The following is a 56,296-nucleotide window of genomic DNA, read 5'->3' on the forward strand; positions in this document are numbered from 1 at the left end:
GGCCGCGCCCCACCCCCCCCCGGCCCGGGGGGCCGCGCCCCCCCCCCCCACCGCGGCCCCGCCGGGGCCCCCCGCGCCCCGCGACCTCGTCGGCCTGCCCGACGGTCACGGCAGCGTCCGGCTGGGCTGGTTCGCCAGCGCCGGCGCCGCCTTGGTGCCCCGCGCGCTGGCGGACCTGCGCCGCACGCACCCGGGCATCACCGTGACCACGCGCGAAGGCAGCACGCCCGCGCTGGTCCGCGCGCTGCGCGCGGGCACGCTGGACCTGGCGCTGATCGCGTCGGCGCCGCCCTTCCGCCCGCCGGACAGCGAAACCCCGGCACTGCAGGTGCAGACCCTCGCCGAACGCAGCCTGTGCGTCGCCGTGCCCACCGGCCACCCCCTCGCGCGTGGCGAGTTCATCGACGTCGCCGATCTGTCCGGCCAGCGCTGGATCGCCGGCTCGCGCAACGAGCTCGTCATGGGCGTCTGGCCCGGCCTCGACGAGCGCCCCGACATCGCCCACACCGCACGCGACTGGCTCGCCAAGCTCCACCTCGTCGCCGCCGGCGGCGGCATCACGACCGTGCCCACCGCGCTCACTCCGGTCCTCCCGCCCGGCGTCCGTGTCCTTCCTGTCCGGGGCGGCCCTTCCGAACGGCGGCGCATCTTGCTTGCGCGCCTCCCGGGCCGCCCTTCGGACGCCGCGGCGCGTCTTGCGGAGGCCTTTCGCACGGCGACGTTGGAAGGCGAGGTTGAAGGGTTCTGATGGTGGCGGCTGTTTGCCGTTATCTTGAGCAGTCGCGGTCGTCTTGGCGCGCGGAAGGTTGCACATGTATCCGTGTGATCCCAACGGTGTGGGCGGCATGATCAACCTGGACTTCTCGGCGGACGGTCGTGTCCTGGGTGTCGAGGTGCTGGATGCGCGGGGCAAACTTCCCCAGTTTCTGCTCGACGGAGCCGAACGGATCGACCGGCCGGCGCGGGGCAAAGACTTCCGAAGGGTGACAGCGGCGAAGGAAACGTTCATCGGCAGCGAAATCAAACTGTTCGATGTCGTCACCGAGGGGGAGCGCCTGATCGAGTTCCGCGATCGCGCCTGGCGTGAGGATGCGGCCGTTCTCGTCGTTTCCGTACCGCGCGGCAGCCGATGCGACCGTGACCATCAATCCCAGTCGAGGCGCTGTGCCGGTGGCGTTCCTGGCCTGGGCGAGGGAGATCGCCAAGCTGCGAATGACGCGGAAGTAGGACGTCGCCGCTGGTGGAGGGTGCGGCCGTCCGGTGGGCGCACACACCGTCAGCACGATCATCACTTTGTGTACTCATGCGCGAGAACGAACACTCGAGTCTCGCCGGTGATCAACTCCTGTGACTACCATCTCATCGGATGTGCGAATCCGACCAAGGGTGCGTCGGCAAAACACCAACTCTTGATCACCGACGCACAGTCGCCCCTGGTCAAGGCACTACTGAAGTCACACGCCTTGCTCGGATGAGCACTTCGATTCACTTGAACGTGTCCATTCTCTAGTCTGGACTTGTTCCAGAAAACATGGTCTGATGCCCTTGTGCCGGCCACCGATCCTGCGGAACGTCTGCGGGGTGTCTCACTGCGAGTCACCAAGCAGCGGACCGCCGTGCTGCACGCGGTGGCGCAGCGGCCGCACGCAGACGTCGAGGCGGTGGTCCGCGCGGTGCGCTCCGAGCTCGGTGCGGTGTCGACGCAGGCGGTGTACGACATCCTCGCCGCGCTGGGGGAGGTGGGGCTGGTGCGGCGCATCGAGCCGGCCGGGTCGCCGGCGCGGTTCGAGGTGCGCACGGGCGACAACCACCACCACGTGGTGTGCCGCAGCTGCGGTGCGGTCGCCGACGTCGACTGCGCGGCGGGGGAGCGGCCTTGCCTCACACCCGCGAGCACCAACGGGTTCGTCATCGACGAGGCCGAAGTGACGTACTGGGGCCTTTGCCCTTCCTGCAACGAAAACTGACTGTCCACCACCTGAAGGAGATGAAGTGGCTTTCGAGGAGAACACCAAACCGCTGACGACGGCGGCGGGTGCGCCGGTCGTGGACAACCAGAACAGCGTCACCGCGGGCCCGCGGGGCCCGGTGCTGTTGCAGGACCTGTGGCTCATCGAGAAGCTGGCGCATTTCGACCGCGAGGTCATCCCGGAGCGCCGCATGCACGCCAAGGGCTCCGGCGCGTGGGGTACTTTCCGCGTCACGCATGACATTTCGCAGTACACGAAGGCCGCGATCTTCGCCAAGGTCGGCAACGAGTGCGAGATGTTCGCACGGTTCTCGAGCGTCGCAGGTGAGCGCGGCGCGGCCGACGCCGAGCGCGACATCCGCGGTTTCGCGCTGCGTTTCTACACCGAAGAGGGCAACTGGGACGTCGTCGGCAACAACACGCCGGTGTTCTTCCACCGCGACCCGCTGAAGTTCCCCGACCTCAACCGCGCGGTGAAGCGTGACCCGCGCACCAACTTGCGTGACCCGGAGAACAACTGGGGTTACTGGACGAACCTGCCCGAGGCGCTGCACCAGGTCACGATCATCATGACCGACCGCGGCATCCCCAAGTCGTACCGGCACATGCACGGCTTCGGCTCGCACACCTACAGCTTGATCAACGCGGCGGGCGAGCGGAACTGGGTCAAGTTCCACTTCCGTACCCAGCAGGGCATCGAGAACCTGACCGACGAGGAAGCCGGCGCCGTCATCGCCGCCGACCGCGAGTCGAACCAGCGCGACCTCTTCGACGCCATCGAGCGTGGCGACTTCCCGAAGTGGAAGCTGTTCGTGCAGGTCATGCCCGAGGCCGACGCGGCGACCTACCGCTTCCACCCGTTCGACCTGACGAAGGTGTGGAGCAAGAAGGACTACCCGCTGATCGAGGTCGGCGAGTTCGAGCTCAACCGCAACCCGGACAACTACTTCGCCGACGTCGAGCAGGCCGCCTTCACCCCGGCGAACCTGATCCCCGGCATCTCGTTCAGCCCGGACAAGATGCTGCAGGGCCGCCTGTTCTCGTATGGTGACGCCGCCCGCTACCGCGTCGGCGTGAACCACCACCAGATCCCCGTCAACTACCCGCGCGGCGCCAAGGTGGTCAACACCTACCACCGCGACGGCGCCATGCGCGTCGACGGCAACCAGGGTGGCGTCCCCGGCGTCGAGCCGAACAACTTCGGCCGCTGGCAGGAGCAGCCCGCCTACGCCGACCCGGCGCAGGCCGTCGGCTCGACCGCGGACCACTTCAACTTCCGCGAAGACGACGACGACTACTTCACCCAGCCGGGCAACCTGTTCCGACTGCTGTCCGCGGACGAACAACAGCGTCTGTTCGAGAACACGGCGCGCGCGATCAAGGGTGCGCGCAAGGAAACCGTCCAGCGGCACATCGACAACTGCACCAAGGCCGACCCGGCCTACGGTGAGGGTGTGCAGAAGGCCTGCGAGGCCCTGGGCGCTCTGTAAGTCCTTTGTGGCCGCTGCCCCCCTCGCCGTCGCTGCGACGGGGGCGCGGCTTTTCTACAGGCTCTGCCCGAACATTTTCGCGGCTTCCCGCGCGCTCGGAGTCCCGGCGTCCAGATCGGCACCCGCCTTCTTCAGCGCCGCGACGATTTCCGTCTCGCCCTTGAACAAGGCGCCCGCGATCGGCGACTGGTTGCGGGCATTGCAGATGTCGGGATCGGCGCCGTGCCGCAGCAAGTACTCCACGGTCTCGCCCCGACCGTGGTACGCGGCGAGCATGAGGAGTGAATTGCCGGCCTCGTCGAGCACGTTGACGTCCAGGCCGTGCTCGATGAACTCCGCGAGCTCTTTCGTGTTGCCTGCACGCGCGAGGTCCGCCATGACGGTGCGAGCTCGTTTCCGGAGGTCTTCGTTTTCGTCAGCGGGCATGGTGGAATTTTAGCATCGCGTGATGCGTGTTCCGGAATCTGAAGTGGGGCTGCTCGGCAGAGAGAGATGCCGGGCCGGTGGTTTCCGCGGACTCGCGCCGGTGCTCGTCCGTCCTGAATGGATCGAGCGAGTGAGTGCTTCAGGGATGTTTTGGAAGCCCTGCAGACAAGTCTTCTGTGGACAGGGCCGAGTGGTACCGGCTCGGTATTCCGAAGCCTCGACCTCCCACGACGGGGCCGCGCACAAGTGTGTGCGCGGCCCCGGTGAAAGATCAGCGCAGCGGTTCGAGTGCCTTCGCCAGCGGCTCCAGCACCGCGGGGGTGTGCGGCGGCGGAAGGTAGACGATCGCCAGGTCGAGGCCGGCCTCGCCGAGGCCCTCGGCCTGCTTGGCGACCGCGGCGTAGTCCAGGTCGGGCTCCAGGCGCACGTGCGAGGACAGCGTGATCTCGCTGGGGTCGCGGCCGATGTCGGCGCAGTGGCGGTGCAGGACGTCGCGCTTGTGCGCGAACTGCTCGGGCGTGCCGCCGGTGAAGTTCCAGTGGTCGGCGTACTTCGCGGCCGTGCGCAGGGTGCGCTTTTCGCCGCTGCCGCCGATGCAGATGGGCGGGTGGGGCTTCTGGACGCCCTTGGGTTCGTTGCGGGCGTCGGTGAGCTGGTAGTGCGTGCCCTTGAAGGTGGTGGTTTCCTGCGTCAGCAGGCTGATCAGGACCTCGCAGCCTTCCTCGAAACGGTCGCTGCGTTCCTTGATGGTGCCCAGCTCCATGCCGTACGCGCCGGACTCCTCCTCGTTCCACCCGGCGCCGATGCCGATCTCCAGGCGCCCGCCGGACACGATGTCGAGCGTCGCGGCCATGTTCGCGAGCAGCGCGGGGTGCCGGTAGTGCATGCCGCTGACGAGCGTGCCCAGGCGCAGCCGCTTGGTGGCCTGCGCGAGCGCGGTCAGTGTGACCCAGCCCTCCAGGCAGGGGCCGGTCGAATCGGAGAAAATGGGATAGAAGTGGTCGAACGTCCAGCCGGATTCGAACAGCTCGATCTCGTCGGCCGCCTGCCAGACCGCGAGCATGTCCTCCCAGACGGTGTTCTGGGGCGAAGTCTTGATGGCGAATCGCATGGTCGTGAGCGTAAACCTGGAGTAACCCCAGCTGCCAACACCGTCGCCGTGCGCGGCGGCGGACGGGCGCTCGTCCGAATCGTGTCCCTTTGCGGGTAACAGCTGCTCGGCACGGCGCGACCCGCGTTGAGGCTCAGGACAAGGGGGGCCAGTGTCAGTGCTGGTCGCGCCGCGCCTGCCACTCCCACGGCCGCGCGGAGCACCGGCTCGCCGACGACGGTCACGGTGACCGCGACCGCGCCGGCTCCGCCGCCTGTCACGATCGAGGCCGCGGCGCCGACCACGAGCACGACGCGGCCAAGCGGACCGCAAACCGAGTTCGGCAACGGCACCTGCAAAGTCGGCGAAGACATCGTGGCGGGCACGTACAAGACCGCGGGCCCCGGGACCGACTCATTCGTGAACAACTGCTGTTGGGAGCGTGACAAGAACGACACCGGATCGTTCGACGCCATCATCGCCAACGACAACATCGCCGGACCTACACGAATCACCTTGAAGAAGGGCGAGTTCTTCAAGTCCTCCGGTGGGTGCACGTGGAAGAAGAGCTGACCGTCACTTGTGGACAGTGGGCACCACGCCGGAGGAAGGCCGGCGCGGCGCCGCTTGAAAAAGACCTCAGTCCCGGATCGCCTTGAGGGCGCCCGACCAGGTCTCCAGCTGGGTGAACAGCGTGTTGGCCGCGTCGTCGTGGAGGGTGGCCGGGGCGAAGGACGCGAAGTTCTCGAAGTCCGTGAACAGCGAGAACGACAGCTGCTGGCGCACGTGGGCGATCTGGAGCTCGCTGCAGATGGCGCGCAGGTGTTCGATCGCGCGGGCGCCGCCCAGTGAGCCATAGGACACGAAGGCCGCGGCCTTGTTGTTCCACTCCGCGTAGAGGTAGTCAATCGCGTTCTTCAAGACGGCGGACGTCGAGTGGTTGTACTCGGGCGTCACGAAGATGAAGCCGTCGTAGGAGTCGATTTTCGCGGCCCACGCTTTGGTGTGCTCGCCGGCGTACTGGCCGAGGGTGGGCGGCAGGGCCTCGTCCAGGTGGGGCAGCGGGAACTCGGCCAGGTCGACGAGCTCGTAGTCCGCGCCGGTGCGGGCCTTGGCCTTGGCGAAGACCCAGTCGGCGACCTGCTTGCCGTTACGTCCCGGGCGGGTGCTGCCGAGGATGACGGCGATCTTCAGGTTACTCACGTGCCGGTTCCTTCCGGAGGTGACTTGAATGTTCATGTCAAATACTGGACACCCGAACTTGAACATTCAAGTCACGCGCTAGACTGGGACGCATGACACACCGGCAGGCCGCCCCGCGGTGGCTCGACTCCGAAGAGCTGCAGACGTGGCGCTCGTTCACGTACCTGCTGCACCGGCTGCCGACCGAGCTGGAGAAGCAGTTGCGGGAAGACGCGCAGCTCAGCTACGTCGAGTACTACGCACTGGCCGGGCTGTCGGAGGAACCCGGCCGGCGCATGCGGCTGAGCGAGCTGGCGATCCTGACCAACGCCGAACTCTCCCGCCTGTCGCACCTCATCAGCCGGCTGGAGAAGCGCGGGTTCCTCTACCGCGAGCCCGACCCGGAGGACGGCCGCTACACCCACGCCGTGCTCACCGAAGCCGGCTACGCGCACGTGCTCGAGTCCGCGCCCGGTCACGTCGAGCGCGTGCGCGAGCTGGTGTACGACGTGCTGTCCGAAACGGAGCTGCGCACCCTGCGCACGGCGGCCGACAAGATCACCCGGCGCATCGAAGCCGATGGCTGAAGGTCTCCATGAGAGGGAGCGGCAGACGGCCCCCGCGCCGACGCATCCTGATGGCATGACGAAGAACCTCGGCTTCGAGTTCGGGCTGAACTCCTTCGGCGAAGTCGCCACCGACGGAGCGCGCACACTGAGCGACGCGGAGACCGTCCGCCTGCTCGTCGACGAGGCACGCCTTGCCGAAGAAGCCGGCCTCGACGTCTTCAGCGTCGGCGAGCACTACCGCGAAGGCCACAACGACAGCGCGACGCCGGTGCTCCTGGCGGCCGTCGCGACCGCGACCGAGCGCATCAAACTCGGCACGTCCGTGACGGTCCTGAGCACCAACGACCCCGTCCGCCTCTACCACGACTTCTCCACCGTCGACGCCGTCTCCAACGGCCGCGCGCAGCTGGTGCTGGGCCGGGCGTCGGCGACGGAGTCGTTCCCGTTGTTCGGATACGACCTCGCCGACTACGAGCACCTGTTCGAAGAGAAACTCGAACTGTTCATGCGCTTACAACGCGAGGAGTCCGTGACGTGGTCGGGCACCGTGCGCGCGCCGCTGGTGGACCAGACGCTGCACCCGCGGATGCGCCCGGGCGGGATCCCGACGTGGATCGGCGTGGGCGGCAGCCCGGATTCAGTCGTGCGCGCCGCGAAGTACGGGCTGCCGCTGATGCTGGCGATCATCGGCGGTCGGCCGCAGCGGTTCGCCGGGCACGTGGAGCTTTACCACCGCGCGCTGGCGCAATTCGGACAGCCGGTGTTGCCGGTCGGACAGCACTCGCTCGGCCTGATCGCGGACACCGACTCCGAAGCCGTCGAGACGTGGTGGGAGTACTGGCATCCCGTGGTCGCGAACCTCGCGGCCGAGCGCGGCTTCTACAAGCCGGACCGCCGCCGCTACCTGGCGGAGATCGAGGGCGGCGCGCTGTTCGTCGGCTCGCCGGACACCGTGGCGCGCAAGATCGCGACCGTGGCGCGTGACCTGCGCCTCAACCGGTTCGACCTGAAGTACGACATCATGAACCTGCCCCGCGAAGCTCGCGCCCGGTCGATCGAGCTGTTCGGCCGCGAGGTCGCGTCGCGGGTTCGCGAACTGCTCACGAAGGCGCCTTCCCATGTCTGACCTGGTTTTCGGCCTCGACACCTTCGGCGACGTCCCGGAGGACGACTCCGGCACGCCGATGTCCTACGCCGCCGCGATCCGGCACGTGCTCGACGAGGCCGTGCTCGCCGACGAGATCGGCGTGGACGTGATCGCGCTCGGCGAGCACCACCGGCCGGAGTACTCGATCACCACCCCGGAGACGGTGCTGGCGGGCATCGCCACGCGCACGTCGCGGATCCACCTGTCCTCGGGGGTGACCGTGTTGAGTTCCGACGATCCCGTGCGCGTTTTCCAACGTTTCGCGACCGTCGACGCACTCTCCAACGGCCGCGCGGAGATCATTCTCGGACGTGGTTCGTTCACGGAGTCGTTCCCGCTGTTCGGATATGACCTCTCCGACTACGACAAGTTGTTCGAAGAGAAAATCGACCTGTTCGTTCAGTTACTCGACGAGAAGCCCGTGACGTGGAGCGGAACGCTCCGCCCGGCGCTGGACGCGGCCGACGTGTTCCCCAAGACGGAGTCGGGCCGCCTGACGACGTGGGTCGGCGTCGGTGGGTCGCCGCAGTCGGTGATCCGCACGGCCCACTACGGGCTGCCGCTGATGCTCGCGATCATCGGCGGGCCGGCGAAGCGGTTCGCGCCGTACGTGGACCTCTACCGCCGCGCCGCCGCGGAGTTCGGCACGACCGCCCACCCCGTCGGCATGCACTCGCCCGGCTTCATCGCCGACACCGACGAGGAAGCGCGTGAACTGTTCTGGCCGCGCTACCGCGTGATCCGCGACCGCATCGGCCGGCTGCGCGGCTGGCCGCCGATCCAGCGCGCCGAGTACGACAGCGAAATCGAGCACGGCTCGATGTACATCGGCTCGCCGGAAACGGTCGCGCGCAAGATCGCCGGTGCGGTGAAGGACCTGGACGTCGGCCGGTTCGACCTCATCTACTCCAGCGGTTCGCAGCCGGCGAGCGCGCGCATGCACGCGGTCGAGCTGTACGGCACGAAGGTGATCCCGATGGTGCGGGACCTGCTGGCGGAGGGGAAATGACGGAGACGCTGGGCATCCTCGGCGCGGGCAAGGTCGGCACGGTCCTCGCGCGGCTCGCGGTGACGGCCGGCTACCGCGTGCTCATCGCGGGCTCGGGTGCGCCGGAGAAGATCGCGCTCACCGTGGAAGTCCTCGCCCCCGGCGCCGTCGCCACGACGCCGGCCGAGGCCGCCTCGGCCGACGTCGTGATCCTGGCGCTGCCGTTGGGCAAGTACCGCAGCATCCCGGCGGCGGAGCTGGACGGCAAACTCGTGATCGACGCCATGAACTACTGGTGGGAAGTGGACGGTCACCGCGCCGACCTGGAGGTCTCCACGAGCGAGACGGTGCAGAAGTTCCTGCCCGGCGCGCGTGTTGTGAAGGCGTTCAACCACATGGGTTACCACGACCTGGAAGACGAAGCCCGCCCCGCCGGGACGCCCGGCCGCAAGGCCATCGCCCTCGTCGGCGACGACGCCGCGGCCGTGGCGGAAGTGTCCACTGTGGTCGATGCGCTCGGCTTCGATCCCGTGCCCGCCGGCGGTCTGGCCGAGGGCGTGCGGCTGGAGCCGGGCGCGGAGACGTTCGGCGCGAACGTCGAGGCCGTCGAGCTTCGGACGATGCTGGAGCGGTTCCCGGAGTCGGAACGCGGTCGTGCCCTCAGCGAGCGACCGGCGGCAGACTCACGTTAGACGCCACCTCCGCGAGCCGACGCGCCCGGGCGCTTGCCGCGCCGCGGTGGCCGGTTTTCCTGCGGTCGCAGCGTCCGGGAAAGCCGAGTGCTGCTGATACCGAGACCACGCGACGGTGTTCGCGCCAGTTCCGCCGGTGGCTTGGCTACGGCTTTCGTGTGCCGCTTCGTAAATCAGGAGAACGAGTGTCGCTTGCTCTTCGCCGGTGAGCATCGCCTCGGCGTTCGGGAGCGCCGGGTGCCGTGGATGCCGAAGCCATGCGGACCCGTCTGGGGCCTGTGTCGCTGGCCGGTTCCGTCGGCGGCTCGGCTGCGGGTTTGGTTTGCCGCGGCGGTAAGGCCAGCGGAACCGGTGCCGCCGAATCGGTGGCGGTGGTTGTGGTCATGGCGTTCGGGAGAGTTGGACGCCGCGAATGCCGAAGCCACGCGGACCAGTCTGGGACCTGTCGTGCAGGTGCTGGTTCCGTCGGCAGCTGGGCTGCGGCTTTGTTGTGTCGAGGCGGCAAAGCCAGTGGATCCGTTGCCGCTCATTTGGTGCCGGTGAACATTGCCATGGCGTCCGGGGACGCTGGGTGCCGTGGATGCCGAAGCCACCCAGGCGTGTCTGGGAGCTGTGTCGCTGGCAAGCGGTTCCCTCGTCGGCTGGGCTGCGGCCTTGGTGTGTCGTGGCGGAAACCAGTGGATCTGTTGCCGCCTATTTGGTGCTGGTGACATTGCCGTGGTGTCCACGAACGCAGGGTGCGATGGATGCCGAAGCCACCCAGGCGCGTCTGGGACCTGTGTCGCTGGCAAGCGGTTCCCTCGGCGGCTGGGCTACGGCTTTGGCGTGTCGCGGCGGTAAAGCCAGTGGCTCCGTTGCCGCTCATTTGGCGCCGGTGAACATCGCCACGGTGTCCAGGTACGCCGGGTGCGATGGATGCCGAAGCCACCCAGCCGCGTCCGGGACCTCTGTCGCTGGCGCCGGTTCCGCCGGCGGCGCGGCTGCGGCTTTGGTGTGCCGCGGCGGTAAAGCCGGCGGAACCGGTGCCGCTGACTCGGCGCCGGTGAACATGGCCACGAGGTCGCGGGCCGAGGTGCCGCCCGCGAAGAGTTCCTGCATTTCGGCGCCCTCGACTGCGACCGCCTGACTGCGGGGGAACATTTCCTGTTCGTATTCGGACAGGGCTTTCTCGACGTTGCCCGGGTGGGCGGCCAGGGCTTGGCCGAGCCGGGCGGCGTCGAGCATGGCGAGGTTGGCGCCTTCGCCGTTGGGGGGCATGAGGTGGGCGGCGTCGCCGATGAGGGTGACGCCCGGCGCGCGGTCCCAGTGGTGGTCGAGGGGCAATGTGAAGTGGGGGCGTAGCAAGGGTGGGGTGTCGCCGTCGGTGATGAGGGCGGTGAGTTCCGGGGCCCAGCCGTCGAATTCGTGGGCGATGCGCGCGGCCGTCGCGTCGGCGTCGGTGAAGTCGATGGCGGCGAACCACTCCTGCGGCCGGGTGAGGACGACGTAGGTGTGCAGCGTGTCGCCGCTTTCCCGGTGCGCGTGGATCTCCCGGCCGGGCGCCGGTGCGATGAGCGACCCGCCGCCGACGGCTTTCGCGGCCGCCGGGTGGCGGGTGTCGGCGTTGTAGAGGTAGACCTCGACGAACGAGGTGCCGGCGTACTCGGGAACCGCACCCGACAGCAGCGGCCGCACGCGGGACCACGCGCCGTCCGCGCCGACCAGCAGGTCAGTCGGGACCACGCTGCCATCGGTGAAGGTCACCTCGTGGCGGCCCTCACCCACGGAGCGGGCGTCGGCGACCTTGGCGCCCCAGCGGACGGTGCCGGCGGGGAGCGAGTCGAGCAGTAGCTGCCGCAGCTCCCCGCGTTGGACTTCGGGCCGACCTCCGGTGCCGTCGTCGGCTCGGTCGAGCAGGACGGTCCCGTCGGGATCGAGGACCCGCATTTGCTGGCGGCCCTCAAGGATGAGGCTGCGGAACCCGTCCATCAGTTCGGCGGCTTCGATGGCGATCTGGCCGTTGTAGTCGTGGATGTCGAGCATCCCGCCCTGCGCCCGCGCACCCGCGGACGCCTCGGCTTCGTAGACCGTGGCCGGGATCCCGTGGACGTGCAGCACACGGGCGAGGGTGAGGCCGCCGAGGCCGGCGCCGATGATCGTGACGGTGTTCAAGATGTCTCCTTCGAAGCGCTATGGAATCTCGTTCGAATGTTGGAACGAGATTCCAGATGTGTCAAGATGGACGCATGGTTGCGCGGACCCGCCGAACTCAGCGGCGTACAGAGGCGCTCTCCCGCGAGCGCATCACCGAGGCCGCCGTCGAGCTGCTCGACGCGTCCGGCGAGGGCGGGCTGACGTTCCGGGCGCTGACCGAGCACCTCGCCACCGGGCCCGGGGCGATCTACTGGCACGTGGCGAACAAGAGCGAGCTGCTCGAGGCCGCGACCGACACCGTGGTCGCCTCCGCGCTGGCCGAGCCCGCCGAGGCCGCGGGGTCACCGCGGGACGAGATCCGCGCCGTCGCGCTGGGCCTGTTCAACGCGATCGCCGAGCACCCGTGGCTCGCCACGCAGGTGTCGCTGCAGCTGTCGCACGGTCCGACGAAATCGGTGCCGCTGCGGATCTTCGAGGGCATCGGCCGGCACGTCGGCGCGCTGGGCGTGCCCGAGGACAGCTGGTTCACCGTGGCGTCGGCGCTGATGCACTACATCCTCGGCTCCGCCGCGCAGAACGCGTCGAACGCCCGCGTGGCCGGATCAGCGGTGGACCGGGCCGAGTTCCTCGACACGGTGTCGGCGGCGTGGGAAGAGCTCGACCCGGACGACTACCCGTTCACCCGCGCCGTCGCCCGTCAGGCGCGTGAGCACGACGACCGCGAGCAGTTCCTGACCGGGATCGACCTCATCCTCGCCGGGATTCACGCCCGGTGACGGCGTTGCCGGCGTTGTGGGGCAAGCGGATCGCGGCGACGAGCGGGATTGCCAGCAGAACGGCCAGCAGCGCCAGCGCCACGCGGAACGGGCCGGGCGCGTCGGCGGCGACCAGGCCGCCGGCGCGGATGAGCAGTGCGCCGATGGCCACGCCCAGGCCGGCGCCGAGTTCCTGCAGGGTCGAGAGCAGGGTGTTGGCGTGGTTCATCAGGGGCTCGTCGACATCGGCGAAGGCGACGCTGTTGTAGGCCGTGAAGCCGGTTGAGCGCGAGATGCCGCTGATGAGGAGCAGGGCGAGCAGCACGGGCAACGGGGTGCCGGCCTCCACGAAGGCCAGGCCGACGAGGCAGGCAGCGCCGACGAGGATCGACGCGAGCAGCACCGTGCGGATGCCGAAGCGCCGCATGAGCGGGGTGGTGGCGGGTTTGATGCCGACGTTGCCGACGAACAGCGCGATGACCACCAGGCCGGCGCGGGCGGGGCTCCAGCCGAAGCCGAGCTGGAAGAGCAGCGGGAGAACGAAGGGGATGGCGGTGATCACGCCGCGGTAGACCGAGCCCGTGGCGGCGGTGATGCGGTAGGTCGCGATGCGGAGGATCCGCAGGTCGAGCAAGGGGTTCGGGGCGCGCAGCAGGTGCCGGATCGCCCAGCCGAGGCCGACGACGGCCACGACCAGCGCCACGGCCGTTGCCGGGCCGAAGCCCGAGCCGAGACCTTCGAGCGCGACGACCAGCGCGGCGGTGCCGACGGCCACCCACCCGAACCCGACACGGTCGAACGGCGCGGGCCGCTCCGCGCGCAGGTCCGGCACGATCGCCCACGCCACTGCCAGCGCGGCGATGCCCAGGGGCAGGTTGATCACGAAGATCCACCGCCACGACGCGTACTGCGCCAGCAACCCGCCGACGACCGGCGCCACCACAGGCGCGAGCAACGCGGGCCACGTCAGGTAGGCGACCGCTTTGACCAGGTCTTTCTTGGGCGTGGCGCGCAGGACCACCAGCCGGCCGACGGGCACCATCATCGCGCCGCCGACGCCCTGCACCACTCGCGCTGTTGTCAGCAGCACAAGGTTTGGTGCGAGGGCGCACGCCAATGATGAAAGTGTGAACAGGATCAGTGCGGTTGCGAACACGCGGCGCGCGCCGAAGCGGTCGGTGAGCCAGCCGCTGATCGGAATGAGGACGCCGAGGGTGAGGACGTAGGCCGTGATGGTCACGTTGACGTCCACCGAGCTCACCCCGAGGTCGGCCGCCATGAGCGGCGCCGCGGGCGCGATGATCGTGGCGTCGACGATCTCCATGAAGAACGTGGCGGCCACCAGCAGCGCCAACCCCCGCCGAAACCCCATGGCGGTCGACATTACTGGCCTGGCAGGGTTGGTCGGGCGGTCGCGATGGGGATCACATCGGCTTGGCTGGGTCGTTGCGGCGGGTGGCGGTGTGATGGGGCTCCGCACGGGTGTGACGGTTCGGCTGAGTGGATTCCGGTCACGGTTGTCGTGCCCGCAGGCATGGTCGGCTCGGGCCGCTGCGCGGCTTTCCGGCAGCCGGCGGCGCGGCTCGCCCCTTGCCCGGATGCGAGGTTCGGCTGGGTGGTGTGGTGGGGGCCTGTTTGGCCATCTGCGTGTGGGCTGGGTTTGCGGCCCCGGCGGGTGGTCGTTTCTCTTGCTAGGGGTGAACGCTTCGGCTGAGTGGTCTGGTGGGAGCCTGTTTGGTCATCCGCGAGTGGGCTGGGTTTGCGGTCGCGGCGGGGTGGCCGGTTCCTTGTCGCGGTGACTGCTTCGGCTGGGTGGTCTGGTGGGAGCCAGCTTGGTCATCCGCGAGTGGGCTGCGTTTGCGGCCGCGGCGGCGTGGCCACGTCCCTTGCCGAGGTGAACGCTTCGGCTGAAGGAGGGCTGTGGAGCGGCGAAGTGGAACGATGGGGTGTTGCGGGCTCGTGAGTGGTGGGGTCGCTCGCGCGTCTGGCCAGCGACGACCGTGAGCGGCGGGGGTGGGTGTGGCCGCAGGGCTGCGGCCGGGCCGGAGCATCGGGCCGGCGCGGTTTGGGGCGCGGCGGTCGTGGCCGGAGCGGCCGGGCGCGGGGTCAGGTGAGAGAAGCCAGCGCGGCTGCCAAGCGTTGAGTGCGGTCCTTGCGCGCCACCAGGGCGGCGGAGAGGTCGACCGGACGGAAGTGGGTTTTGGTGCCCGGCGCGGCGCGGGCGACGAGGTCCATGTCGGCGCTGATGACGGTCGCGACCATGGCGTAGCCGCCGCCGGAGACGGCGTCGCGGTGCAGGACGATGGGCTGGGTGCCGCCGGGGATCTGGATGGAGCCGACGGCGTAGCCGGCGTCCACGATGTTGGAGGGGTCGGAGCCGGCGCCGAAGGGCTGGACGCGGTCGCGCCATTCGACGCCGGGGCCGTCGTAGCGCAGGCCGGCGCGGTCGGCGACCGGGGTGAGGGTCCATTCCTCCTCGACCAGGTTCGCGAGGCCGCGGTCGGTGAGACGGTGGTCGTAGAGGCCCAGCAGCACACGGACGTCCTGGTGTGCGGAAAACACCGGGCGGTGTTCGGGATCGATCACGGAACCGCGAGGCAACGCACCCGGGGCGCCGATCGGCACCACGTCGCCTGCTGCCAGCTTGCGGCCGTGGAAGCCGCCGAGGGCGCCGAGCAAGTAAGTCGAGCGGCTGCCCAGCACGGAGGGGACGTCGATACCGCCGGAGAAGGCCAGGTAGTAGCGCGAGCCACCGCCGATGTAGCCGAAGGACAGTTCGTCGCCTTCCGCCAGCGAAAGGCGGGTCCACTGTGGACGTTCGGCGCCGTTCACCTTCACCGGGACCGGAGCGCCGGTGACCGCGACGTCGAGCGGGGCCAAGGCCCGCAGCACCGGCCCGAGGTACGTGCATTCGAGCAGGGCCTCGCCGTCGACGTTGCCCACCAACGCGTTGGCCAGCTCGGCCGAGTACTGGTCCAAGGCCCCGCCCTGCGGGATTCCGAGGTCGTAGTATCCGATCCGCCCGCGGTCCTGGACAGTCGTGGCCAGCCCGGGCTGGCTGATCTCGATCGCGCGCTCACTCGCCACGGAGCACCTCCAGCAGGGTGGCGTTGTAGGCCTCGGGGTCGGCGACGGCCCGCTCGGTGTCGAACTCGACCGGGACGGTGCGGTAGCGGAACGTGCCGGCCTCGACGTCGACCTCGATCCGGCGGTATTCCTCTTCGGACACCGGGGTGAACTTCACGATGTCGCCGGGTCGGAAAAACACCATGGATTGTGCGAAATCCGCCAGTTTCTGTGCGGGATCGAAGATCGGTGCCGCGGCGATGCCGAACATCTGGTAGCCGCCCGCGCCGCGCACGGAGTAGATGCAGGCGAAGCACCCACCGTGGCCCACCGTCAGCTTCGGGGTGTCCGTGCGCGGGCTCAGGTACTTCGGCACTTCCAGCTGATGTTCGCGTTCCACCAACTGGAACAAGAACGGCAACCCCGCGACGAAGCCGACCATCGAGACGATCCACGGCTGCGTGTGATGACGGCGGATGAACTCCGCGGCGTCGGACAACCCGTTCACCCGCGCCGCGTAATCGAGATCGGTGCCGGCCGGATCCTGGTGATAACCCTCGCGGAACCGCCCCACGACCTCACGCGTGTACGGATCGTCGTACCACACCGGCACTTCCACGATCCGCGTCGACAACACCGTGTTCGTTTCCGAACGCGTCCGCGCCTCCAGCTCGCGCACCGTGCTCTCCAGCGAAGCCGGCTCCAGCACGTCCGGGTCGAAGCGGATGAGCAGCGACGCGTTGGCCGGGCAGATGTCGACGATCCCGTCGAGTGCCGCCTCGGCCAGGCCCCGGGCGATGCCCATGGCCCGCAGGTTGCCGGGCAGGCTCATCTCCTCGGCGATCTCCACGAACAGGAACTCGTCGCCGCCCCAGGTGTAGCGGGCCGTGGCGGGCAGGGTCTGCGGTGCGCTCACGCCGTCTCCTTCAGCAGTCCGGGAGTCGTCTCGATGAACTTCGTGTGATGCTCCACCGCGGCCAGCTCGGGCCGGGCGAACAGGTCCAGCTGCAGCCCGACCGTCGTCGCGATACCGGTGATCTCCACGCCCCGCAACGCTTCCGTCATCCGCGCGATCGCGGCTGTCCGATCAGGACCGTGCACGATCAGCTTCGCGATCATCGAGTCGTAGTACGGCGCCACCGCGTCACCCGCGGCAACCCCGCTGTCCACGCGCACGCCGGGACCCGAAGGCCACGTCAGCGCCGAGATCGTGCCCGGACTGGGCAGAAAACCGCGGTCCGGGTCCTCCGCGTTGATCCGCGACTCGAACGCGTGCCCGGTGAACGTCACGTCCGGCTGCGCGAGCCCGAGCCCCTCGCCCCGCGCGATCCGCAGCTGCTGCTCGACCAGGTCGATGCCGGTGACCAGCTCCGTCACGGGGTGCTCCACCTGCAGCCGCGTGTTCATCTCGATGAACGCGGCCTCCTGGCGAACCGGGTCGTAGAGGAACTCCACCGTCCCCGCACCGCTGTAGGAACAGGCCTTCGCCAGATCCACCGACGAGTCGCGGATCCGCTCACGGACCGCGTCCGGCAGGTCCGGCGCCGGCGCTTCTTCGAGCACCTTCTGCGAACGCCGCTGCATCGAACAATCCCGGTCGCCGAGGTGGATCACGCGCTCGCCGTCGCCGAGCACCTGCACCTCGACGTGCCGGGCGCGCTCGACGAAGCGCTCCACGTACATCGTGTCGTCGCCGAAGCTCGCCCGCGCCTCCGACCGTGTGAGGTCGAGCGCGCCGAGGAAGTCCGCGGGATCGGTCACGAGCCGGATGCCCCGCCCGCCGCCACCTGCGGAAGCCTTCAGCACCAACGGAAACCCGACCTCACGCGCGACCGCCAGCGGATCCGCCGCAACGTCGAGCGGCCCGTCCGACCCGGCCAGCACCGGCACCCCGGCCCGCCGCGCAGCCTCCCGCGCGGCCACCTTGTCGCCCATCAGCCGGATCGCGGACGGAGCCGGGCCCACCCACGTCAGCCCGGCATCGAGCACGAGCTGCGCGAACCCCGCGTTCTCCGACAGGAAACCGAACCCCGGGTGCACGGCGTCGGCCCCGGTGTCCAGCGCGGCCTGCACCACGGCGGCGCCGTTGAGGTAACTGTCCCGCGCCGGCGGCGGGCCGATGACCACGGCCTCGCCCGCCGTCCGGGCCGCGAGCGAATCACGGTCGGCCTCGCTGCACACCACGACGGTCGCCAGGTCCAGGGCGTGGGCCGTGCGCAGGATCCGTACGGCGATCTCGCCGCGGTTGGCGATGAGCAGCTTGCGCACTAGTCCTCCACCACGACGAGGACTTCGCCCGGGGTGACGGTGCCTCCGTCGGCGACGTTGATCGACACGACCGTGCCCGCGCTTTCCGAGCGGATCTCGGTGAACTGCTTCATCACCTCGACGATGCCGACCGCGGCGCCGGCCTCGATGCGGTCGCCGGGCTGCACGAACGGCTCCTTGTCGGGCCCGGGCCGGGTGTAGAAGATGCCCGGGAGCGGGGAGAGGATGTCGGACACGGACCTGCCTTCCTCAGCGTTGACGGTCGAGCACGGCGCGGACGGCCGCGGCCACGTCGGGGGAGTTGGGGGCGTCGGAGTGCACGCAGACGCTGTCGAAGCGCAGGTCGAGCTCGGTGCCGTCGACGGCGAGCACCGGTTTGCCCTCGGCCGCACGCGAGACGCGTTCGGCCGCCGCCGCGGGATCGGTGCGGGCGGGGCGGCGCAGGATGATCAGGTTCCCGTCGCCGTCGTAGTCGAGGTCGACGTACAGCTCGGCGACGAACTCCACGCCGAGCTCGGCGCACACCGTTTCGTGGGCGCTGCCGGAAATGCCGAAAAACGGCACGCCGTACAGCTTCGCCACGCGCGCTGCGCCCGCCATCAGCTCCGGGTCGCCGGCGAGCATTCCGTAGAGCGCGCCGTGAGGCTTGACGTGATTGAGCGCGGCGCCGTGCTTGGTGAGGAACGCGGTGAGGGCACCCACCTGGTAGAGCATGATCGACTCGACCTCTTCGGCGGTCAGGACCATGCGCCGCCGCCCGAAGCCGGTGAGGTCCGGCAGCCCCGGGTGCGCGCCGATCCGCACGTCGTGCGCGACGGCCGCGGCGACGGTCGCGTCCATGACATCCGGGTCGCCCGCGTGGAAGCCACAGGCCAGGTTGATCACGTCGACGAGATCGAGCAGGGCTTCGTCGTTGCCGAAGCTGTGCAGGCCGAGTCCTTCGCCCATGTCGGAATTCAGGGTCGCGGTCATGGTTGGCAACCCTAGGCACCGTGTGGTGCCCGGCACATTGGTCAAAGTGACCTAATCGATCGGCCCTGGTTGTGCGGAGTGCTCTAGCCTGGGCGAGTGCGCGTCTCCGACCTGCTCGAAGATCCCCAGCGTCGCATCGAAATCCGCGTCGCGGGGCCGCCCGGTGCGCTGGAGCGGCCGATCACGTGGTGCGCGCCGACCGAATCGATCGACCCGTCGCCGTTCCTCACGCCCGGCGCGGTGATGCTGACGTCCGGGATGGCCCTTAACGTCACCGACGTCCGGATCTGGGACGCCTACGTCGAACGCCTCGCGAACGTCCCCATCGCCGCGCTCGCCTTCGGCCTCGGGCCGGCGCACGCGACGCTGCCCGAAGGCCTGGTGGTGGCGTGCCGCAACCGCGGGGTGCCGCTGCTGGTGATGCCGGACGAGGTGCCGTTCGTGCTGGTGCAGCGCGACGTGCAGGACCGGCTTTCGGCCGAACGTTACGAAGCCCTGCGGCGCGGCTCCGAGCTGGCCCACGACTGCACGCGCATCGCCGCCGACCAGGGCACGATGCAGGACGTGCTGCACCGGATCAGCGAGGCCGCGGGCGCGCGGGTGTCCATTCAGGACTCGACCGGCGCGACGCTGCTCTCGGCCGGCGACGAGGGCGGGTTCGCGGCCCGCACCGAGTTCACGCTGCCGGGCAACAACCGCGACCGGTTCCGGCTGGTCGTGGAGGAGACCGTGGCGCAGCCCGCGATCCGGACACTGCTCGCGCCCGTCGCCGCGGTCGTGTCCATGCAGCTGAGCACCACGCTCGGCTCGGCCGGGGTCGCGCACTCGCGCAACGCCGGGCGGCTGACCGAAGCCGTGTACGGCAATGACGCCGTGCCCACGGCCGACCTGATCGCTCTGGCCCGCGACGCCGAGCTGGAGCCCTACCAGCGCACGGGCGTGGTCGTGCTGCAGGCCGAGGCGGGGATGTCGACGACCTACCTGCGGTCGGTGTCGTGGCGGGCCCGCGTGATCCTCGCGGGCGAGTTCTCGGCGATGCGGTTCGTGGAGGAGCCGGACCTGTCGACGATCCTGCTGCAGAGCGAGGCGCTCGATCCCGACCACCTCGTGACGGCGGCGCGGGCCGCGGTCGGGCCCGCGCGATCGGTGTCGGCGGTGGTCGCCACGGCCGAGAACGCCGCCGAACTGGGCCTCGTCCTGCGGATGTGCCGCCGCGCGCTCGGGGAGCCGGGCGTGCACGCGGCGCCGAGCCTCGACTTCGACGCGGTCGTCGACACCCTGCGCCACCCCGGCGCGATCAGCCTGGCCCAGCGCCTGGTCGCGCCCCTGTCGCGCTCCGACGACCGCACGCTGCTGACCACCCTCGAGGCCTACCTGCGCCACAGCGGCGCGACGCCCGCGATCTGCGCGGAGCTGTTCATCCACCGCAACACGCTCGCCTACCGCCTCAGGCGGATCCGGGAACTTCTCGCGCTCGACCTGCAGGACGGCCGTGTCCGCGCCACACTGCTCATGGCGGTGCGGCTCGCGTGACCCGCGGGTCCCGTTTGTGCTGAGTGCACAGCTCGCCCGGCCCCCGCTGGGCAGGTCGCTGCGGGTGCCGAATTCCGCGGTCCGGTAGATATTCGGAACTGACGGCCGCGCGGATTTGGTCCCGGATTCGACAACAACTCCTTACGGAAGAATTGCCGAATCGACTCATCGCCCGGCCCTTGCGGCACCGGCAGCGACAGCGGTTCGGCGCCGAACAGCAGCGCTCCCGCGCCGACGTCCGCGATGTCCAGCCCGGACACCGCCGCTTCCGGCGGCGTGACCTCCAATGCCAACGGGTTCGGCCCGGCGTGTTCCCGGCTGCCGCAAGGGAACGCGCCCGGCTCGCTCGACTCCAAGGGCCCGCAGCCGGTCGCGTCGGCCGCGTCGTCGAATCCGTTGCTGACCAAGCTGGTCGCCGCCGTGAAGGCGACCAACCTCGTCGACACGCTCAACAGCCACCAGGGCATCACCGTGTTCGCCCCGGCCGATCCGGCGTTCAACGCCCTGGGCGACGCCAAGTTCCAGGAGCTGGCCGGCAACCCGAGTGAGCTCGCCCCGATCCTGCAATACCACGTGATCGGCAAGCGGTACGACGCCAAGGGCCTCGCGTCCGCCGGCTCGGTGATGTCGCTGAACACCGCCGGCGGCCCGGTGACGGTCGAGGGCACCGGCGACACCATGACCGTCAACGGCGCCAAGATCCTGTGCGGCAACGTCCCCACCAAGAACGCCACGGTCTTCGTGATCGACAAGGTGCTCACGCCGGGGACGAACAAGAGCTGATGATCAACCGGGCTCGCCGAGCGGGTCCGGTGGTTTTGCTGTGCGCCCTTCAACCGGGGCAGAACGGGCGCGGCGGCCTGATGATGCTTGAACTCCGCCGGATCGGGGTATGAGGACGCTGGATCATGTCGAAGTTCGGACAAGGAGCGCTGACCGCTGGTGGACTGTCCCGTGCGCTCGAGCCGGACGCGGCGATGACGGCGCTGCCGCTGACCGGCGCCGGCGGTGAGCTGCACAAGGTGCGGTGCTGGACGCGCGAGCACCTGCCCGATGTCGATGCCGACGTGTTGATCGACGTCGTGCAGGTGGTCGACGAGCTGGCCACCAACGCGCTCTCCCACGGCGGGCCGCCGCAGTGCGTGCGCCTGCTGCGGTTGCCCGGCCTGGTCCGCATCGAGGTCGACGACAGCACCCCGGTCCGCGCGGCGCCGCGGCGGCCGGACAACGAGGGTGGCCGCGGACTGCACCTCATCGCCGCGCTGTGTGTTGCCTGGGGGCAGCAGGTCACGACGACCGGGAAGACCGTGTGGGCCGAGCTCGGGCTGGGGCTGGGCAACGGCACCGGTTCGGGAGGGTGACCGGCGGCGGCCGGAAGTGGTGTGATCCCACCATCTTGTGGTGGAATTTTGCCGTGAGTTCTGATCTGGAGCCGGTGGAGCAGGCTGCCAAGGTGGAGCAGTTAGAGGCGGCGCTCGCGACGCGCCCGGTGATCGAGCAGGCCAAGGGCATGCTCATGCTGGTGCGGAGCTGGACCGAGGACGAGGCCTTCGAGGCCCTGCGTGAGGTCTCGCAGCACACGAACGTGAAACTGCACGACGTCGCCACGGTCGTCGTCGCGAGCGGCACGGGCGCGAAGCCCGAATTGCCGGCCGAGATCGCCGAGGTCGCCGACGTCGTGCTCGCCGAACTGCGGGCAGGCGTCCTGGGCAGCGCCTTCGGCACCGAGACCTGATTCGTCGTGCGGAACGACGCCGGCGAACTGTGACGGCAATGACTTGAATGTTCAAGTCATGCTCGCTACCGTGAACTCGTGCACCCCGCCAAGACGCCCGTCACCTCGCGTGGCCGCGCCAAGCACGTGATCGCGGTGCTGGTCGTGCCCGATTCCGTGGCGCTCGACGTCACGGTGGTGCACCAGGTCTTCGGGCCGCGGATGTCCGCGATCGTCGAGCTGACGGGTGACGCCGAGAGCGCCTGCGAGGTGGTGCTGTGCGGCGAGCAGCCCCGGCAGGTGCTGTCCTCGGGCGTGGACTTCGGCGAGCTCGCGTCGCTGGACACGCTGCTGACCGCCGACACCGTGCTGGTCCCCGGCGTCGAGGATCCGCTGGCCGAGCGCCCGCGGCCGCTGCTGGCGGCCCTGCGAGGCGCGGCCGGGAACGGCGCGCGGATGGTGTCGTTCTGCGGCGGCGCGTTCCTGCCGGCTCGCGCCGGGCTGCTGGACGGACGCCGCGCGACCACGCACTGGCTGTTCACCGAGGAGTTCCGCCGCGAGTTTCCCGACGTCCGCCTCGAGCCCGGCTGCTGGTGACGGCGCCGCGGCGGCCGGGCGCGCAGGCGCGGTTCGTGAAGGACTCCATCCGGATTGCGGGCGAGCCGGCGCTCGGTTCGTTCCTGGCGTGGCTGCGGGAGCACCTCCACGAGCCGCTCACCCTCGGCGGGCTCGCCGGCCACCTGCACCTGAGCGAGCGCAGCCTCGGGCGAAAATTCCGCCACGCCACCGGGATGGCCGTGTTCGACTGGATCAACCGCGAACGCGTCGCGAGCGCGAAGGTGCTGCTCGAAACCACCGAGCACCGAATCTCCGAAATCGCCGCGATGGTGGGTTTCGGCTCCGCGGAAACGCTGCGCCGTCACTTCGAACGCCAGGTCGGCACCACCGCGGGCAGCTACCGGACCACCTTCCGCGCCGCGCTCACCCCGGGCTGACCGGCCGCTAAGATACGACTGGAATTTCTTCCGACCTCACGGGGGATCGATGGCGAGCGAGCGCGTCGGCGCGAAGGATCGTGCGCTCGCCTACGTCAAGGAGCAGGTGCTGTCCGGCGGGTTTCCGGGCGGCGAGCTGATCAGCGAGGGCGAGGTCGCCGAGGCGCTGGGCATGTCCCGGACGCCGGTGCGCGAGGCGTTCCTGCGGCTGGAAGGTGAGGGGCTGCTGCGGCTGTACCCGCAGCGTGGCGCGCTGGTCGTGCCGGTCTCGCCCGACGAGGTCCGCGCGGTGCTGGAGGCGCGGCTCGTGCTGGAGCAGTTCGCGGCCGGCAAGGTCGCGGCCGCGGGGCCGGAGGTGCGCGAAGCCGTCTTCGCGGGCATGGAAGAGCAGCGGGCCAAGCAGCAGGCGGCGGCCGGCCTCGGCGAGTTCCTCGAGGCCGATCGCGCGTTCCACACCGTGCTGGTCGACGCGGCCGCGAACCCGATCCTCGGCTCGGTGTACGGCTCGCTGCGTGATCGGCAGATGCGGATGGTCGGCGAGTCCACCGTGAACGGCCGCGACGGTGCGCGCGACCGCCTCGACGTGATCCTCGAGGAACACCGGGAAATCGCGGAAGCCGTTCACGTCGGGGACGGCGAACGGGCGTGCGAGGCGGTCCGGGTGCATTTGTCCAGCACCCGCAGGGCCCTGGGTGTCACCGAGGACGCGGGGCTGTAGAAAGCCCGGCCATTGTTCAACCGGGGCTCAACTGTTCCGGAGTTATCGTGGCCGCATGGCAGGTGACGCGGATCTCGCCCGGATCGGATTCCTTCTCTCCGACCGAAACCGTGCCGCGATGCTGTTGCTGCTGCTCGACGGACGGCCGCAGCCGGTTTCGGCGTTGATGGCAGAGGTCGGCATCTCGGCGTCGCTGGCGAGCACCCACCTGCGCAAGCTGAAGGACGGCGGCCTGGTCGTCGTCGAGGTGTCCGGCCGCCAACGGCTCTACCGGCTCGCGAGCCCCGTCGCCGACGCGATCGAGGGCCTGCTGCTGCTCGCGCCGCCGGGGCCGGCGAAGTCGTTGCGGCAGGCGACGCGCGGGCGCAAGCTGCGCGAGGCCAGGGTTTGTTACGACCACCTCGCGGGCAGCGTCGGCGTGGCCATCAACGACGCCTTCCTGGCGAAGGGGTTTCTGGTCGAGGACCACGATTCCTACGGCGTTTCAGCCAAAGGACGCGCCGAACTGGCGGCGCACGGGATCGATGTGGACGGGTTGCGCGGTCACGCCCGGCCGTTGGCCCGGCCGTGCATGGACTGGAGCGAACGCCGCAACCACCTCGCGGGCAGCCTCGGCGCCGCAGTGAAGGGCCGGCTGCTCGAACTGGGCTGGATCGACCTGCTCGAGGCGAGCCGCGCCGTCGACCTCACCGAGGCCGGGCGGCGCGAGCTGCGCGATTGGCTGGGTTTCGACCCGGCGTAAGTGTTGCTGTTCAACGCCAGAACGGAGCGAGATGTTCGATGTCAGCGATGTGACGGTGGTCGCCGTCGACGTTTTCGGGACCACTGTGGACTGGCGCACCGGCGTGATCGACGGCGTGGCCGCGATCGCCGAACACCACGAGGCCGAGTTCGACTGCCCCGCCCTCGTCGACGCGTGGCGCGAGCGCTACCTGCCCGCGGTCGGGCAGATCAACCGCGGCGAGCGCGAATGGGCGAACCTCGACGCCGTGCACCGCGAGGCGCTCGACGAGTGCCTGGAGGTGTTCGGCGTCGGCGGGAAGTTCGGCGCCGAGGCGCGCGAGCGCATGGTCCGGGCCTGGTACGCGCTGCCGCCGTGGCCGGACGCCGTCGAGGGGCTGGCCGAGCTGCGCCGCGACTTCGTGGTGGTCGCGCTGTCCAACGGCGGGTTCGCCCAGCTCGTCCACGTGGTGAAAGGCGCCGGCCTCGGGTTCGACGCGATCCTGTCGGCCGAGAACGTGGGCGCGTACAAGCCGGACTGCCGCGCGTACACCAACGCCGCGAAGCTCCTGGACGTCGAGCCCCGCACCATCCTCATGGTCGCCGCCCACACCTGGGACATCCACGGCGCTCGCGACGCCGGGTTCCGCACGGCCTTCGTCGAGCGACCGGCGGAAAAGGGCCCTGACCGGCCCGCCGACACCGCCGAGACCACGGACTGCGACCTCAACGCGGTGAGCTTCGCCGACCTTGCGGGCCGGCTGCGCGCTGCGGCGAAGGGCGGTGCAGCCGTTCTCTGAATTTCACTATACGGAATATCAATTACACTTGGTGGAAATTTCTGGCCTTCAGGGCTTGTGGGCCGGTAGGCTGAGAGTTAGCGTTGGTCGGGCTACGACTTGTATCTCAGTCATGTTCCAGACCTCCTCCGAGCACCGGGGAAGGTCTGGACGACCTGGTGGAGGTGGCGACGGTGCCGCAGGGCTTGCACGCCGAGTTCGTCGAAGCCGTGGGTGCCGACGCGGTGGTGTCCGACCCGGTCGCCTTGCGGTCCTACGAATGCGACGGGCTGACCGGCTTCCGCGTCGTCCCGTCGCTGGTTCTGGTGCCGCGCACGGCGGAGGCGGTCGCCGCGGCCGTGCGGGTCTGCGCGAAGCACGACGTGCCGTTCGTCGCCCGCGGTGCCGGAAGCGGGTTGTCCGGCGGCGCGCTGCCGGTGGCCGACGGGGTCGTGATCTCGTTGCAGCGCCTGCGGTCTGTCGTCGATATCGACGTGGTGAACCGGCGTGCGATCGTCGAGCCCGGAGTGACCAATGTGGACATCAGCCGGGCGGCGGCGCCGTACGGGCTGTACTTCGCGCCGGACCCGTCGTCGCAGCAGGTGTGCACGATCGGGGGCAACGTCGCGGAGAACTCCGGCGGCGCCCACTGCCTCAAGTACGGCTTCACCGTCCACCACATCCACTCGGCCGAAGTCGTGCTGCCCGACGGCACGACCACGGTCCTCGGCGGCGACAGCCCGCAGCTGGGCGGGTACGACCTGCTGGGCGCGTTCATCGGGTCCGAGGGCACGCTCGGCATCGCCACGCGCATCACCGTGAAACTGCTGGCCAAGCCGGCCGCTGTGAAGACGCTCGTGGCCGACTTCCCGTCCGTCGAGCAGGCGGGCGACACGGTGAGTGCCGTGATCGAGGCCGGGATCGTGCCCGCGGCGGTGGAGATGATGGACGCGCTGGCCATCGAGGCTGTCGAAGCCGCGGTCGACGCCGGTTACTCGCGCGACGCGGCCGCGGCACTAGTGGTGGAGCTCGACGGGCCGCAGGCGGAGGTCGACGCGCAGTTCGCGCAGGTGAAGCAGCTGTGCGAGGAGTTCGGGGCGACGAAGCTGCGGATTCCGGCGAGCGCCGAGGAGCGGGCGCTGGTGTGGAAGGGCCGCAAGGCCGCGTTCGCCGCGGTGGGGCGGATCAGCCCCAACTACTTCGTGCAGGACGGGGTTGTCCCGCGCACCCAGTTGGCGACGGCGTTGACCCGGATTTCCGAGCTGGCCGCCGGGGCCGGGCTGCGCGTGGCGAACGTGTTCCACGCCGGCGACGGGAATCTGCATCCGCTGGTGCTCTACAGCGAGGCCGCCGGTGAGCACGAGCGGGCGGAGGCGCTCTCGCGGGCCATCGCCGAGCTGTGCGTGGACCTGGGCGGGTCGTTGTCCGGGGAGCACGGGATCGGGACGGACAAGGCGTGTTCGATGCCGCGGCAGTTCAGTGAGGACGACCTGGCCACGATGGCGCGGCTGCGGCACGCGTACGACCCCTCGGGGATCTGCAACCCGGGCAAGCTGCTGCCGACGCCGCGGCTGTGCGGGGAACGGCCGGGTGTCTACAAGCCGCATCCCCTCGAAGCCGCCGGCTTGATCGAGCGGATGTGAGCGGCGTGACTCAGGAGACCACGTTCACTCCGTCCACTGTGGAGGAAGTGCGCGCCGCGGTGGCGGACACCCGGGCGAGCCACCCTCGGCTGCTCGTGGCCGGCGCGGGGACCGCCTCGGGCTGGGGCGCGCCTGCCGCGCCGGCCGACGCGGTCATCGACACGACGTCGTTGACCGGGGTGCTGAAGTACGCGCCTTCGGACTTGACGATCGCGGTTCGGGCGGGCACGCCGTTCACGACAGTTCAGGAGACGCTCGCGGAGGGGGGCCAGCGCGTGGCGCTCGACCCGGCCCGGGCCTGGCGGGGTGCCACGATCGGCGGGCTGCTGGCCACGGCGGATGCCGGGCCGTTGCGCACGGCGTTCGGCAGCCTGCGTGACCTGGTCATCGGGACGACCGTCGTCCTGGGTGACGGCACGGTCGCGCGGTCCGGCGGGCACGTGATCAAGAATGTCGCCGGCTACGACCTGGCGAAGCTGTTCCACGGGTCCCTGGGGACGCTCGGGGTCGTCGCCGAAGTCGTGCTGCGGTTGCACCCGCTTCCCCTGGCGGTGCGCACGGTGGCGGTCGAGGCCGACACGGGCGAGGCGTTCGACCTGGCCGGCAAGGTCGTCATGACGGGCTTGGAAGCGTCCGCCCTCGAATGGTCCGGTGGGCAGTTGCTGGTGAAGCTCGAAGGGACGCCGGAGGGCGTCGAGCAGCGCGAACGTGAGCTGTGCCGGCTCGGGGGAACCACAGCCCGCGTGCTCGCGGTCGAGGAGGCGGACGCGGCCTGGGCGGGTGTTGCCGCGAGCGCGGCTGGTGTTCGAGGGACAACAGTTGTGCGAATCGGGACAATGCCGGCCGTCGGCCCGGCTCTGGTGACGAGGATGGTGGCCGCGGGAGCCTCCGTGGCCAGTTCGCTGGCGATCGGCGTCCACACCGTGCAGTTCAACGGCGGTGACCACGACGAACTCCTCGCCCAGTTGCACCAGGAGTTCGGCGCGGCCGTGACCGTGTTGCGCCGCGACGGCCTCTCCGCCGGCCGCGGATGGGGTTCGCCACCGGCGCCGGTGCGCGTGATGCGGGCGATCAAGCGGCAGTTCGACCCGGCCGGACGGTTCGGTGCCGGCCGGTTCTCACCCTGGCTCGAAGACGAGGAGCGTGCGTCATGACGTCGACACTCGGCAGCTCCTTCGACGAGCACCACCCGCCGAAACGGGAGCTTCTCGACGACTGCGTCCACTGTGGATTCTGCCTCCCGACGTGCCCGACGTACGTGGTCACCGGCCAGGAGATGGAATCGCCGCGCGGGCGCATCTACCTGATGGACCTGGCCGGCAAGGGCGAGATCGGCCTGGACGAGACGTTCGGGCACCACATGGACACCTGCCTGGGCTGCCTGGCCTGCACCACCGCGTGTCCCTCGGGAGTGCAGTACGACAAGCTCATCGAGTCGGTCCGCCCCCAGGTCGAGCGCCACGTGCCGCGCGGCTTGTTCGACAAGGTGTTCCGCGCGCTCGTCTTCTCGCTGTTCCCGTATCCGCGCCGGTTGCGGCTCGCGGCGTTCGGCGGTCTGCTCTACACCCGGCTGGGCTTGCGGGCGCTCGTCCACCGGCTGGGCATCCTGAAGCTGCTGCCGCCCCGCCTCAGGGCGCTGGAAGCCTTGCTGCCGCCGGTGACGCTGCGAGCGTTGCTGGCGAAGACGCCGGAACGCACCCTCAAACCGGCCGGGGAGGCGAGGCTGCGGGTGGGACTGCTCGCAGGCTGCGCGAACCGCGTCTTCTTCGGTGACGTCAACGCCGCCACCATCCGTGTGCTCGCCGCCGAAGGCTGCGACGTCTACGTTCCGCAGGACAACCAGTGCTGCGGTGCATTGTCCGTCCACGCGGGACGAGAAGAAGACGGCCGCACCCGCGCCAAGGGGACCGTCGAGATGTTCGAGCGCTACGACCTCGACGTCGTCGTCGCCAATGTGGCCGGCTGCGGGTCCACGCTCAAGGAGTACGGCGACCTCCTCGCGGACGTTCCCGAGTACGCCGAGCGAGCGCGGACCTTCGCCTCGCGGGTGCGGGACATCAACGAACTGATCGCGGACCTCCCCGCGCGCGCCACCCGGCACCCGATGAAGACCAAGGTCGCTTACCACGACGCCTGCCACCTCGCCAACGCCCAAGGAATCCGCCGGCAACCGCGCGAACTGCTGCGCAGTATCCCGGAACTGTCCGTGCACGACATCGCCGAAGCGGAGCTGTGCTGCGGATCGGCCGGGATCTACAACCTGGTCGAACCCGAAACGGCCGAAGAACTCGGCCGCCGCAAGGCGAAGCACCTCGCGGACGTCGAACCCGACGTGGTGGCCACCGCGAACGCCGGATGCCTGCTGCAGATCCGCCGGTTCCTCGACCAGGGGATCCCGGTGGTGCACCCGATCCAGCTGCTCGACGCGTCCATTCGTGACGCAGATCCACTCGATCCACCCCAGACGCGTTCCTGAGCGTCGTTTTTCACAGTTCTTCATAGCTTCGTTTTCCAGCGCCGATTGTCCCGGCGTTGATTCACCGCGTCGTTTTTCAGGAGATTTCACATGAGTACGGTGGGTTTCATCGGCCTGGGCATCATGGGCCTGCCGATGGCCGAGAACCTGGTCAAGGCCGGGTACGACGTCGTCGGCTACAACCGCAGCGCGAAGCGGGTCGATGCGCTGGTCGCCGCGGGTGGCCGTGGTGCGTCGAGCATCGCCGAAGCGGTCAAGGGCTTGGACGTCGTGATCACGATGGTGCCGGACTCGCCGGACGTCGCGGCTGTCGCGATGGGCGAAAACGGCATCTTCGAGAACTCGCACCCCGGTCAGCTGCTCATCGACATGAGCACCATCGAGCCGGCCACCGCCCGCGCGGTCGCCGAAGCCGGCGCGAAAGTGGAGGTGCGCGTTCTCGACGCGCCGGTGTCCGGCGGGGAAGCCGGTGCCGTCGAGGGCGTGCTGTCCATCATGGTCGGTGGCGCCGCCGAGGACTTCGCCGCCGCCAAGCCGGTGCTGGAAGCCGTCGGGCGCACCATCGTGCACGTCGGTCCGCACGGTGCCGGCCAGACCGTCAAAGCCGCCAACCAGCTCATGGTCGCCGGCCACCTGCAGCTCCTCGCCGAAGCGCTCGTGCTCGCCGAGGCGTCCGATGTGGACCCGGTGATCGCCGTGGAGGTGCTCGGCGGCGGGCTCGCCGGCAGCACGGTCCTCGACCGCAAGTCGGAGAACATGCTCAAGCGCGATTTCACACCCGGTTTCCGCCTCTCCTTGCACCACAAGGACATGGGCATCGTCACCGCGGCCGCACGGGAAGCCGGGGTGGCGATCCCGCTCGGCAGTGCGGTCGCCCAGTTGATCGTCTCCCTCGTCGCTCGCGGCGACGGCGGGCTCGACCATTCCGGTCTGTTCAAGCTCACCGAAGAGCTCGCGGGCCGGACCCAGTAGGACAGTCACTTGTCAGGAGTGGACTCATGCCCAGAATGACCGCAGCCGACGCCGCCGTCGCAGTGCTGCGCCGCGAAGGCATCACAACTGCTTTCGGGTTGCCCGGCGCCGCCATCAACCCGTTCTACGCCGCGTTGCGCCGGGACGGAAACGTCGCGCACACGCTGGCCCGTCACGTCGAAGGCGCCTCGCACATGGCCGAGGGCTACACCCGGACCCAGCCGGGGAACATCGGCGTGTGCATCGGCACCTCGGGCCCGGCGGGCACCGACATGATCACCGGCCTGTACTCCGCCAGCGCGGACTCGATCCCGATCCTGTGCATCACCGGCCAGGCGCCGGTGGCCAAGCTGCACAAGGAAGACTTCCAGGCCGTCGACATCTCGGCCATCGCGGCCCCGGTCACCAAGTGGGCCGTGACGGTGATGGAGCCGGCGCAGGTGCCGGGTACGTTCCAGAAGGCGTTCTGGCTCATGCGCACCGGCCGGCCCGGCCCGGTGCTGATCGACCTGCCGATCGACGTGCAGCTGGCCGAGATCGACTTCGATATCGACTCCTACGAACCCCTGCCTGTCGCGAAACCGGCGGCGACGCGAGCGCAGGTCGACCGGGCCCTGGACCTCGTGGGCGCGGCGGAGCGGCCGGTGATCGTGGCCGGCGGCGGAATCATCAACGCCGACGCGGCGCAGCTGCTGGTCGAGTTCGCCGAGCTGACCGGCATTCCCGTGATCCCCACGCTCATGGGCTGGGGCACCATCCCCGACGACCATCCGCTGATGGCCGGCATGGCGGGAATCCAGACGAGCCACCGCGGCGCCAACGCCACCATGCTCGAAGCCGACTGCGTGCTGGGCATCGGCAACCGCTGGGCCAACCGGCACACGGGTGACCTCGACGTCTACCGCGGCGAGCGCACGTTCGTCCACGTCGACATCGAGCCGACGCAGATCGGCCGCGTGTTCGCGCCGCACTACGGGATCGTGTCCGACGCGAAGGCCGCGCTGGAGCAGTTCGTCGCGGTCGCCCGTGAGCGACGCGAGGCCGGGACCCTGCCGGATCGTTCGGCGTGGGCCGGGGATTGCGCGCGCCGCAAGTCCACGATGGAACGCAAGACGCACTTCGACGAGGTGCCGATCAAACCGCAGCGTGTCTACGAAGAGATGAACCAGGTGTTCGGGAAGGAGACCCGGTACGTCTCGGCCATCGGGCTTTCGCAGATTGCCGCGGCGCAGTTCCTGCACGTGTACCGGCCGAGGCACTGGATCAACTGTGGGCAGGCCGGACCGCTCGGGTGGACGGTCCCGGCGGCGCTGGGCGTGGCCACCGCCGACCCCGACGCCGAGGTCGTGGCAATCAGCGGGGACTACGACTTCCAGTTCATGCTCGAGGAGCTGGCCGTCGGCGCGCAGTTCAACCGCCCGTACGTCCACGTCCTGGTCAACAACTCCTACCTCGGCCTGATCCGGCAGGCGCAGCGGGCGTTCGACATGGACTACTGCGTGCAGCTGGGGTTCGAGAACGTCAACTCGCCCGAGACAGCCGGGTACGGCGTGGATCACGTCAAGGTGGCCGAAGGCCTGGGCTGCAAGGCCATTCGCGTGCGCCGGCCCGAGGATTTGAGGGCGGGCTTCGAGAAGGCGCGGCAGCTGGCAGCCGAGTACCGCGTGCCGGTGATCGTCGAGGTGATCCTGGAGCGGGTCACGAACATCTCGATGGGCGCGGATCTCGCGGGTGTGAACGAGTTCGAGCCGCTGGCCGAACGCCCGGAAGACGCGCCGACCGCGCTCACGCACTGACGCGTCCGAAGTGGAGGGTTCCGGTGCCGTAAGGAATCGGAAACTACTGCCGCGCCTTCGTCGGCGATTAGCCTGGTTTCCATCAGCCCGGCCAAGACGAAGGAAACATGCATGGTGAAACGCGTGGTGGCCGGCGGTCTCGCGGCCGTGGTCGCGGTCGGGCTCGCAGCTTGTTCGCCGGACGAGCCCGCCGCGCCCGCGGCCCCGGGGTCCCGCGCGGTGTACGTCACCAACTGGGCCTCCGACACCATCGCCGAGTTCGGGCTCGACGACGACGGTTCGCTGAAGGCACCGGCAATTTCACTGCCGGTGGGCAAAGGCGACACCCACCCGCAGGCGTCGATCCGCTCGCCCGACGGAAAATGGCTCTACGTCGGCAACTGGGGCACGCGCGACGTCACTCCTTTCCGGATCGAAGCCGACGGGCGCCTGACCGCGTTTCCCGCCGCGCACGGTCCGGCGCCGGAGCCCGTGACGCCGTCCGGCATCGCGCTGAGCCCGGACGGCAAGAACCTCTACACGGCCAACTTCAGCAACGGCGGTGACGGAACCGTTTCGCACTACCGCGTTTCGGCCGACGGACTGCCGCACGGCGTTGCGACGATCCCCGCTCACGGACGGGGCACGACGGCGCTGGCGGTCTCACCCGACGGCCGCACACTCGTCACGGCCAACAGCGCTTCGGGTGACGTCTCGACGTTCACCATCGCCGGCGACGGCAGCCTCACTTGGGTGACGACCATCGCCACGGGCAAGGGAGCGTTCTTCGCCGCCATCACCCCGGACAGCTCGCACGTGCTCGTCACCAATTCGCTGGCCGACAGCATCAGCTTCCTCAACCTGGGCGCGGACTCACGGCCTGCGTTGGTCAGTACCGTGCCCAACCCGGCCGACGAGCCCCGCGGCATCGTCCTGACCGCCAAGGGCGACCGCGCCTACATCGCGAATTTCGCGAACGGCACCGGCCCCGGCCACATCACGACGTTCAGGGTGACCGCCACCGGCCTCAGCCAGGCGGGCCCGGCAGTGCCGACCGGCGGCAACGGCGCCGAGGGCATCGCCTTGTCCCACGACGGCCGTACCCTCTACAACGCGAACTTCAACACCGACGGCGACGGCAGCGTCACGAGCTACGCGCTGGCCGCCGACGGCTCGGTGGGCGGCCCGCGACCGCCGGTGCTCACGGGTGGCCGTCAGCCCGACCTGACGAGTATCACCCTGCCGACGAGCTGACCGGGCCGGCCCCGGATGCCGCTTCCAGGGCCGGCACCGGTCACCTGCCTTCGAATCTGACGTAGTTCTGCGTCCGGGCGGTGACGCGCAAGTCGTTCGAGGTCAGCCAGCCGGTGTCCCGGTCGGCTTGTGGTGCCGTGGGGCCGACGCGCTGCGACGTTTGCGTGGCCGACAGGTAGCGGCCGTGGTTCTTGGAGTCCGGATTGGACACGTCGGCGGAATAGGCTGCCAGGTGCTCGGGATCGCGGCCGGCGAGGTAGACGCGGCCGGACACGGTGGTGGCCGGTCCGACGTTCGTGCCTGCGGACACGGGGGTCACGACCTCCGACGCAACCGGATCACGGGTGGTGGTGGCGGACGCGCTCGGCGCCGCACCCAGCGGCAGGGTCAGGGTGAGTGCCGCACTCAGCGGACTGATCGTGCGGCGAGCCCAAGCCGCACCACGCTGTCTTCGTAGCCACTCGATCGTGGCCACGACGGCACTTTCACCGCTGCGGTAAGGAAGTCGAAAGATCTCAGGTGAGCATGTGCATCCCGCCGAAGAACGCGACGGCGAGGACGCCCACGGCGAACCCGACGAACAGCGCCGCCCCGAGGCCGGGCCGCAGTCGCGTGCCCGCGTAGGCCAGGCCCAGCGTGAGGATGAGCCACGAGCCGATGAGGGCCACGCCGCTCATCATGGACTCGGCGAAGATGGCGGCGACTCGCGCGCCGGCCGCGACGAACAGGGCGAACCCCGCCGCCGCGGCCGGAATGATCCAGGACTTGCGGCTAAGGTGCGGCGTGGGGGTGGTTTCCGGTGACCTTTGCATGACAACGCTCCTTGGCTGGATGACCACTGTTCGTAGTGTGCCCCGCGTCACCGTGAAGATCCCTTACCGTCGGCTAACGCCGCGTCTGCCTAGTGCTCGCGCAGGTAGCGGATCATGCCGATCACGTCCTCGGGCACGAGCCGCCCGATCGCGCCGCTGGAGTAGACACTCACCAGAACCTTGCCCGCCGGGTCGAGCAGGAAGCCCGTGGACTGGACGTAGAGCGGGTCCTCATTCAAGAACGCTCCGGTCGCGTCGTGGAGCGTGCGGGCGTCGGCACTGTGGCCGACCGGGAAGGTGATCTTGTGCTTGGCCGTCAGGTCCTTTGTGGTCGCTTCATCGTCCACTGACAGCGCGACGACCTTGACGTCGAGCTCCGCCAACGTGTCGGCGGCACGCTGGAACGCCCGCAGCTGGGCGTTGCAGTACGGGCACCAGCTGCCGCGGTAGAACAGCACCACGGCGAAGTGCCCGGCCAGCTCGGCGGGCAGCGGGCGGACGGTGCCGTCAACAGTGGTCAGCGACAGGTCAGGGAAGGTGTCTCCGGGGTGGAGCAGGGGCATGACGAGACCCTTTCTGGTGGGGTTTCCGGCTTCGAGAACAGCCACGGCGCGGCTTTCGTCTCCCGCCGACGTTGGCGACAGGCGCTGCACATTGATTTGCGTCGCGCGGCCGCCGGTTCTTACCCGGTTCGGCCGAGATTTCCCGGGGGGTAATGTCGGCGGACGTGGATCCGGAGTCAGCCGAGTGGGTGCGCGCGCTGTCCGACGGCGCGCCGGCGCGCGATGCGGCGGTCGCGCGGCTGCACGGCAGCCTGTTGCGGATCGCGCGCGCCGAGTGCGGGCGCCGCGGGGCCGGCGGCGATGTCGATGATCTCGCCCAGCAGGCGGCGACTGACGCGGTCGTGGCGGTGCTCGCCAAGCTGGGGGAGTTCCGCGGGGAGAGCCGGTTCACCACGTGGGCGTACAAGTTCGTGGTGTTCGAGGTGTCCGCGACGCTCGGCCGCCACTTCCGGCGCCCGTCGCCGGAGGGCTGGGACGTCGAGGACTGGACCGCGTTCCCGGACCGGTTCGGGCTCGTGCCCGAGCAGCAGGCGGAATGGCAGGACCTGGTGCTCGGCCTGCGCAAAGCCGTGCACGAGGTGCTGAGCGAGCGGCAGCGGCGGGTGTTCGTGGCGCTGGTGCTCAACGCGGTTCCGCTCGACGCGCTCGTGGCCGAGCTCGCCACCAATCGCAACGCGATCTACAAAACCCTCTTCGACGCCCGGCGCAAGCTGCGCGCGCGGCTCGTCGCCGAGGGCTACCTGGACGAGCCGGGAGGGCGAGCGTGAGCGACCTGAGTGCGTTGGAGCGTTTCCTCGACACCGACCCGCGCGACGGCGGGTGCGCGGAGGCGATGGAGCTGCTGCACGTCTACGCCGAGCTGCTCCAGCGAGGCGAGGACGCGGCCAGGTTCCACCCGCGCATCGCCGCGCACCTGCGTTCGTGCGGTCCGTGCGAGGAAGACCTCGAGGGCTTGCTCCTGGCCATTGAGGACGGTGCCGGTTAGGGGTTCGTAATGATCGAGGTGGCCCTTGAGTGGGTAGCTTCGGGGACGTGATGTTCCGACGTTGTGCCCTTGCTGCCTGCGCGTTGCTCCTCGCCGCCTGCAGCGCTGCTCCGGCCGCTCCGGCCGCGCCGCCGTTCGTGTTTCCTCAGGCCTCGGCCGGCGTCGCGACGTGGACACCGTGGCCTTCGGCGTTGCATGACGCCCGGCATTCGGGCGCCTCGGCGGAGTCCGGACCGACGCACGGCACCATCCGCTGGCAACGCCGTCTCGAAGGCGCCACGACCCCGGGCCCGGTGGTCGGCGCGGACGGCACTGTCTACCTCGCGTCGAACGGTGGCGTTCTCCACGCCCTCGACCCGGCCGACGGGCACGACAAGTGGACCTATGACACGAAGAACCCCGTGGGCGGCGACCTGTCGATCTCACCCCTAGTCCTCCGTGACGGCACGATCCTCGTGCCCAGCGGTGAGGATCTGATCGCGTTGTCCCCGACCGGCCGGCCACTGTGGACGAAGACGTTTTCTTCCAGGGTGACGTCCCCGGTCTCCTTCGACGGGAGCCGGGTCTACGTCGGGACCGGCGACGGCGCGGTGTCCGCAGTGGACACCACGGCCGGCCACGTAATCTGGACCGTCGACACCGGAACGACTTCCTACGGCTCGGTGGTCACCGACGGCCACGGACGCGTCTACACCACGGCCGACTCGTCGTTGATCGCCCTCGACGACCAGGGCACCTCCGCCCGCGTCGCGTGGCGTGTGGACCCCCACGACGACATCACCGAGGTCTCCGCGGGCCTCGCCCCGGACGGCACCGTGCTGCTGGGCACCAACGGCCTCGCAGAATGGGCTTACCACCCGGACGGGAAACTCGCCTGGCAGGCGCCGCGGGTGATCACGTACTCCTCACCCGTGGTCACCGCCACCGGCCTGGCCTACGTCGCCGACCACAGTGGACAGGTCCACGTCTTCGACGTCCACACCGGACACGAGACCACCCACTACGGCCCCATCGGCGCCCAAATCTGGAGCTCGACCATTGTCGACCGCACCTACCACCTCTATTTCGGCGGCGAGAACGGCCACGCCTACGGCTACAACCCCGACGGCACTCGGCTGTTCGACATCGACCTCGGTGGCAAAGTGGACAGCTACCCGGCCCTCACGGGAGACGGCGCGCTGGTGATCGGCAGCCGCAACGGACTGGTCACCGCCATCGACTGAGTCAAAACGGCTCAGGCCGGATACCGGAGCTCGATCTCGGCCAGCTTGCGGTCCACGACCTGTTGCGCCGCCGTCCTGGGGGAGACCGCGTGGGTCTGCGACCGGGCGAGCAGGTCGGTGACGATGCGGTCCATCGCCTCGCGGACCTTGGCTTCGGCCTGCCGCGCGTCCGCGTCGAGGTCGCCGAACAGGGTCCACCACCACCAGGCGTTGGTGGCCGAGTTGGCCGCGAAATCGGGGATCACGGTGACGCCGCGGGCAGCGAGTGCGGTCTCGGCCCCAGTCGTGGTCGGCATGTTGGCCGCCTCGACGACGACGCTCGCGGTGACGCGGTGTTGGTTCGTCTCATCGAGGCAGTAGGAAACCGCTGCCGGGACAAGGACGTCGCACTCGACGTCGAGCCAGGAGCCCGGCGGGAGCTCGCGGTCGGCCGGGCGCAGTCGAGTGCGGTCCAGGCCGCCCAACGGATCGCGGGTGAGCAGGAGACGCTCGACGTCGAGACCCTCGGGATTCGCCACAACGCCGTCGGCGTCGGCGATACCCACGACGAGGACGCCGGCCCGCGCCAGATAGCGCGCGGTCGCCCCGCCCATCGAACCGAAGCCCTGTACGACCGCGCGCCTGGGCGCCGAAGACAGCCCGAGCCGGTCCATCGCCGTGAGCGCGGCCTGCGCGACGCCCAGCCCGCCGACGAGCTCGGGCAACGCGACTCCGTCGACGTCGATCGAAAACGCCTTCGCCAGCCGGGCGCGCGCCTCGTCGGCGTTGTCCAGCAAGGGATAGACAGCCTGCACGGAACTGTCCATGCCGAGCTCCGCCACGACCTCGTCGATCGTCTCCTGCCGGACGCCCAGGTCCTCCCCGGTGGCCCAGTGCCGTTCGACGATCGCGCGCACCGCCGCCAGGAACCGGGTGAGCACGCCGCGGGCCTCGGGGTCGTGCGGACTGCAGTCGAGGCCGCCCTTGGCGCCGCCGAGCGGGATGTAGCGAGTGCCGGGTTCGTAGTGCAGCGCTTCCTTGCGGGTCATGCCCGCCGCGAGGCCACCTATCTCGTCGAGCGTGCAACCTTCGCGCATGCGCAACCCGCCGCTCGCGACGCCGCGGACCAGGCGGTCGACGACCACGAACCCGCGCCGGCCTGTCTCGGCGTCGGTCCAGGTGATCGAGAGATGTGGCTCTCGCGCTGTCATGCGTGCCCCGTTCGTCTTCGCCCGCTACTGAATCACGATGCAGTAGCGGGCGAACGATTTGTCAACAGGCCGGCGAGTCGGCGAGACCCAGCTCGTGCACGACGTGCCGACGCGCCCACTCCTGCATCCGTTCCCGGTTCTGCACCCCGCCGTGCACCAGTGCCTGCACGGCAAGGCCGTCGAGGAACGCGGTGATCCGCCACGCCGCGCCACGCGGGTCGGGCGCGGTGAACTCGCCGGCGTGCACGCCGTCCTGGATGATCGTGACGAGGGCTTCCTTCCAGCGCAGGTCCAGCTCGCGGCCGACCTGCCGGAGCTCGGGTTCGCGCAGTGCTGCCGACCAGCCCTCGATCCACAGGCGCCAGCCCTTCGCCTGCCCGGTCGGCGCGTACCAGTCCAGCGCGGTGTGCAGGCGTTCGGACGCGGTGACCACGCCTTCGGTGAGTTGCGCCAGCGTTTCGAGATCGCGTTGCGCGGCCCAGGTGAAGGCCTCCGCGATCAGCGCTTCCTTGTTCTTGAAGTGGTAGAGCACGAGCGATGTGCTCACCGACAGGTCGGCCGCGACGTCGGCCATCCGCACGGCGTGGATCCCGGCCTGCTCGATGTGGCGAACGGTGGCGCGCAAGATCTCGTCCCGGCGCACGGTGGTGTCTTTCCGGCTACGGCTCACGGGGGCGAGCTTATCCTGAACGACGAATCAGTAGTGACTCACAGGACACCCGCGCGGAGCGCGAAGGCCACCGCCTGCGTGCGGTTGCGGAGGTTGAACCGGCCGATGATCGAGGCCAGATCCTTTTTCACCGTGCTCTCCGAGTAGACCAGGGTTTTGGCGATCTCGCGCGTCTCGACGCCTTCGGCGAGCATGCGGAGGATCTCGACCTCGCGGGTGGACAGTCCGGGGCCGGTGTAACCCAGGGGTTCCAGGACGTTGCGTTGCAGGCCGCGGATTTGGGCGACGAGGTTGCCGAGCAGACGGGGCGACAGGACGGCGGAGCCGTTGGCGCTCGAGAGGACCGCGTCGGAGAGGTCGGCGCCGGTCGCGGTGGTGCGGTCGAGGACGGCGACGACGCCGTGGCTGACGAGGGAGAGCAGGGAGTGCTCCCGCACGTCGGCGGTGAGCAGGACGATGGGGGCGGCGAGGACGGCCGCGGCATGGACGCGGCGCATCGTGGCCGTGGAGAAGCGGTCGTCGACGACGACGGTGACGTCGGGGGGCGGCTCGTCGCCCGACGTGCGCGGAGCTTCGACGCCCAGGAGCTTGCGGATGGCTTCGGTCGTCAGCGGGTCGGGGCCGAAGACCGTGACCGCGACTTCGGTGAGCGACCGGCGCGGCCTGGCCGCGACGGGTGAACCGGACGTCACGACGAATCCCTCCTCCGGTGCCGTTCTCCCACTGAAGATACTGAGCGATTTCGCCGGAAACCGGTTTCGCAAGAGTTCGGTCACATGAGAAATCCGGTGGTCGAACCAAGACGAGGCGAATGGTTCCTCAGCGCTGGAGGGCGTGCGCCGCGAGAACGTGGGCGACGGCTTCGGTGACCTGGCGCGCGAAGGGGATGTTGAGCCACTCGTCGGGCACGTGCATGTTCGACTCGGCGCCGACCGCGCCCGTGACGAGGAAAGCCGCGTCCGGGTAGGCCTGGCCGAGCATCTGCATGAACGGGATCCCGCCGCCCAGACCCATGAACTGGTGTGGGGCTTCGAAAACCCCGGATTCGAGGGCGGCCGACAACCACGCCGGCGGCTCGGGCGCGCACCAGCCGTCCTGGGCCATCACGTCGGTGAGGGTCGCCGAAGCCCCGAACGGCACGTCGGTGGTGGTCACCCGTTCCAGCGCGGCCGCCGCGTCGGCCGCGTTGACGGTGGGCGGCAGGCGGAAGCTGAGCCGCAGTGACGTCGAGGCTCGCAGGACCGCGCCGGCTTCGGCCACGTCCGGCAGGCCGGCCGCGCCGGTGACCGACAACGTCGGGCGCCAGGTGTTGTTGAGGATGCGCTCGGCCTCGTCGTCGTCGGCGGGCCGGCCGCCTACGACGAGGGACAGCGGGCGCAGTGTCGACAGTGGACGCAGCTCGGCCAGCCGCTGCGCGTCCGCCACGCGTTCGGGCGGGATCGGCGCGTTCAGTTCCGGCAGCAGGATCCGGCCGGTGGCGGGATCTTCGAGCCGGTCGAGCAACAGCCGCAGGATGCGGAACGAGCTGGCGACGACACCGCTGGCGATCCCGGAGTGCACGGCTTCTTGAAGCACGGCGACGGTGAGCGTGGCCTGGAGGATCCCGCGTAGGCTCCGCGTGAACCACAGCCGTTCGAAGTCACCGCCGCCGGAGTCCAAACAGGTCACGAGACTGACGCGGCCGAGCCAGTCCGCCAGGTGGTCGAGGTAGTCCGGCAGGCCGGGGCTGCCCGACTCCTCGCCCGCCTCCAGCACGAGAACCACGCGGCAGTGCTCGCCGCCGGCGGCCCGGACCGCGGTGACGGCGGTGAGGGCCGCGTAGGCTGCTAACCGTCGTCTACCGCGCCGCGCCCGTAGAGCCGGTCACCGCGCACCACCGGTTGCCACGGGCCGAGTCCTTCGGACCAGCCGTCGAACGGTGGCTGCTTGTCGAGGTGCCCGTAGAGCAGGGCCGTGCCCTCGCCCGACGCTCCCGGCGTGGCGGGAATTTCCGCCAACAGCAGTGGTGGCACGCCGTCGAGCTCCACGACGTCGACAGTGCTGCCCGCCGGCGCGTTCGCCTCGATCCAGCCGCGGACGTGCTCGACCGCGCGGCGCAGGTGGCCGCGTTCGCGCCATTGCGCGTCGTACGCGGGGGAGACCGCGGGGATCGCCACGAACTCCGCGAGGCTCGGCAGAACCCGCTCCGCCCAAGCGGCCTCGACGTGGGCTCGCACCTGTTCGATTTCCACCAGTCCGCCTCACTTCTTGGTGACTACCCGATCATCGAATCACAAGACGCCGGCGCGCAGGGCGAACGCGACGGCCTGGACGCGGTTGCGGAGCTTGTAGCGGGTGGTGAGGCTGTGCAGGACGTGCTTGATCGTGCTCTCCGAATACGTCAGCTTGCGGGCGATCTCGGCGGTTTCCGCTCCGTCGGCCAGGAGCCGCAGCACCTCGACCTCACGCTCGGTGAGGCCGGCGCTGTTCACGCCCAGGGGCCCGAGCGTTTCGCGTTGCATCCGCCGCACCAGGCCGATGAGAGTCCCGAGCAGGTCCTGCGGCATCACGCTGTGCTGGTGCGCGGCGGCCGACACCGCGGCCGCGAGCTCGGCGCCGTCGGCCGATTTGCTGTCCACGATGGCCACGACGCCGTGCTCGATCAACGTGAGCAGCGCGGCTTCCTCGACGCCGGCGGTGAGCAGCACGACCGGGACACCCGAGGACTGCAGGGCCCGCAGCTGCGCCACGGTCGCCGCGTTTACATGCGGTGTCGAGAAGACGAGGACGTCGGGACGCGAGCCCGGGCGCGTCCGCACGAGGCCGGTGTGGCTTTCGAGGACCAGCCGCAGGCCCGTGGCGCTGAGGGTGTCCGTGGCCTCCACGCGGACCGAAACCTGCTGGGCGACCCGCGGCCGGAGCGCGACGGGGTGGGATCCCGGGACGGGGGGCCAGGGCCGGACCGCAACGTGTTCCATGGTGCTCTTTCCTTGCCTGTCTCGTCATCCGGAGTCGGTGCGGGGACGCGGGCGTGCTCCTGGTGCTCCTCCAGCATGCCTCGGGCGCGTGGGCGCGGCATTGACGAAAGCTTTATCGCACACGGCGATCGCTCGCGCACGGTCGGTGTCATTCGTTCTTCGGTGGCCGAGCCTCGAAAAGAATCATGCGACGAATACCGTCGCGGTGGCCGGGGACGATCTACGCTCGTCCGGCGGACAGCAGTGAACCGCAACTCGTCCGCCGGCGAAAGGTGTGGCACCGAGATGGCCGAAGTGGACCCCGAGGTCGAATACACCGTCACCCACCAGTGGGTGCGGCGGCTGCCGGACGAATCCGCACGCATCGGCGTCAGCGACTTCGCGCAGGAGGAGCTGGGCGACATCATCTCCGTGTCCCTGCCGTCGGTGGGCGCCGAGGTCGTGGCGGGCGAGCCGTTCGGCGAGGTCGAGTCGACGAAGAGCGTGGCCGAGGTCTACGCGCCGGTGTCCGGTGTGGTCACCGCGGTCAACGGCCTGCTCGCCGACAGCCCGGAGGTCGTCAACGACGATCCGTACGGCGACGGCTGGCTCGTCACCGTCGACGTGCAGGCCGGGGAGTCGAAGCTGTTGGGCGCGCAGGACTACCGGACCTTGACCGAGCGCTGAACCAGCCGGGCGAGGCAGGCGTAGGTCGCTTCGACCAGCGCCATCTTGCGGGGGTCATCGCGCGGGTGGGAGCCCATCCGGTTCATCACGTATCCGAAGCCGACGCCGCTCTCCGGGTCGGCGAACCCCGTCGAGCCGCCGAACCCGTCGTGGCCGAAGCCGCGGGGGTTGGGGCCGAAGCTGAACTGGTCGCTGCCGAGGGTGAAGCCGAGGCCGAACTCGTTGTCCAGCCCCATGACCAGGTCGCGGCAGCGGCCCTGGCCGGTGCGGCCGAGCTCGATGGTCTCGTGCCGCAGCAGCCGTTCCGAACCGTCGGCGAGGGCGCCGTAGATCGTGGCGAGGCCGTGGGCGGTGCCGTGCCCGTTCGCCGCCGGCACCTCGGCGACGCGCCAGCGGGTGAGGTTCGCCGTGCGGCCAAGGGGAAGCGGGTTGGCGAGCGCCGCCAGCGTCGCGCGGTCCGGCGCGACCGTCCGGTTCGGACCGGCGCCCGGCTCGACCATCGTGGAGCAGCGCGTGAGATCGTCGCGGCTCACTCCGATGTGGACGTCCACATTGAGTGGTAACGCCACGTTGGCGCGGAAGAACTCGCCGACGGTCTGCCCGGTGATCCGGCGGATCACCTCGCCCACGAGGAAACCGTAGGACAGCGCGTGATATCCGCTGGCCGAACCGGGCTCGAACAACGGTTCCTGCGCGGACAGGAGCAGGGTCATCTTCGTCCAGTCGAGCAGGTCGTCGATCTGGAGCGGGTGCTCGGGCGCGACCCCGGTGACCCCGGAGCGGTGCGAAAGCAGCCACCGGACGGGGATGCCGGCCTTGCCCGCGGCGGCGAACTCGGGCCAGTAGCGGGCGACCGGCGCGTCGAGGTCGAGGTCGCCGCTTTCCACGAGCTGCAAGGCGCACAGCGCGACCAGGCCCTTGGTGCTCGACCACAAGTTGGTCAGCGTCGGGCGCAGCCACGGAGCCCGGCGCTCCTCGTCCGCCCAGCCACCCCACAGGTCCACGACGGTCCGGCCGCGCACCACGACGGTGACGGCCGCGCCCAGCTCGTTCCGCTCGGCGAAGTTCTGCCGGAAAACCTGGGCCACCGGCTCGAAGCCTTCGGCGGTCTCACCGTGGACGGGTGCGGGGGACGAGAGCGGCATCGGGCTTTCCTTAGGTCGAGGCGAGATCGCCGGATGCGCTGGTGGCGGCCCGGCGAAGCCGATTCTCCCCGGCCGTGCGGCGGGAAAACACGGAGTTGGCCGGAAGGCGGGAAACGTCGCCCGCGCGATCACGGGATCTTCCGCAGGAGTTCGTCGAGTGCGCGCCGGGCCTGCTGCCCGTCGTGCTCGCGGTGTTGCTGGTGGTAGAGCTCCACCGCTTGGCGCAGGCTCTTCACCGCGAGGTCGTGGCGGCCCAGCTGCTCGTAGGCCGCGCCGAGCGTGAGCAGGGTGTCCGGAATGGAGAACATCTCGTCCCCGAACAGCGCCAGCGCCTCCTCGAGGAAGGCAATGGCCCCGCCGAGGTTCCCGAGACCGAGGTGGATGGTCCCGAGAGTGTCCAAAAGGGCCGGACGGATGTTGTTCATGTGGGCCTCGTCGGCCAGCGCGAGAGTCTTTTCCGAGATTTCCAGCGCTCTCTCGTACTGGCGCTCCAGCTGCAAGGCCCAGGCCAGGTGGTTGCCGACCCATGCCCGGATCGCCGGCGGCAGCTCGGCGGCAAGGCGCCACGCGTCCGTGCTCAGCTCGACGGCCTCGGCGGTCCGCTGCGCCCGCACGGAGATCTCGGACCACGCGTTGAGGCTGAGCACGCGCTGCGACACGTCCTTGAGTTCCTCGGCGATCCTCAGCGCCACCTCGACGTGCTGGACGGCTTCCTCGTGCCGGCCGGTGCGGGTGAGGGCCTGCGCGATCACGCGGTGGGCCAGGCATTCGGAGCTGCGTTCCTCGAGGATCTGGGCGGCGGCCAGCCCGTCGCGCCAGACGCCGATGGCGTGGTGAGCGTCGCCCTGGGTGGCGTAGAGCGAACTGCTTCCCCACGCCAGCTGCCACACGATTCTGTGCCACTCGCGCTCTTTCGCCACCGACCGGACGGCGCCGATGTTCTCGGCCTCCGTGTTCACCCACCGCTTGGCTTCGGTGCTGTCGCGCAGCGGCACGGGCGTGCACCCTGCGGGCAGCGGCACGGGGGTGATGGGCGGACGTCCGGCGTCGGCGAGGGTGACCGCGTGAATCAAGGTGTGGAGGTAAAAGCACGTGAGACGATGGAGCGCGGACGTGATTTGTTCGTTGTCACGCGAAAGCTGTCCGAGTTCTCGCGCGTACGCACGCACCAGGTCGTGGAGGCGGAAGCGGCCCGGATCGTGTTGCTGAACCAACGAAGCGCGTTCGAGAACTCGCAGCGCGGTCCGCGTCGCCGCATAGGTCTTGCCCGCGAGTGACGCGGCGGCGTCGAGCGAGATGTCCGGGCCGGGGACGAGACCGAGGAGCGTGAACAGTTCCGCGGGCTCGCCCGCCAGCGCCGCCAGCGACGTCCGCAGCACGGCCCGGATGCTGAGGTCGGTGCCGATCTCCAGCGCGTTGAGGGTGGAGCCGGAGTCGACGAGCTCGTCGGCCAGCGCGGTGAGTGCGAACTCGGGGTGCTCCTGAGCCCGGCCGACGACGATGCTGAGCGCGAGCGGCAGGCCTCCGCACGCGTCGGCGAGCCGAGTGACGGCGGCGGGTTCCGCCGCTGTTCGCGACGGGCCCAGCCGCGAGACGAGCAGCTGCCGGGCCGCGGCGCCGTCGAGGACGTCGAGGGAGATGAGGTCCGCGTGGTGGCTCGAGACCAAAGTGGTCAGCCGGTTGCGGCTCGTGACCACGACCGGGCACTGCGGACTGCCCGGCAGCAGCGGCGTGACCTGGTCGGCGTCGAGCGCGTTGTCGATGACCACCAACAGGCGTTTGTCAGCCACCAGGCTGCGGTAAAGACCGCTCATCGCGGCGAGGTCCTGCGGGACGGCCGCCGGCTTCACCCCGAGCGCGGAGAGGAACGCGCGCACCGCGGTCTCCGGTGGCACCCGGTCCCCGGACGGCGCGAACCCACGCAGATCCACGAACAGCTGCCCGTCGGGGTACCGGCCGGCGTGGTCGTGCGCCCAGCGCAGCGCGAGACAGGTCTTGCCGACCCCGCCGGGGCCGACTATCACCGACACCGGAGCGTCCGCCAGCGCTTCGAGCTCCCGGTCCCGCCCGGTGAACGCGCGGGGCGGCGCGGGCAGCTGCCGCGGAACCGGCGGTGGCAGGCCGGGATCGTCGTCGGCGGAGCCGGGACGCGAGGGGCGATCGTCCACAGTGGCCTCGTCACGCAGGATCGAATGGTACACGGACCTCAGCGCGGGCCCGGGATCGACCCCGAGCTCCTCGGCTAGCAGCGTCTTCACCTTCTGGAAGTGCCGCAGCGCGTCGGCCTGGCGGCCGGTGCGGTGCAACGCGATCATGAGCTGGCCGGCGAGCCGTTCGTCGTACGGGTGGTGCTCGGCCCGGCTGGTGAGCGTCGGCAGCACCTGCGCGTGGCGGCCGAGTTCGAGCTGCAGGTCCGTTCTGGCCAGCAGTACTTCCTCGCGTTCGGCCCGCAACGCCGTGCGGAACTCCCGCAGCCACGGGCTGTCCAGCCCCGCGAACGGTTCGCCCCGCCACAGGTCCAGCGCTTCGTCGTATAACCCGACCTTCTCCTCGGCGTCCTCCGTGCGGCGGGCGAGGCAGACCAGCCGCCGGAACCGGTGCACGTCGATGTGGTCGGGCTCGACGTCGAGAACATAACCGTGGCCCCGGCGCACGATCTGGTGCTCACCCGCCAGCGCCGTGCGCAGCCGGGTGAAGTAGCTGTGCACCATGCCCCGCGCGCTGCCCGGTGCTTCGTCGCCCCACACGCGGACCACGAGGTCGTCGAGCGAGACCGGCTGTCCGGCTTCGAGCAGCAGCGACACCAGGATGCCGCGCGGCCCCGCCGGACCGATCGGCTGGGGCTCCTCGCCCCGGACCACCTCGACGTTGCCCAGGAGCCGGAAGCCGAGAGACATCTGAGACCACCTCTGACCCGCTCCGCGCGAACATTCGCCACATCTTAAGCACGGCCGCCGAATGTCTCACCCGACAGGTAACCGCGTCCCGCATTGTAGTTCCGCGCCGCCGACGAATTCGGATCCGGAATCTTTGTCATTCGATTAAGGAATGGGCCGCGTCATGCCGCACGTGTTCGGTCGCGGCGGCTACATTCGCCAGGACGCCTCACGAAAGGAGCCGCGACATGGCCGCAGGAGCCCGGACCGTGGGCTTCACCGGCATCTGCCTGGGGTATTTCGCGATCATCCTCGACGGCAGCGTGCTCAACATCGCGGTGCCCGCATTGCGCGACGACCTCAAGACGTCCCTGGCCTCGGTCCAGTGGGTGATCAACGCGTACACGCTCTGCCTCGCCGCGCTGCTGCTCACGGCGGGAGCCCTGGGTGACCGCTGGGGCCTGCGCCGGTGTTTCCTCTGGGGCACCACGATCTTCACCGCCGCCTCGCTGGCCTGCTCGCTCGCGCCGTCGGTGCACGTCCTCATCGCGGCCCGTGTGGTCCAGGGCGTGGGTGCGGCGGCGCTGCTGCCGGCGACGCTCGCGCTGATCCGCACGCTGTTCTCCGACGACGGCGAACGCGCCCGCGCCACGGCCATCTGGGTGTCCACCGGCGCGATCTCCACCGCGGTGGGACCGATGGTGGGCGGGCTGCTGATCGACGCGTTCGGCTGGCGCAGCATCTTCCTGATCAACCTGCCCATCGGCGTCGCCGCGATCCTGCTCGCCCGGGCCGGGATCACGGAGGCGCCGCGGCACGAGCGCAAGGTCGACCACGCCGGGCAGCTCACGGCCGTGGCCGCGCTGGGGCTGATCACCGCGGGCGTGATCGTGAGCGGCAGCGCCGGCTGGAGCTCCCCGCTCAGCCTCGGCCTGCTGGCCGGCGGCCTCCTGTCCGCCGCCGCGTTCTGGCTGGTCGAACGTCGTGTCGCGCAGCCGATGCTGCCGAGAGGATTCTTCTCGGTCCGGGTGCGCTCGGTCGCGGTGGCGAGCGCGGCGTTCATGGGGTTCCTCTTCTACGGCACGCTTTTCGTGATGTCGCTGTACTTCCAGCAGGTCCGCGGGTGGTCGGCGGGCGAGGCCGGGATCGCGCTCCTGCCGCTCACGGTCGGGTCGACGATCGGCTCGCTCGTGCTTTACCGGCCGCTGTCCCGGCGGTTCGGCAACCCCGTGGCGCTGCTGACCGGCTTCGCCTGCTGCGCGTCCGGCGTCGCGGTGCTGCTGATCTTCACCGGGGCCACGGCGTACGTGCCGGTCGCCGTCGGCCTGCTGCTGGTCGGGGTGTCGAGCACGATCGCGTTCTCCGCGCTCACGTCGCTGCTGGTGCCGAGCGTGCCGGTCAGCCAGTCGGGGGTCGCGTCCGGCGTGCAGAACACGAGCCGGCAGTCGGGTGCCCTGATGTCGGTGTCGGTGCTGGGCGCGATCCTGAACACGGCGGCGTTCACAGCGCGGCTGCCGATCGCGCTGAGCGTGCTCGCCGCGGTGGTCGTGCTCGCGCTCGCCGCGGCCGGGTTCGCGACGCGGCCGGCCCGTTGAACCGTTGTCCGTTCGGCTACCGAAATCGGTCTGTACGACCAAGATCGGCGCGGGGCCGGTTCACCCGGCGGGGCCGCCGGGTAGCCAGGTGCCGACCCGGACGAAGGGAAGTTCTCATGTCGGCTGGCACTCGGTGGCACGTGATCCCGCGAACCGCGGGGCTGTGCGTGCTCTGGCTCCTCATCGGACTCGCGCTGGCCGTCCAGGCCGTGCTGGTGCTCGGCACGAGCACGGTCGGCCAGCCCGCGCTGGAAGTCGTCGTGGCCGTGCTGGGCTTGATCCTGGTGGGGTGCTCGATCGCCGGGCTGGTGTCCCCGCGCCTGCGCGGCCGGTGAGCTACTGGTCGAGCACGACGTCGGTCTCCGGCCGGGCGCGGCAGACGAGGATCCGCCCGGCCGAGGGCGGTTCGAGTGGCGCCGGGTCGTACGTCGTCGTCCCGGCGAGCAGTGGGGTGTCGCAGGTGTGGCAGACGCCGCTGCGGCAGGCCCAGCGCGTGGGCACAGCACAGGCTTCGGCCAGCTCCAGCAGGGCTTTTCCCGTCGTCGCGCCACCGGACCGTGAGGCCGCTACGGGCGAAGGTGACGGCGGGACCGGTTCCGGGAGGGCCGTCCGGCTGGTGCGGCGCGACGGTGACAGCTCCGCGCACGCCGGGGTTGATCGCGGCGAGGGCACCGAAGAGCTCCGTGTGGACGTCGGCGCAACCCCGGGCGAACAGGGCTTCGCGGACGTCGTCCATGAAAGCCCGCGGGCCGCAGACGTACGCGGTGGCGTCGGCCGGCAGGGCGAGCTCCTTCAGCGTCCGACCGGTCACGCGCCGTCCGTCGGCGCCGGATTCCGGCCGGGTGTGGAAGAAGTGCACGTGACTCTTCGGCAGCTTTGCGAGCAGGCCGCGGACTTCGAGCTCGAACGCCTGGTCCGCCGTGTTCCGGGCCGTCTGGATCCACCAGACCTCGCGATCGGGCTCCTCGGCAGCGAGCTGGTGCAGCATCGCCAGCACGGGGGTGACGCCGACGCCGGCGGACAGCAGCACGACCGGGCCGGAACCCGGCTCCAGCACGAAGTCGCCGCGCGGCGCGGCCACGTCGAGGGTGTCGCCAGCCTTCAGCACGTCGTGCACGTAGGTGCACGCGGCGCCGTCGCGCTTCACGCTGATGCGGTAGCCCTCGGTCGTCGAGAGCGAATAGCTGCGGACCAGCGGCGTTCCGTCGGCGCCGGACAGCCGGACGGTGAGGTACTGGCCGGGCCGCGCGGCCGGGAGCGTCTCGCCGGGCGCGTCGAGGTACACGGACATAATGGTCGCGCTCTCGCGTACGAGCCTCGCCACCGTGAGCGGCCGGAACCCGGTCCAGCCCGGGCCCGCGGGCTTCTCGGCCGGGCTGAGCAGGTCCCGGAAAGACTGGCGCCAGCCGGGGCTGAGCGCGGGGAGGTCGACGGCGGATTCGAGGGCTTCGGTGGTGCGGTTCGGGGTGTAGAGCAGGGCGTCGACGTCGGCGACGGTCATCTTGTGCAGCCCGCGCCGCGTCCGCACGATCTCGTCGCCGGACCGCACGTGGCCCTCTTCGAGCACCCGGAAGTAGAACCCCGGCCGCCCGTGGGACACCAGCAGCGACGGCAGGTCCGGCTCGTTCAGGCGCATGCCGACGCGGAAGCACGTGACGCGCGGCTGCGTCACCTCGAACTCCGCCTCGCCGATGCGGTAGCGGTCGCCGACGCAGACCTCGTCGTCGGGCAGGCCGGTGACGGTGAAGTTCTCGCCGAACTGCCCGAATTCGTAGCTCTCGTGCCCGAAGTACGCCTGCCAGTACTCGATCGATTCCAGCTGGTAGAAGAAAACTGCCCGCTGCTCGCCGCCGTGGCCGTACGGGTCGCCCTGTCCGTCGCCGTCGACGTTGCGCCTCCGCACCATCCGGGGGCCGCTGACCGCGCTCTTCCAGATGCCGGTGTGGACGATCCTGCCGTTCCACTTGACCGACACCAGCGTTGGCACTCGGGCTCCTTCCTCGATGGCGCCAAACTACTGTGGGGCGCGTTTTCCCCGGAGCGGGGAAATGGTCACGTCACATGAAATTTTCGGAGGATCTTGTTAGATTTTCCGAATGACAACGCTGCGCGCCCTGGAATGTCTGGTCGCCCTCGTGGAAGAGGGCTCGGTGACGCGTGCCGCGGCCTCGTTGCAGATGTCGCAGCCCGCGCTGTCGCACCAGCTCGCCTCGCTCGAACGCGAGATCGGCACCCCGATGGTGCAGAAGATGGGCCGCGGCGTGCGGGTGACCGCGGCCGGCCACGCGGTCGCGGAAGAGGCGCGGGTGGCGTTGAAAGCGTCCGAACGCGCGGTGCGCGTGGGCCGCCAGATCGGCTCCGGCGGCGCGGGCCGGCTGCGGATCGCCTGCGCGGAGACGATGACGGCGTGGCTGCTCGTGCCGGTGCTGCGGCATTGGCGGGCACGCCGGTCCGAGGTGCTCATCGAGCTCAGCGAGCACACGAGTTCCGACCGGATGGTGGATCTCGTGGCCTCGGGCGAGGTCGATGTCGCCGTGGGGCCGCGGCCGTCCGAGACCGGTGAGCACCTCGAAGTGCTCGGTGAAGAAGAGGTGGTGGTCGTCGCGCCGGCGGGCCACCCGTTCGCCGAACGCCTGTCGGTGCCGTTCGCGGATCTCGCGGCGGAGCCGTTCGTCCACTTCGTGAGCGACAACGGGTTGTCGGTGTGGCTCGACCAGCTCGCCGCGGAGCACGGCGTGGTGCTGGATCCCGTGCTGCGGACCAGGAGTCCGCGCACTGCAGCGCAGCTCGCGGCCGCGGGAATGGGCGTGACGATCGTGCCCGTCTCCGCGCTGCCGGCTCGCCCGCCGGGTGTGGTGCGGCGGCTGGATCCCTTGGTGGAGCGGGAGATCGTGGTGGTGGTCGCGTCGCCGTCGGACTCGCTGGTCGAGCTGTTCGTGGGCGATCTGCGCCGGCGCGGGCTGCCGGGTGGCCGCCCCTCACGCGCGAACTGAGAGTGTGACGGAATTCTTTCGGTCTCCGCGACGCGGGTTTCGCACCGCCTGCCGCGGCTACCGTGGCGGTCGACCTGGTTGTCGACCGGGAACGCGAGGTGGGTTCGCGGGCGCGGACCGACACCGGACTCTCTTCTCCCGCAAGGATTCCCGCGGCTTCGTGCGGTCCGGCGCGCGTTCCCCCGAACACGGAAGAAGCGCGTACGTGGATCAGCTGCAGGCTTATGTACTCGACGTCGACGGGACCGACATCCAAGCGGAGGGCGCGCTGCTGCGCGAAGGTGGCTCGGCGGTGGTGGTGGAGCTGCCGGGCGGGGTCCGCGCCTGGGCGGTCGGCCACGCCGGCACGCTGAAGTCCCTGCTGACCGACAGCAGAGTGTCCAAGGACCCGCGGCAGCACTGGGCCGCGTGGAAGGAAGACCGCATCGCCGCCGACTGGCCGCTGCGGCTCTGGGTGTCGGTGCAGAACATGTTCACCGCCTACGGAAGCGACCACCGGCGGCTGCGCTCGCTGGTCGCGTCGGGCTTCACCGCGAAGCGGACGATGGAGCTCAAGCCGTGGGTCGAACGCATCACGGCGACGCTGCTCGACGAGGTGGCCTCACTGGGCCGGGCGAACGGTGTCGTCGACCTGCGGGCAGCTTTCGCGTATCAGCTGCCGGTGGAGGTCATCTGCCGGCTGTTCGGCGTGGACGACTCGCAGCGCGCCGGCCTGCGCAAGGTGGTGGACACCGTCTTCGACACGACGACCACCCCCGAAGCCGCGCAGGCCAACGCCGAGGACATGTACCGGATCCTCACGGGCCTGGCCGCGCAGAAGCGCGCGCAGCCCGGCGACGACGTGACGAGCGCGATCATCCAGGCCGACTCCGACCGCTTCGGCCGGCTCACCGACGCCGAGGTCGTCGACACGCTCATCCTCATGCTGACCGCCGGGCACGAGACGACCGTGAACCTGCTGGACCAGGCCGTGACGGCGATGCTTACGCACCCGGAGCAGCTCGCGCTCGTGCGGTCCGGCGAACGCACCTGGAGTGACGTCGTCGAGGAAACCCTGCGATGGCAAGCCCCCGTGGCGTACCTGCCGCTGCGGTACGCGGTAGCGGACATCGATCTGGGTGACGTCGTGATCCCCGAGGGGGACGCGATCCTCGCCGCCTACGCCGCGGCCGGGCGTGACGAGGCGGAGTACGGCGAGACCGCGGGCGAGTTCGACGTCACGCGCGGGGTGAAGCAGCACCTGGCGTTCGGGCACGGGATCCACCACTGCCTCGGTGCCCCGCTGGCGCGGCTCGAGGCGACGACGGCGTTGCGGATGTTGTTCGAGCGGTTCCCGGACCTGGCGTTCGCGGAGCCGTCGACGCGGTTGGTGCCGATGAGCTCGTTCCTGTCGAATGGTCACGCGGAGCTGCCGGTACGCCTGGGGCGCGACGCGTCTGTCTGACGGGCGGAGCGGTGGCCTCGATTCGGAGCGGAATCGAGGCCACCGTGGTGTTCTTTTGGCTCAGGTCAGGGGTTCGCCGCCGTCAACGCGCAGGGTCACGCCGGTCAGGACCGGGTTGGTCATCGCGAACAGTACGGCCAACGCGATGTCGTCGACGGTGCCGATGCGTCGGGCCGGGTTGTGCGTGCGGAAGTGTTCGAAGTAGGCGGCTTTGCCTTCTTCGCCCATGGCGTCCCAGATGCCGGTGTCGATGACGCCCGGGGAGATGGCGTTCACGCGGATCGGCGCGAGCTCCAGCGACAGCGAGCGCGTGAGGAAGTCGGCCGCGCCGTTGGTGATGGCGACGCCGAGGAAGCCGACCGCGGGCTTGAACGCGGCCACACCGGAGAAAAGTGTGAAGGAACCGCCTTCGGCGAGGTGCGGGGCGAAGTGCTTGGCCAGCATGACGGGCCCGATGACCTTGGTGTCGAACGAGCGGCGCAGCGCGTCGCGGTCCAGCTCTTCGAGGCGGCCGCGAGCTCGTGACGACGCCGTGGTGACGAGGTGGTCGACCGAGCCCAGGCGGTCGGCCAGTGCCGCGATGGACTTGTCGACGGTGACGTCGACCTCTTCGGCGCGGATGCCTTCGTCGTCGTAGGCCTGCTCCAACTTGGCCTTGTCTCGGCCCGCGACCACGACCTGGGCGCCCTCGGCACGTGCGGCGAGCGTGACTGCCCGGGCGATGCCGCTCGGTCGTCCGATGACCAGAACCGTGCGATTTTCCAGCGCTGTCTGCACGACCGTCCCTCCCGTGCTCCTCTGTGGACTCTTCCACCGTACGGTCGCGGCGCGCCGGGGAGCTATCGATGTTATGGCGGGTCAGATGAGGTTTTGCTCATGGATCTCTCGCAACCATTAGGTGGTGTTCCGGCCGTCGACCTTGATCAAATGGGTGACTAAAAGTCGGGACCTTGCGTCTGTTAACTAATGGGTATAGCGTCCTTATAGGCATTAGATGAGTGGCGGGTAGGACGGGAAGGACGGAGCCCGGCAAAAGCGGCGCGAAACATTCGCCGGCTCTCGCTCATGGGCAGAAAACTTTCATGAAGCGGGCCGAACCCCCGGCCTACGCTTCCTCGCGAGACTGTTCAAAGGAGACACGCTCATGTCCGAATCCCTCAAGGGGCGCAAGGTTCTCGTCGTCGGCCGCGGCAGTGGCATCGCGCGCGCCGTGGTGCTCGCGGTGCGCGCCGCCGGTGCGGAGGTCGTCGTCGCGGGTCGCGACGAGGAGAAGCTCAAGGGCGCCTACGACGATCCGGGTATCTCGGTCGAAACGGTCGACCTGACCGACGAGGCCAGCGTGGCCGCGCTCGCCGAGCGCCTTGGGCAGGTCGACCACGTCGTGTCCACGGCGTCGGCTCGCGCCCGTGGCCTGGTCGGCGACCTCGCCCAGGGCACGATCGCGCTTTCGTTCGAGACCAAGGTCATCGGGCCGATCCTGCTGGCGAAGCACCTGACCCCGAAGATGCCGGCCGACGGCTCGATGGTGCTCTTCTCCGGCGCGACGGCCCGCAAGCCGTCGATCGGGATGCTGGCCGTCGCCGCCACCAACGGTGCGGTCGACTCGCTCACCAAGGCGCTCGCGGTGGAGCTCGCGCCGATCCGCGTCAACGCCGTCTCGCCGGGCACGATCGACACCGGCGCGTACGACGCGCTCGGCGACGAGAAGAAGGCCGCGCTCTTCGCGCAGCGTTCGGCGAGCAACCCCGCGCGGCGGATCGGGACGTCGGAGGACATCGCCGACGCCGTGCTCTTCGCGCTGACCAACGGGTTCGTGACCGGGGTGTCGCTCGGCGTCGACGGTGGCGAGCCGCTGGTGTGATGCTGTCCTCAGTGGACGAAAGTTGACCGTGTACCTGCGCAATTCGGGTTACCACGAGGCGGCCTGGCGCGTGTCGGACACCGATCCGTGCGGGAGCAGGCCGGCGTGGCTCCGGTCGTGCCGAGGGGAACGAAACGATGAAGGGAGGTTCGTGATGCCATTACCGTGGTTGCTCGCTGCGCAGCCGGACATGTTCCGGGGCAAGTTCCTCGTGCCCGACGCGTTGCCGGATCGCCTGTCGTACCGCGAACCGCTGCGGCGCAGGCTGCGGGTGCGGTTCGCGGGGGAGTGGATCGCGGACAGCGAGGACGCGATTCTCCTGCACACGCCGGGGCGGTTCCCCGTCGCGTACTTCCCGGCCACGGACGTTCGCGTGGAGGTCCTGGAGTTCCGGCAGCGGACGACGCTGCACCCGGATCTCGGGAAGACGGCGTGGTTCGCCGTCCGCGTCGGGGACCGGGTTCACGAGGGTGCGGCCTGGCAGCACGTGCGTCCGCCCGCTCACGCCGCGGAGTTCGCGAACCTCGTCGCCTTCTCGTGGCGGGCCATGGACGGGTTCCAGGAAGAGGACGAACCCGTCACCGCTCACGCGGCGGACCCGTACCACCGCATCGACGTGCGGAACGCCTCGCGTGAGGTCCTGGTCGAAGTGGACGGACGGTTGGTCGCGAAGTCGCGCCGCTCGCGGGTGCTGTACGAATCGGACCGGGAGCCGCAGTGGTACTTGCCGCGCGCGGACGTCGACGAGACCGCGTTGTCCGAGGAGACCTTGCGGACTCGGTGTCCGTACAAGGGGGTCGCGACCTACTACGCCATCGGTGGTCGGTCCGGGGCCGCGTGGTCCTATGCGGACGCGCCGGCGGAGTCGGCGGCGGTCGCCGGGTTCGTCGCGTTCGACCCGAACAAGCTCGGGGTGTACGTCGAAGGCAAGCGGCTGCACCATACGCTCGGCCGGGGCGGAGCGAAGACGGGTCTGGATCGGGCGTTCGCTTCAGGACGCTGAGGTCGGAATGCCGAGGCCAGGATGTTCAGGTCGAGGCGCTGCGGCCGGAACGCCGTGGTCAGCGGCCTTCCGCGAACAGCCGTTCGCAATGGTCGAGGAACGCCTGCGCGCGATGTGTGAGCGGGCCCCCGGCCGGCCAGCCCATGATGACCGGCGTCGAAGGTGCCTTTTCGCGCAACGGAAGTGCGATCACTGCCAAGCCTTCGTAGGAATGCGACAGCGCGGGTTGCTGAACGGTCATCGAGTAGCCGAGACCGCGGGCGACAAGCGACCGCGCGAGTTCGAAAGTTCGCGCCCGATGGGTCGGCACCATCGCCAGATGTGCGGACTCGAACACCGCGCGGAAGTAGCGCTCGCTCGGCGGCACGTCGAGCAGGATGAAGGGCTCGTCGGCCAGCTCCCCGAGCGAGAGCGACTCGCGGCCGGCCAACCGGTGGTTGCCAGGCAGGAGGACCGCCGGCTGCTGGTCGTACAAGGTTCGGAAGGCGATCGCGGGGTAGACGTCCTGTTCGTAGAGGAACGCGATCTCACACCGCCCGTCGAGCAGGTGGTCCTGGATCTCGGGCAGGCTGCCCTCGACGAACCGCACCGAGACGTCCGGATGATCGTTTTCGAACGTCGCGATGGCGGCCGGCAGGTGGAAGGGCGCGATCGGGCCGTAGCAGCCGACGACCAGCGTGCCGCTCACGTGGCGGCCCAGGCCCCGGGCTTCCACGCCGAGGTCGCTCATGGCCCCGACCACCCGCCGCGCGTCGGCGAGTACCTGCTTGCCGGCCGCGGTGAGCGAAGCACCACGCCGGGGTGAACGGATCACCAGCCGCAGGCCCAGGGCACGTTCCACCTCTGTGAGGGCGAGCGAAATGGCGCCCTGCGAGACGTGGCAGCGCGTGGCCGCGGTGGTGAGCGAACCCGTTTCGGCGACGGCGATCAGGTATTCGAGCTGCCGGATCGTCACGTTCGGCAGATTCATGAGCTCAGCATATAACT

At 69.8% G+C, this 56,296-nt stretch carries 55 protein-coding genes and 3 pseudogenes; 34 read left to right on the forward strand and 24 right to left on the reverse strand.

Annotated elements, in window-relative coordinates:
* The 4 genes from AB0383_RS27755 to AB0383_RS27770 form a co-directional block, all read left to right on the forward strand.
* On the forward strand, positions 1-748 hold a 748-nt coding region (locus AB0383_RS27755), incomplete at its 5' end, for a LysR family substrate-binding domain-containing protein (protein WP_366188922.1).
* A gap of 97 nt (positions 749-845) precedes the next feature.
* A complete protein-coding gene (locus AB0383_RS27760; protein ID WP_366188923.1) occupies positions 846-1,475 on the forward strand; it encodes a DUF2283 domain-containing protein in 630 nt (209 codons plus the stop codon).
* Positions 1,476-1,547: 72 nt separating this feature from the next.
* Entirely contained in the window at positions 1,548-1,967 is a 420-nt protein-coding gene (locus AB0383_RS27765; protein ID WP_366188924.1) for a Fur family transcriptional regulator, read from the forward strand.
* 25 nt (positions 1,968-1,992) lie between these two features.
* The gene (locus AB0383_RS27770) at positions 1,993-3,459 is read left to right on the forward strand and encodes a catalase (RefSeq protein ID WP_366188925.1); all 1,467 of its coding nucleotides are present in this window, start codon (positions 1,993-1,995) and stop codon (positions 3,457-3,459) included.
* Between the two features lie 54 nt (positions 3,460-3,513).
* On the opposite strand, the gene AB0383_RS27775 is transcribed toward AB0383_RS27770, so the two are convergent.
* Positions 3,514-3,885: an ankyrin repeat domain-containing protein gene (locus AB0383_RS27775; protein ID WP_366188926.1), complete on the reverse strand. Its 372-nt coding sequence runs from the start codon at positions 3,883-3,885 to the stop codon at positions 3,514-3,516.
* A gap of 271 nt (positions 3,886-4,156) precedes the next feature.
* Positions 4,157-4,996, reverse strand: coding sequence for an LLM class F420-dependent oxidoreductase (locus AB0383_RS27780; RefSeq protein ID WP_360589809.1), 840 nt, complete (start codon positions 4,994-4,996; stop codon positions 4,157-4,159).
* Between the two features lie 225 nt (positions 4,997-5,221).
* Here AB0383_RS27780 and AB0383_RS27785 point away from each other — a divergent pair, with 225 nt between their 5' ends.
* Positions 5,222-5,548 carry a hypothetical protein gene (locus AB0383_RS27785; RefSeq protein WP_366188927.1) on the forward strand — a complete coding sequence of 109 codons (327 nt, stop codon included), beginning with the start codon at positions 5,222-5,224 and terminating at the stop codon, positions 5,546-5,548.
* 66 nt (positions 5,549-5,614) lie between these two features.
* Here the strand turns inward: AB0383_RS27785 and AB0383_RS27790 are convergent, their stop codons facing one another.
* Complete coding sequence (locus tag AB0383_RS27790) at positions 5,615-6,178, reverse strand: NAD(P)H-dependent oxidoreductase (protein WP_366188928.1); 564 nt, start codon at positions 6,176-6,178, stop codon at positions 5,615-5,617.
* Positions 6,179-6,270: 92 nt separating this feature from the next.
* Between AB0383_RS27790 and AB0383_RS27795 the strand changes: the two genes are divergently transcribed.
* From AB0383_RS27795 to AB0383_RS27810, 4 genes are read left to right on the forward strand one after another with little or no spacing between them, the layout of a single operon-like run.
* Positions 6,271-6,744, forward strand: a complete 474-nt coding sequence (locus tag AB0383_RS27795; RefSeq protein WP_364187495.1) for a MarR family transcriptional regulator — start codon at positions 6,271-6,273, stop codon at positions 6,742-6,744.
* Between the two features lie 55 nt (positions 6,745-6,799).
* Entirely contained in the window at positions 6,800-7,852 is a 1,053-nt protein-coding gene (locus AB0383_RS27800) for an LLM class flavin-dependent oxidoreductase (protein ID WP_366188929.1), read from the forward strand.
* Complete coding sequence (locus tag AB0383_RS27805; protein ID WP_364187500.1) at positions 7,845-8,882, forward strand: LLM class flavin-dependent oxidoreductase; 1,038 nt, start codon at positions 7,845-7,847, stop codon at positions 8,880-8,882. Before AB0383_RS27800 ends, AB0383_RS27805 begins: the two co-directional genes overlap by 8 nt.
* Entirely contained in the window at positions 8,879-9,553 is a 675-nt protein-coding gene (locus AB0383_RS27810; RefSeq protein ID WP_366188930.1) for an NAD(P)-binding domain-containing protein, read from the forward strand. The genes AB0383_RS27805 and AB0383_RS27810 overlap by 4 nt, the downstream gene beginning before the upstream one ends.
* A gap of 861 nt (positions 9,554-10,414) precedes the next feature.
* On the opposite strand, the gene AB0383_RS27815 is transcribed toward AB0383_RS27810, so the two are convergent.
* On the reverse strand, positions 10,415-11,707 hold the full coding sequence (locus AB0383_RS27815) for an NAD(P)/FAD-dependent oxidoreductase (RefSeq protein ID WP_366188965.1): 1,293 nt from the start codon (positions 11,705-11,707) through the stop codon (positions 10,415-10,417).
* A 71-nt stretch (positions 11,708-11,778) separates the two neighbouring features.
* Here AB0383_RS27815 and AB0383_RS27820 point away from each other — a divergent pair, with 71 nt between their 5' ends.
* Positions 11,779-12,462, forward strand: a complete 684-nt coding sequence (locus tag AB0383_RS27820) for a TetR/AcrR family transcriptional regulator C-terminal domain-containing protein (RefSeq protein WP_366188931.1) — start codon at positions 11,779-11,781, stop codon at positions 12,460-12,462.
* Here the strand turns inward: AB0383_RS27820 and AB0383_RS27825 are convergent.
* From AB0383_RS27825 to pxpA, 6 genes are all read right to left on the reverse strand, one after another.
* Positions 12,434-13,813, reverse strand: coding sequence for an MFS transporter (locus AB0383_RS27825; RefSeq protein WP_366188932.1), 1,380 nt, complete (start codon positions 13,811-13,813; stop codon positions 12,434-12,436). The genes AB0383_RS27820 and AB0383_RS27825 overlap by 29 nt on opposite strands.
* Positions 13,814-14,547: 734 nt before the next feature.
* A complete protein-coding gene (locus tag AB0383_RS27830) occupies positions 14,548-15,528 on the reverse strand; it encodes a biotin-dependent carboxyltransferase family protein (RefSeq protein WP_366188933.1) in 981 nt (326 codons plus the stop codon).
* Positions 15,518-16,423, reverse strand: a complete 906-nt coding sequence (locus tag AB0383_RS27835) for a carboxyltransferase domain-containing protein (RefSeq protein WP_366188934.1) — start codon at positions 16,421-16,423, stop codon at positions 15,518-15,520. The genes AB0383_RS27830 and AB0383_RS27835 overlap by 11 nt, the downstream gene beginning before the upstream one ends.
* The gene (locus tag AB0383_RS27840) at positions 16,420-17,775 is read right to left on the reverse strand and encodes an acetyl-CoA carboxylase biotin carboxylase subunit (protein ID WP_364187516.1); all 1,356 of its coding nucleotides are present in this window, start codon (positions 17,773-17,775) and stop codon (positions 16,420-16,422) included. Before AB0383_RS27840 ends, AB0383_RS27835 begins: the two co-directional genes overlap by 4 nt.
* Positions 17,775-18,011 carry an acetyl-CoA carboxylase gene (locus tag AB0383_RS27845; protein ID WP_366188935.1) on the reverse strand — a complete coding sequence of 79 codons (237 nt, stop codon included), beginning with the start codon at positions 18,009-18,011 and terminating at the stop codon, positions 17,775-17,777. The genes AB0383_RS27840 and AB0383_RS27845 overlap by 1 nt, the downstream gene beginning before the upstream one ends.
* A gap of 13 nt (positions 18,012-18,024) precedes the next feature.
* The gene (gene pxpA / locus AB0383_RS27850; RefSeq protein WP_366188936.1) at positions 18,025-18,747 is read right to left on the reverse strand and encodes a 5-oxoprolinase subunit PxpA; all 723 of its coding nucleotides are present in this window, start codon (positions 18,745-18,747) and stop codon (positions 18,025-18,027) included.
* Positions 18,748-18,843: 96 nt separating this feature from the next.
* On the opposite strand from pxpA, the gene AB0383_RS27855 reads away from it, so the two are divergent.
* The 15 genes and pseudogenes from AB0383_RS27855 (at position 18,844) to AB0383_RS27925 (ending at position 33,326) form a co-directional block, all read left to right on the forward strand.
* Positions 18,844-20,280, forward strand: a complete 1,437-nt coding sequence (locus tag AB0383_RS27855; RefSeq protein WP_364187524.1) for a PucR family transcriptional regulator — start codon at positions 18,844-18,846, stop codon at positions 20,278-20,280.
* A gap of 159 nt (positions 20,281-20,439) precedes the next feature.
* Complete coding sequence (locus tag AB0383_RS27860; RefSeq protein WP_366188966.1) at positions 20,440-21,063, forward strand: fasciclin domain-containing protein; 624 nt, start codon at positions 20,440-20,442, stop codon at positions 21,061-21,063.
* Between the two features lie 125 nt (positions 21,064-21,188).
* The gene (locus AB0383_RS27865) at positions 21,189-21,641 is read left to right on the forward strand and encodes an ATP-binding protein (protein ID WP_366188937.1); all 453 of its coding nucleotides are present in this window, start codon (positions 21,189-21,191) and stop codon (positions 21,639-21,641) included.
* A 53-nt stretch (positions 21,642-21,694) separates the two neighbouring features.
* A complete protein-coding gene (locus tag AB0383_RS27870; protein WP_366188938.1) occupies positions 21,695-22,015 on the forward strand; it encodes an ANTAR domain-containing protein in 321 nt (106 codons plus the stop codon).
* 78 nt (positions 22,016-22,093) lie between these two features.
* The gene (locus AB0383_RS27875; RefSeq protein ID WP_366188939.1) at positions 22,094-22,591 is read left to right on the forward strand and encodes a DJ-1/PfpI family protein; all 498 of its coding nucleotides are present in this window, start codon (positions 22,094-22,096) and stop codon (positions 22,589-22,591) included.
* A gap of 35 nt (positions 22,592-22,626) precedes the next feature.
* Positions 22,627-22,989 carry a helix-turn-helix domain-containing protein gene (locus tag AB0383_RS27880; RefSeq protein ID WP_366188940.1) on the forward strand — a complete coding sequence of 121 codons (363 nt, stop codon included), beginning with the start codon at positions 22,627-22,629 and terminating at the stop codon, positions 22,987-22,989.
* Positions 22,990-23,038: 49 nt separating this feature from the next.
* Positions 23,039-23,707: a GntR family transcriptional regulator gene (locus AB0383_RS27885; protein WP_366188941.1), complete on the forward strand. Its 669-nt coding sequence runs from the start codon at positions 23,039-23,041 to the stop codon at positions 23,705-23,707.
* A 55-nt stretch (positions 23,708-23,762) separates the two neighbouring features.
* A complete protein-coding gene (locus AB0383_RS27890; RefSeq protein ID WP_364187539.1) occupies positions 23,763-24,449 on the forward strand; it encodes a winged helix-turn-helix domain-containing protein in 687 nt (228 codons plus the stop codon).
* A 31-nt stretch (positions 24,450-24,480) separates the two neighbouring features.
* Positions 24,481-25,227 carry a haloacid dehalogenase type II gene (locus tag AB0383_RS27895; RefSeq protein WP_366188942.1) on the forward strand — a complete coding sequence of 249 codons (747 nt, stop codon included), beginning with the start codon at positions 24,481-24,483 and terminating at the stop codon, positions 25,225-25,227.
* A 173-nt stretch (positions 25,228-25,400) separates the two neighbouring features.
* Positions 25,401-26,849, forward strand: coding sequence for an FAD-linked oxidase C-terminal domain-containing protein (locus tag AB0383_RS27900; protein WP_364187544.1), 1,449 nt, complete (start codon positions 25,401-25,403; stop codon positions 26,847-26,849).
* 5 nt (positions 26,850-26,854) lie between these two features.
* Positions 26,855-28,003: an FAD-binding protein gene (locus tag AB0383_RS27905; RefSeq protein ID WP_366188943.1), complete on the forward strand. Its 1,149-nt coding sequence runs from the start codon at positions 26,855-26,857 to the stop codon at positions 28,001-28,003.
* Complete coding sequence (locus AB0383_RS27910) at positions 28,000-29,325, forward strand: heterodisulfide reductase-related iron-sulfur binding cluster (protein WP_366188944.1); 1,326 nt, start codon at positions 28,000-28,002, stop codon at positions 29,323-29,325. The genes AB0383_RS27905 and AB0383_RS27910 overlap by 4 nt, the downstream gene beginning before the upstream one ends.
* A gap of 87 nt (positions 29,326-29,412) precedes the next feature.
* A pseudogene (locus tag AB0383_RS27915) lies at positions 29,413-30,297 on the forward strand (2-hydroxy-3-oxopropionate reductase); the annotation flags it as partial.
* Positions 30,298-30,323: 26 nt separating this feature from the next.
* Entirely contained in the window at positions 30,324-32,093 is a 1,770-nt protein-coding gene (gene gcl, locus AB0383_RS27920) for a glyoxylate carboligase (protein ID WP_364187554.1), read from the forward strand.
* 111 nt (positions 32,094-32,204) lie between these two features.
* Entirely contained in the window at positions 32,205-33,326 is a 1,122-nt protein-coding gene (locus tag AB0383_RS27925) for a beta-propeller fold lactonase family protein (RefSeq protein ID WP_364187557.1), read from the forward strand.
* 40 nt (positions 33,327-33,366) lie between these two features.
* Here the strand turns inward: AB0383_RS27925 and AB0383_RS27930 are convergent, their stop codons facing one another.
* From AB0383_RS27930 to AB0383_RS27940, 3 genes are all read right to left on the reverse strand, one after another.
* Positions 33,367-33,801 carry a protease pro-enzyme activation domain-containing protein gene (locus AB0383_RS27930; RefSeq protein ID WP_364187560.1) on the reverse strand — a complete coding sequence of 145 codons (435 nt, stop codon included), beginning with the start codon at positions 33,799-33,801 and terminating at the stop codon, positions 33,367-33,369.
* 40 nt (positions 33,802-33,841) lie between these two features.
* Complete coding sequence (locus tag AB0383_RS27935; protein ID WP_364187563.1) at positions 33,842-34,138, reverse strand: hypothetical protein; 297 nt, start codon at positions 34,136-34,138, stop codon at positions 33,842-33,844.
* Positions 34,139-34,227: 89 nt separating this feature from the next.
* Positions 34,228-34,701, reverse strand: a complete 474-nt coding sequence (locus tag AB0383_RS27940; protein ID WP_364187566.1) for a peroxiredoxin family protein — start codon at positions 34,699-34,701, stop codon at positions 34,228-34,230.
* 164 nt (positions 34,702-34,865) lie between these two features.
* Between AB0383_RS27940 and AB0383_RS27945 the strand changes: the two genes are divergently transcribed.
* Genes AB0383_RS27945 through AB0383_RS27955 form a run of 3 tightly spaced genes read left to right on the forward strand, consistent with a single transcriptional unit; the run spans position 34,866 to position 36,909 of the window.
* Positions 34,866-35,468, forward strand: coding sequence for a sigma-70 family RNA polymerase sigma factor (locus tag AB0383_RS27945; RefSeq protein ID WP_364187569.1), 603 nt, complete (start codon positions 34,866-34,868; stop codon positions 35,466-35,468).
* Positions 35,465-35,686, forward strand: a complete 222-nt coding sequence (locus AB0383_RS27950; RefSeq protein WP_364187572.1) for a hypothetical protein — start codon at positions 35,465-35,467, stop codon at positions 35,684-35,686. The genes AB0383_RS27945 and AB0383_RS27950 overlap by 4 nt, the downstream gene beginning before the upstream one ends.
* 29 nt (positions 35,687-35,715) lie before the next feature.
* Positions 35,716-36,909 carry a PQQ-binding-like beta-propeller repeat protein gene (locus tag AB0383_RS27955; RefSeq protein ID WP_366188945.1) on the forward strand — a complete coding sequence of 398 codons (1,194 nt, stop codon included), beginning with the start codon at positions 35,716-35,718 and terminating at the stop codon, positions 36,907-36,909.
* An 11-nt stretch (positions 36,910-36,920) separates the two neighbouring features.
* Here AB0383_RS27955 and AB0383_RS27960 read toward each other — a convergent pair whose 3' ends face one another.
* From AB0383_RS27960 to AB0383_RS27980, 5 genes and pseudogenes are all read right to left on the reverse strand, one after another.
* Positions 36,921-38,099, reverse strand: a complete 1,179-nt coding sequence (locus tag AB0383_RS27960) for a Glu/Leu/Phe/Val dehydrogenase dimerization domain-containing protein (RefSeq protein ID WP_366188946.1) — start codon at positions 38,097-38,099, stop codon at positions 36,921-36,923.
* Positions 38,100-38,160: 61 nt separating this feature from the next.
* Positions 38,161-38,769, reverse strand: a complete 609-nt coding sequence (locus AB0383_RS27965; RefSeq protein WP_364187581.1) for a TetR/AcrR family transcriptional regulator — start codon at positions 38,767-38,769, stop codon at positions 38,161-38,163.
* Positions 38,770-38,807: 38 nt separating this feature from the next.
* Positions 38,808-39,461 (reverse strand): response regulator transcription factor, encoded by a 654-nt coding sequence (locus AB0383_RS27970; protein WP_364187583.1) that lies wholly within the window; start codon positions 39,459-39,461, stop codon positions 38,808-38,810.
* Positions 39,462-39,588: 127 nt separating this feature from the next.
* Positions 39,589-41,000, reverse strand: a pseudogene (locus AB0383_RS27975) (M20/M25/M40 family metallo-hydrolase).
* Positions 41,001-41,039: 39 nt separating this feature from the next.
* Positions 41,040-41,726, reverse strand: a complete 687-nt coding sequence (locus tag AB0383_RS27980; RefSeq protein ID WP_366188947.1) for a LuxR C-terminal-related transcriptional regulator — start codon at positions 41,724-41,726, stop codon at positions 41,040-41,042.
* 285 nt (positions 41,727-42,011) lie between these two features.
* On the opposite strand from AB0383_RS27980, the gene gcvH reads away from it, so the two are divergent.
* A complete protein-coding gene (gene gcvH / locus AB0383_RS27985) occupies positions 42,012-42,392 on the forward strand; it encodes a glycine cleavage system protein GcvH (protein ID WP_366188948.1) in 381 nt (126 codons plus the stop codon).
* On the opposite strand, the gene AB0383_RS27990 is transcribed toward gcvH, so the two are convergent.
* Entirely contained in the window at positions 42,368-43,537 is a 1,170-nt protein-coding gene (locus AB0383_RS27990; RefSeq protein WP_366188949.1) for a serine hydrolase domain-containing protein, read from the reverse strand. The genes gcvH and AB0383_RS27990 overlap by 25 nt on opposite strands.
* A gap of 128 nt (positions 43,538-43,665) precedes the next feature.
* The gene (locus tag AB0383_RS27995) at positions 43,666-46,434 is read right to left on the reverse strand and encodes a BTAD domain-containing putative transcriptional regulator (protein ID WP_366188950.1); all 2,769 of its coding nucleotides are present in this window, start codon (positions 46,432-46,434) and stop codon (positions 43,666-43,668) included.
* A gap of 227 nt (positions 46,435-46,661) precedes the next feature.
* Between AB0383_RS27995 and AB0383_RS28000 the strand changes: the two genes are divergently transcribed.
* Positions 46,662-48,008, forward strand: a complete 1,347-nt coding sequence (locus tag AB0383_RS28000) for an MFS transporter (protein ID WP_366188951.1) — start codon at positions 46,662-46,664, stop codon at positions 48,006-48,008.
* Between the two features lie 336 nt (positions 48,009-48,344).
* On the opposite strand, the gene AB0383_RS28005 is transcribed toward AB0383_RS28000, so the two are convergent.
* Both AB0383_RS28005 and AB0383_RS28010 read right to left on the reverse strand, forming a co-directional pair.
* Positions 48,345-48,680 carry a 2Fe-2S iron-sulfur cluster-binding protein gene (locus tag AB0383_RS28005; RefSeq protein ID WP_366188967.1) on the reverse strand — a complete coding sequence of 112 codons (336 nt, stop codon included), beginning with the start codon at positions 48,678-48,680 and terminating at the stop codon, positions 48,345-48,347.
* 109 nt (positions 48,681-48,789) lie between these two features.
* Positions 48,790-49,914, reverse strand: a pseudogene (locus tag AB0383_RS28010) (MOSC domain-containing protein); the annotation flags it as partial.
* A 190-nt stretch (positions 49,915-50,104) separates the two neighbouring features.
* Between AB0383_RS28010 and AB0383_RS28015 the strand changes: the two are divergent.
* The gene (locus tag AB0383_RS28015; RefSeq protein WP_366188952.1) at positions 50,105-51,001 is read left to right on the forward strand and encodes a LysR family transcriptional regulator; all 897 of its coding nucleotides are present in this window, start codon (positions 50,105-50,107) and stop codon (positions 50,999-51,001) included.
* Between the two features lie 205 nt (positions 51,002-51,206).
* Complete coding sequence (locus AB0383_RS28020) at positions 51,207-52,445, forward strand: cytochrome P450 (protein WP_364187611.1); 1,239 nt, start codon at positions 51,207-51,209, stop codon at positions 52,443-52,445.
* A 60-nt stretch (positions 52,446-52,505) separates the two neighbouring features.
* On the opposite strand, the gene AB0383_RS28025 is transcribed toward AB0383_RS28020, so the two are convergent.
* Positions 52,506-53,222, reverse strand: a complete 717-nt coding sequence (locus AB0383_RS28025; protein ID WP_366188953.1) for an SDR family oxidoreductase — start codon at positions 53,220-53,222, stop codon at positions 52,506-52,508.
* Between the two features lie 367 nt (positions 53,223-53,589).
* Here AB0383_RS28025 and AB0383_RS28030 point away from each other — a divergent pair, with 367 nt between their 5' ends.
* Together AB0383_RS28030 and AB0383_RS28035 are read left to right on the forward strand one after the other, a co-directional pair.
* On the forward strand, positions 53,590-54,306 hold the full coding sequence (locus AB0383_RS28030) for an SDR family oxidoreductase (protein ID WP_364187616.1): 717 nt from the start codon (positions 53,590-53,592) through the stop codon (positions 54,304-54,306).
* Positions 54,307-54,460: 154 nt separating this feature from the next.
* Positions 54,461-55,309, forward strand: coding sequence for a DUF427 domain-containing protein (locus AB0383_RS28035; protein WP_364187619.1), 849 nt, complete (start codon positions 54,461-54,463; stop codon positions 55,307-55,309).
* A 58-nt stretch (positions 55,310-55,367) separates the two neighbouring features.
* On the opposite strand, the gene AB0383_RS28040 is transcribed toward AB0383_RS28035, so the two are convergent.
* Positions 55,368-56,279 (reverse strand): LysR family transcriptional regulator, encoded by a 912-nt coding sequence (locus AB0383_RS28040; RefSeq protein ID WP_364187622.1) that lies wholly within the window; start codon positions 56,277-56,279, stop codon positions 55,368-55,370.
* Between the last annotated feature and the right edge of the window lie 17 nt (positions 56,280-56,296).

Origin of the sequence: Amycolatopsis sp. NPDC051373 (assembly GCF_040689465.1) — a bacterium.
In the GTDB taxonomy this organism is placed as follows: domain Bacteria; phylum Actinomycetota; class Actinomycetes; order Mycobacteriales; family Pseudonocardiaceae; genus Amycolatopsis.

What these genes read in the sequence shown, in the direction of transcription:
- AB0383_RS27800 (WP_366188929.1), top strand. Translation starts at nt 6,800, where the DNA reads ATGACGAAGAACCTCGGCTTCGAGTTCGGGCTGAACTCCTTCGGCGAA.
- AB0383_RS27890 (WP_364187539.1), top strand. Translation starts at nt 23,763, where the DNA reads ATGGCAGGTGACGCGGATCTCGCCCGGATCGGATTCCTTCTCTCCGAC.
- gcl (WP_364187554.1), top strand. Translation starts at nt 30,324, where the DNA reads ATGCCCAGAATGACCGCAGCCGACGCCGCCGTCGCAGTGCTGCGCCGC.
- AB0383_RS28040 (WP_364187622.1), bottom strand. Translation starts at nt 56,279, where the DNA reads ATGAATCTGCCGAACGTGACGATCCGGCAGCTCGAATACCTGATCGCC.
- AB0383_RS27895 (WP_366188942.1), top strand. Translation starts at nt 24,481, where the DNA reads ATGTTCGATGTCAGCGATGTGACGGTGGTCGCCGTCGACGTTTTCGGG.
- AB0383_RS27825 (WP_366188932.1), bottom strand. Translation starts at nt 13,813, where the DNA reads ATGGGGTTTCGGCGGGGGTTGGCGCTGCTGGTGGCCGCCACGTTCTTC.
- AB0383_RS27980 (WP_366188947.1), bottom strand. Translation starts at nt 41,726, where the DNA reads ATGGAACACGTTGCGGTCCGGCCCTGGCCCCCCGTCCCGGGATCCCAC.
- AB0383_RS27995 (WP_366188950.1), bottom strand. Translation starts at nt 46,434, where the DNA reads ATGTCTCTCGGCTTCCGGCTCCTGGGCAACGTCGAGGTGGTCCGGGGC.
- AB0383_RS27960 (WP_366188946.1), bottom strand. Translation starts at nt 38,099, where the DNA reads ATGACAGCGCGAGAGCCACATCTCTCGATCACCTGGACCGACGCCGAG.
- AB0383_RS27780 (WP_360589809.1), bottom strand. Translation starts at nt 4,996, where the DNA reads ATGCGATTCGCCATCAAGACTTCGCCCCAGAACACCGTCTGGGAGGAC.
- pxpA (WP_366188936.1), bottom strand. Translation starts at nt 18,747, where the DNA reads ATGACCGCGACCCTGAATTCCGACATGGGCGAAGGACTCGGCCTGCAC.
- AB0383_RS27760 (WP_366188923.1), top strand. Translation starts at nt 846, where the DNA reads ATGATCAACCTGGACTTCTCGGCGGACGGTCGTGTCCTGGGTGTCGAG.
- AB0383_RS27990 (WP_366188949.1), bottom strand. Translation starts at nt 43,537, where the DNA reads ATGCCGCTCTCGTCCCCCGCACCCGTCCACGGTGAGACCGCCGAAGGC.
- AB0383_RS27820 (WP_366188931.1), top strand. Translation starts at nt 11,779, where the DNA reads ATGGTTGCGCGGACCCGCCGAACTCAGCGGCGTACAGAGGCGCTCTCC.
- AB0383_RS27935 (WP_364187563.1), bottom strand. Translation starts at nt 34,138, where the DNA reads ATGCAAAGGTCACCGGAAACCACCCCCACGCCGCACCTTAGCCGCAAG.
- AB0383_RS27865 (WP_366188937.1), top strand. Translation starts at nt 21,189, where the DNA reads ATGTCGAAGTTCGGACAAGGAGCGCTGACCGCTGGTGGACTGTCCCGT.
- AB0383_RS27885 (WP_366188941.1), top strand. Translation starts at nt 23,039, where the DNA reads ATGGCGAGCGAGCGCGTCGGCGCGAAGGATCGTGCGCTCGCCTACGTC.
- AB0383_RS27795 (WP_364187495.1), top strand. Translation starts at nt 6,271, where the DNA reads ATGACACACCGGCAGGCCGCCCCGCGGTGGCTCGACTCCGAAGAGCTG.
- AB0383_RS27940 (WP_364187566.1), bottom strand. Translation starts at nt 34,701, where the DNA reads ATGCCCCTGCTCCACCCCGGAGACACCTTCCCTGACCTGTCGCTGACC.
- AB0383_RS27925 (WP_364187557.1), top strand. Translation starts at nt 32,205, where the DNA reads ATGGTGAAACGCGTGGTGGCCGGCGGTCTCGCGGCCGTGGTCGCGGTC.
- AB0383_RS27910 (WP_366188944.1), top strand. Translation starts at nt 28,000, where the DNA reads ATGACGTCGACACTCGGCAGCTCCTTCGACGAGCACCACCCGCCGAAA.
- AB0383_RS28000 (WP_366188951.1), top strand. Translation starts at nt 46,662, where the DNA reads ATGGCCGCAGGAGCCCGGACCGTGGGCTTCACCGGCATCTGCCTGGGG.
- AB0383_RS27775 (WP_366188926.1), bottom strand. Translation starts at nt 3,885, where the DNA reads ATGCCCGCTGACGAAAACGAAGACCTCCGGAAACGAGCTCGCACCGTC.
- gcvH (WP_366188948.1), top strand. Translation starts at nt 42,012, where the DNA reads ATGGCCGAAGTGGACCCCGAGGTCGAATACACCGTCACCCACCAGTGG.
- AB0383_RS27810 (WP_366188930.1), top strand. Translation starts at nt 8,879, where the DNA reads ATGACGGAGACGCTGGGCATCCTCGGCGCGGGCAAGGTCGGCACGGTC.
- AB0383_RS28015 (WP_366188952.1), top strand. Translation starts at nt 50,105, where the DNA reads ATGACAACGCTGCGCGCCCTGGAATGTCTGGTCGCCCTCGTGGAAGAG.
- AB0383_RS28035 (WP_364187619.1), top strand. Translation starts at nt 54,461, where the DNA reads ATGCCATTACCGTGGTTGCTCGCTGCGCAGCCGGACATGTTCCGGGGC.
- AB0383_RS27805 (WP_364187500.1), top strand. Translation starts at nt 7,845, where the DNA reads ATGTCTGACCTGGTTTTCGGCCTCGACACCTTCGGCGACGTCCCGGAG.
- AB0383_RS28030 (WP_364187616.1), top strand. Translation starts at nt 53,590, where the DNA reads ATGTCCGAATCCCTCAAGGGGCGCAAGGTTCTCGTCGTCGGCCGCGGC.